Source organism: Amycolatopsis sp. NPDC051903 (assembly GCF_044452505.1).
GTDB lineage: Bacteria > Actinomycetota > Actinomycetes > Mycobacteriales > Pseudonocardiaceae > Amycolatopsis.
Map to the genome: position 1 here is coordinate 1 of NZ_JBITBT010000025.1, position 54,500 is coordinate 54,500.

General features: G+C 71.3%; 60 protein-coding genes. 19 read left to right on the plus strand and 41 right to left on the minus strand.

Annotated elements, in window-relative coordinates; translation table 11 throughout:
* A partial coding sequence (locus tag ACIA77_RS35720; RefSeq protein ID WP_395890637.1) for a LysR family transcriptional regulator occupies positions 1 to 140 on the minus strand: 140 nt, incomplete at its 3' end.
* A 467-nt stretch (positions 141 to 607) separates the two neighbouring features.
* Positions 608 to 1,615 carry an AraC family transcriptional regulator gene (locus ACIA77_RS35725; protein ID WP_395890485.1) on the minus strand — a complete coding sequence of 336 codons (1,008 nt, stop codon included), beginning with the start codon at positions 1,613 to 1,615 and terminating at the stop codon, positions 608 to 610.
* 47 nt (positions 1,616 to 1,662) lie between these two features.
* Here ACIA77_RS35725 and ACIA77_RS35730 point away from each other — a divergent pair, with 47 nt between their 5' ends.
* Entirely contained in the window at positions 1,663 to 2,604 is a 942-nt protein-coding gene (locus ACIA77_RS35730) for a LysR substrate-binding domain-containing protein (RefSeq protein ID WP_395890486.1), read from the plus strand.
* A gap of 46 nt (positions 2,605 to 2,650) precedes the next feature.
* Here the strand turns inward: ACIA77_RS35730 and ACIA77_RS35735 are convergent, their stop codons facing one another.
* The 5 genes from ACIA77_RS35735 to ACIA77_RS35755 form a co-directional block, all read right to left on the minus strand.
* Positions 2,651 to 3,037: an ankyrin repeat domain-containing protein gene (locus ACIA77_RS35735; protein ID WP_395890487.1), complete on the minus strand. Its 387-nt coding sequence runs from the start codon at positions 3,035 to 3,037 to the stop codon at positions 2,651 to 2,653.
* 107 nt (positions 3,038 to 3,144) lie between these two features.
* Positions 3,145 to 4,611 carry a catalase gene (locus ACIA77_RS35740; RefSeq protein ID WP_395890488.1) on the minus strand — a complete coding sequence of 489 codons (1,467 nt, stop codon included), beginning with the start codon at positions 4,609 to 4,611 and terminating at the stop codon, positions 3,145 to 3,147.
* An 11-nt stretch (positions 4,612 to 4,622) separates the two neighbouring features.
* A complete protein-coding gene (locus tag ACIA77_RS35745; protein ID WP_395890489.1) occupies positions 4,623 to 5,075 on the minus strand; it encodes a Fur family transcriptional regulator in 453 nt (150 codons plus the stop codon).
* A gap of 591 nt (positions 5,076 to 5,666) precedes the next feature.
* A complete protein-coding gene (locus ACIA77_RS35750) occupies positions 5,667 to 7,112 on the minus strand; it encodes an aldehyde dehydrogenase family protein (RefSeq protein WP_395890490.1) in 1,446 nt (481 codons plus the stop codon).
* A 10-nt stretch (positions 7,113 to 7,122) separates the two neighbouring features.
* Positions 7,123 to 8,202, minus strand: a complete 1,080-nt coding sequence (locus ACIA77_RS35755) for an alcohol dehydrogenase catalytic domain-containing protein (protein WP_395890491.1) — start codon at positions 8,200 to 8,202, stop codon at positions 7,123 to 7,125.
* 151 nt (positions 8,203 to 8,353) lie between these two features.
* Here ACIA77_RS35755 and ACIA77_RS35760 point away from each other — a divergent pair, with 151 nt between their 5' ends.
* The 4 genes from ACIA77_RS35760 to ACIA77_RS35775 are packed head-to-tail and all read left to right on the plus strand — an operon-like array spanning position 8,354 to position 11,674.
* Positions 8,354 to 9,289 carry an MBL fold metallo-hydrolase gene (locus ACIA77_RS35760; RefSeq protein WP_395890492.1) on the plus strand — a complete coding sequence of 312 codons (936 nt, stop codon included), beginning with the start codon at positions 8,354 to 8,356 and terminating at the stop codon, positions 9,287 to 9,289.
* Positions 9,286 to 10,230 (plus strand): amidohydrolase family protein, encoded by a 945-nt coding sequence (locus ACIA77_RS35765; protein ID WP_395890493.1) that lies wholly within the window; start codon positions 9,286 to 9,288, stop codon positions 10,228 to 10,230. Before ACIA77_RS35760 ends, ACIA77_RS35765 begins: the two co-directional genes overlap by 4 nt.
* A 26-nt stretch (positions 10,231 to 10,256) precedes the next feature.
* Entirely contained in the window at positions 10,257 to 11,051 is a 795-nt protein-coding gene (locus tag ACIA77_RS35770) for an IclR family transcriptional regulator (protein WP_395890494.1), read from the plus strand.
* On the plus strand, positions 11,048 to 11,674 hold the full coding sequence (locus ACIA77_RS35775; protein WP_395890495.1) for a hypothetical protein: 627 nt from the start codon (positions 11,048 to 11,050) through the stop codon (positions 11,672 to 11,674). The genes ACIA77_RS35770 and ACIA77_RS35775 overlap by 4 nt, the downstream gene beginning before the upstream one ends.
* A 119-nt stretch (positions 11,675 to 11,793) precedes the next feature.
* On the opposite strand, the gene ACIA77_RS35780 is transcribed toward ACIA77_RS35775, so the two are convergent.
* The 4 genes from ACIA77_RS35780 to ACIA77_RS35795 form a co-directional block, all read right to left on the minus strand.
* Entirely contained in the window at positions 11,794 to 12,618 is an 825-nt protein-coding gene (locus tag ACIA77_RS35780; protein ID WP_395890496.1) for a fumarylacetoacetate hydrolase family protein, read from the minus strand.
* Position 12,619: 1 nt separating this feature from the next.
* Entirely contained in the window at positions 12,620 to 13,549 is a 930-nt protein-coding gene (locus ACIA77_RS35785) for a VOC family protein (RefSeq protein ID WP_395890497.1), read from the minus strand.
* A 17-nt stretch (positions 13,550 to 13,566) separates the two neighbouring features.
* Positions 13,567 to 15,138 carry a bifunctional 3-(3-hydroxy-phenyl)propionate/3-hydroxycinnamic acid hydroxylase gene (locus ACIA77_RS35790; RefSeq protein ID WP_395890498.1) on the minus strand — a complete coding sequence of 524 codons (1,572 nt, stop codon included), beginning with the start codon at positions 15,136 to 15,138 and terminating at the stop codon, positions 13,567 to 13,569.
* A gap of 129 nt (positions 15,139 to 15,267) precedes the next feature.
* Positions 15,268 to 16,185 carry a LysR family transcriptional regulator gene (locus tag ACIA77_RS35795; protein WP_395890499.1) on the minus strand — a complete coding sequence of 306 codons (918 nt, stop codon included), beginning with the start codon at positions 16,183 to 16,185 and terminating at the stop codon, positions 15,268 to 15,270.
* 71 nt (positions 16,186 to 16,256) lie between these two features.
* On the opposite strand from ACIA77_RS35795, the gene ACIA77_RS35800 reads away from it, so the two are divergent.
* From ACIA77_RS35800 to ACIA77_RS35815, 4 genes are all read left to right on the plus strand, one after another.
* Positions 16,257 to 17,189, plus strand: a complete 933-nt coding sequence (locus tag ACIA77_RS35800) for an SDR family NAD(P)-dependent oxidoreductase (RefSeq protein WP_395890500.1) — start codon at positions 16,257 to 16,259, stop codon at positions 17,187 to 17,189.
* Positions 17,186 to 18,025, plus strand: coding sequence for an SDR family NAD(P)-dependent oxidoreductase (locus ACIA77_RS35805; protein ID WP_395890501.1), 840 nt, complete (start codon positions 17,186 to 17,188; stop codon positions 18,023 to 18,025). Before ACIA77_RS35800 ends, ACIA77_RS35805 begins: the two co-directional genes overlap by 4 nt.
* 80 nt (positions 18,026 to 18,105) lie before the next feature.
* Positions 18,106 to 19,599 carry a trypsin-like serine protease gene (locus ACIA77_RS35810; protein WP_395890502.1) on the plus strand — a complete coding sequence of 498 codons (1,494 nt, stop codon included), beginning with the start codon at positions 18,106 to 18,108 and terminating at the stop codon, positions 19,597 to 19,599.
* Between the two features lie 220 nt (positions 19,600 to 19,819).
* A complete protein-coding gene (locus tag ACIA77_RS35815; protein WP_395890503.1) occupies positions 19,820 to 20,344 on the plus strand; it encodes a hypothetical protein in 525 nt (174 codons plus the stop codon).
* On the opposite strand, the gene ACIA77_RS35820 is transcribed toward ACIA77_RS35815, so the two are convergent.
* Together ACIA77_RS35820 and ACIA77_RS35825 are read right to left on the minus strand one after the other, a co-directional pair.
* A complete protein-coding gene (locus ACIA77_RS35820) occupies positions 20,345 to 21,178 on the minus strand; it encodes an LLM class flavin-dependent oxidoreductase (RefSeq protein ID WP_395890504.1) in 834 nt (277 codons plus the stop codon).
* A 5-nt stretch (positions 21,179 to 21,183) separates the two neighbouring features.
* Positions 21,184 to 22,080: an SDR family oxidoreductase gene (locus ACIA77_RS35825; RefSeq protein ID WP_395890506.1), complete on the minus strand. Its 897-nt coding sequence runs from the start codon at positions 22,078 to 22,080 to the stop codon at positions 21,184 to 21,186.
* Positions 22,081 to 22,208: 128 nt separating this feature from the next.
* Here ACIA77_RS35825 and ACIA77_RS35830 point away from each other — a divergent pair, with 128 nt between their 5' ends.
* A complete protein-coding gene (locus ACIA77_RS35830; protein ID WP_395890507.1) occupies positions 22,209 to 23,087 on the plus strand; it encodes a LysR family transcriptional regulator in 879 nt (292 codons plus the stop codon).
* Between the two features lie 117 nt (positions 23,088 to 23,204).
* On the plus strand, positions 23,205 to 23,501 hold the full coding sequence (locus ACIA77_RS35835; RefSeq protein WP_395890508.1) for a hypothetical protein: 297 nt from the start codon (positions 23,205 to 23,207) through the stop codon (positions 23,499 to 23,501).
* Between the two features lie 106 nt (positions 23,502 to 23,607).
* Here the strand turns inward: ACIA77_RS35835 and ACIA77_RS35840 are convergent, their stop codons facing one another.
* From ACIA77_RS35840 to ACIA77_RS35945, 22 genes are all read right to left on the minus strand, one after another.
* Positions 23,608 to 24,030 (minus strand): DUF5709 domain-containing protein, encoded by a 423-nt coding sequence (locus tag ACIA77_RS35840; RefSeq protein WP_395890509.1) that lies wholly within the window; start codon positions 24,028 to 24,030, stop codon positions 23,608 to 23,610.
* Between the two features lie 67 nt (positions 24,031 to 24,097).
* Entirely contained in the window at positions 24,098 to 25,753 is a 1,656-nt protein-coding gene (locus ACIA77_RS35845) for a RecQ family ATP-dependent DNA helicase (protein ID WP_395890510.1), read from the minus strand.
* A 34-nt stretch (positions 25,754 to 25,787) separates the two neighbouring features.
* Entirely contained in the window at positions 25,788 to 26,198 is a 411-nt protein-coding gene (locus ACIA77_RS35850; RefSeq protein ID WP_395890511.1) for a hypothetical protein, read from the minus strand.
* 130 nt (positions 26,199 to 26,328) lie between these two features.
* Positions 26,329 to 26,679 carry a UBP-type zinc finger domain-containing protein gene (locus ACIA77_RS35855; RefSeq protein WP_395890512.1) on the minus strand — a complete coding sequence of 117 codons (351 nt, stop codon included), beginning with the start codon at positions 26,677 to 26,679 and terminating at the stop codon, positions 26,329 to 26,331.
* 44 nt (positions 26,680 to 26,723) lie between these two features.
* Positions 26,724 to 27,365: a DNA-3-methyladenine glycosylase family protein gene (locus ACIA77_RS35860; RefSeq protein ID WP_395890513.1), complete on the minus strand. Its 642-nt coding sequence runs from the start codon at positions 27,363 to 27,365 to the stop codon at positions 26,724 to 26,726.
* Between the two features lie 42 nt (positions 27,366 to 27,407).
* On the minus strand, positions 27,408 to 28,181 hold the full coding sequence (locus ACIA77_RS35865) for an oxidoreductase (RefSeq protein WP_395890514.1): 774 nt from the start codon (positions 28,179 to 28,181) through the stop codon (positions 27,408 to 27,410).
* 63 nt (positions 28,182 to 28,244) lie between these two features.
* A complete protein-coding gene (locus ACIA77_RS35870; RefSeq protein ID WP_395890515.1) occupies positions 28,245 to 28,661 on the minus strand; it encodes a RidA family protein in 417 nt (138 codons plus the stop codon).
* A 13-nt stretch (positions 28,662 to 28,674) separates the two neighbouring features.
* The gene (locus tag ACIA77_RS35875; RefSeq protein ID WP_395890516.1) at positions 28,675 to 29,451 is read right to left on the minus strand and encodes a 2-keto-4-pentenoate hydratase; all 777 of its coding nucleotides are present in this window, start codon (positions 29,449 to 29,451) and stop codon (positions 28,675 to 28,677) included.
* The gene (dmpG, locus tag ACIA77_RS35880; RefSeq protein WP_395890517.1) at positions 29,448 to 30,458 is read right to left on the minus strand and encodes a 4-hydroxy-2-oxovalerate aldolase; all 1,011 of its coding nucleotides are present in this window, start codon (positions 30,456 to 30,458) and stop codon (positions 29,448 to 29,450) included. Before dmpG ends, ACIA77_RS35875 begins: the two co-directional genes overlap by 4 nt.
* Entirely contained in the window at positions 30,455 to 31,399 is a 945-nt protein-coding gene (locus tag ACIA77_RS35885) for an acetaldehyde dehydrogenase (acetylating) (RefSeq protein WP_395890518.1), read from the minus strand. Before ACIA77_RS35885 ends, dmpG begins: the two co-directional genes overlap by 4 nt.
* A complete protein-coding gene (locus ACIA77_RS35890; protein ID WP_395890519.1) occupies positions 31,399 to 32,202 on the minus strand; it encodes a 2-keto-4-pentenoate hydratase in 804 nt (267 codons plus the stop codon). The genes ACIA77_RS35885 and ACIA77_RS35890 overlap by 1 nt, the downstream gene beginning before the upstream one ends.
* A gap of 6 nt (positions 32,203 to 32,208) precedes the next feature.
* Complete coding sequence (locus tag ACIA77_RS35895) at positions 32,209 to 33,678, minus strand: 2-hydroxymuconic semialdehyde dehydrogenase (RefSeq protein ID WP_395890520.1); 1,470 nt, start codon at positions 33,676 to 33,678, stop codon at positions 32,209 to 32,211.
* A gap of 15 nt (positions 33,679 to 33,693) precedes the next feature.
* Positions 33,694 to 34,347 (minus strand): histidine phosphatase family protein, encoded by a 654-nt coding sequence (locus tag ACIA77_RS35900; protein ID WP_395890521.1) that lies wholly within the window; start codon positions 34,345 to 34,347, stop codon positions 33,694 to 33,696.
* A gap of 15 nt (positions 34,348 to 34,362) precedes the next feature.
* Entirely contained in the window at positions 34,363 to 35,070 is a 708-nt protein-coding gene (locus ACIA77_RS35905) for an HAD-IA family hydrolase (RefSeq protein ID WP_395890522.1), read from the minus strand.
* 1 nt (position 35,071) lies between these two features.
* Positions 35,072 to 36,895 carry a PEP-utilizing enzyme gene (locus tag ACIA77_RS35910; protein WP_395890523.1) on the minus strand — a complete coding sequence of 608 codons (1,824 nt, stop codon included), beginning with the start codon at positions 36,893 to 36,895 and terminating at the stop codon, positions 35,072 to 35,074.
* A 50-nt stretch (positions 36,896 to 36,945) separates the two neighbouring features.
* Complete coding sequence (locus ACIA77_RS35915; protein ID WP_395890524.1) at positions 36,946 to 38,016, minus strand: PEP/pyruvate-binding domain-containing protein; 1,071 nt, start codon at positions 38,014 to 38,016, stop codon at positions 36,946 to 36,948.
* Positions 38,013 to 38,291, minus strand: a complete 279-nt coding sequence (locus ACIA77_RS35920; protein ID WP_395890525.1) for a EutN/CcmL family microcompartment protein — start codon at positions 38,289 to 38,291, stop codon at positions 38,013 to 38,015. The genes ACIA77_RS35915 and ACIA77_RS35920 overlap by 4 nt, the downstream gene beginning before the upstream one ends.
* Positions 38,288 to 38,632 (minus strand): BMC domain-containing protein, encoded by a 345-nt coding sequence (locus ACIA77_RS35925; protein ID WP_395890526.1) that lies wholly within the window; start codon positions 38,630 to 38,632, stop codon positions 38,288 to 38,290. The genes ACIA77_RS35920 and ACIA77_RS35925 overlap by 4 nt, the downstream gene beginning before the upstream one ends.
* Before the next feature lie 31 nt (positions 38,633 to 38,663).
* A complete protein-coding gene (locus ACIA77_RS35930) occupies positions 38,664 to 38,960 on the minus strand; it encodes a BMC domain-containing protein (protein ID WP_395890527.1) in 297 nt (98 codons plus the stop codon).
* A 20-nt stretch (positions 38,961 to 38,980) separates the two neighbouring features.
* Complete coding sequence (locus ACIA77_RS35935) at positions 38,981 to 39,814, minus strand: hypothetical protein (protein ID WP_395890528.1); 834 nt, start codon at positions 39,812 to 39,814, stop codon at positions 38,981 to 38,983.
* A complete protein-coding gene (locus tag ACIA77_RS35940; RefSeq protein ID WP_395890529.1) occupies positions 39,807 to 40,775 on the minus strand; it encodes a tRNA U-34 5-methylaminomethyl-2-thiouridine biosynthesis protein in 969 nt (322 codons plus the stop codon). Before ACIA77_RS35940 ends, ACIA77_RS35935 begins: the two co-directional genes overlap by 8 nt.
* Before the next feature lie 76 nt (positions 40,776 to 40,851).
* On the minus strand, positions 40,852 to 42,249 hold the full coding sequence (locus ACIA77_RS35945) for an amidohydrolase family protein (protein WP_395890531.1): 1,398 nt from the start codon (positions 42,247 to 42,249) through the stop codon (positions 40,852 to 40,854).
* A 133-nt stretch (positions 42,250 to 42,382) separates the two neighbouring features.
* On the opposite strand from ACIA77_RS35945, the gene ACIA77_RS35950 reads away from it, so the two are divergent.
* From ACIA77_RS35950 to ACIA77_RS35965, 4 genes are read left to right on the plus strand one after another with little or no spacing between them, the layout of a single operon-like run.
* Positions 42,383 to 42,856, plus strand: coding sequence for a RidA family protein (locus ACIA77_RS35950; RefSeq protein ID WP_395890532.1), 474 nt, complete (start codon positions 42,383 to 42,385; stop codon positions 42,854 to 42,856).
* A 5-nt stretch (positions 42,857 to 42,861) separates the two neighbouring features.
* Positions 42,862 to 43,467 (plus strand): NADPH-dependent FMN reductase, encoded by a 606-nt coding sequence (locus tag ACIA77_RS35955; protein ID WP_395890533.1) that lies wholly within the window; start codon positions 42,862 to 42,864, stop codon positions 43,465 to 43,467.
* Between the two features lie 14 nt (positions 43,468 to 43,481).
* Positions 43,482 to 44,393 carry an alpha/beta hydrolase gene (locus ACIA77_RS35960; protein WP_395890534.1) on the plus strand — a complete coding sequence of 304 codons (912 nt, stop codon included), beginning with the start codon at positions 43,482 to 43,484 and terminating at the stop codon, positions 44,391 to 44,393.
* A gap of 34 nt (positions 44,394 to 44,427) precedes the next feature.
* On the plus strand, positions 44,428 to 44,922 hold the full coding sequence (locus ACIA77_RS35965; RefSeq protein WP_395890535.1) for a flavin reductase family protein: 495 nt from the start codon (positions 44,428 to 44,430) through the stop codon (positions 44,920 to 44,922).
* A gap of 3 nt (positions 44,923 to 44,925) precedes the next feature.
* Here the strand turns inward: ACIA77_RS35965 and ACIA77_RS35970 are convergent, their stop codons facing one another.
* Positions 44,926 to 45,951 (minus strand): LacI family DNA-binding transcriptional regulator, encoded by a 1,026-nt coding sequence (locus ACIA77_RS35970; RefSeq protein WP_395890536.1) that lies wholly within the window; start codon positions 45,949 to 45,951, stop codon positions 44,926 to 44,928.
* A gap of 149 nt (positions 45,952 to 46,100) precedes the next feature.
* Positions 46,101 to 46,880, minus strand: coding sequence for an IclR family transcriptional regulator (locus ACIA77_RS35975; protein ID WP_395890537.1), 780 nt, complete (start codon positions 46,878 to 46,880; stop codon positions 46,101 to 46,103).
* 132 nt (positions 46,881 to 47,012) lie between these two features.
* Here ACIA77_RS35975 and ACIA77_RS35980 point away from each other — a divergent pair, with 132 nt between their 5' ends.
* The 3 genes from ACIA77_RS35980 to ACIA77_RS35990 are packed head-to-tail and all read left to right on the plus strand — an operon-like array spanning position 47,013 to position 49,111.
* Positions 47,013 to 48,188 (plus strand): acyl-CoA dehydrogenase family protein, encoded by a 1,176-nt coding sequence (locus ACIA77_RS35980; protein ID WP_395890538.1) that lies wholly within the window; start codon positions 47,013 to 47,015, stop codon positions 48,186 to 48,188.
* A gap of 12 nt (positions 48,189 to 48,200) precedes the next feature.
* Complete coding sequence (locus ACIA77_RS35985) at positions 48,201 to 48,929, plus strand: amidohydrolase family protein (protein ID WP_395890539.1); 729 nt, start codon at positions 48,201 to 48,203, stop codon at positions 48,927 to 48,929.
* Positions 48,926 to 49,111, plus strand: coding sequence for a hypothetical protein (locus ACIA77_RS35990; RefSeq protein WP_395890540.1), 186 nt, complete (start codon positions 48,926 to 48,928; stop codon positions 49,109 to 49,111). Before ACIA77_RS35985 ends, ACIA77_RS35990 begins: the two co-directional genes overlap by 4 nt.
* Here the strand turns inward: ACIA77_RS35990 and ACIA77_RS35995 are convergent.
* Positions 49,099 to 49,686 (minus strand): hypothetical protein, encoded by a 588-nt coding sequence (locus ACIA77_RS35995; protein WP_395890541.1) that lies wholly within the window; start codon positions 49,684 to 49,686, stop codon positions 49,099 to 49,101. The two genes, ACIA77_RS35990 and ACIA77_RS35995, sit on opposite strands and share 13 nt — an antisense overlap.
* A gap of 138 nt (positions 49,687 to 49,824) precedes the next feature.
* Between ACIA77_RS35995 and ACIA77_RS36000 the strand changes: the two genes are divergently transcribed.
* A complete protein-coding gene (locus ACIA77_RS36000) occupies positions 49,825 to 50,259 on the plus strand; it encodes a cupin domain-containing protein (RefSeq protein ID WP_395890542.1) in 435 nt (144 codons plus the stop codon).
* 54 nt (positions 50,260 to 50,313) lie between these two features.
* Here the strand turns inward: ACIA77_RS36000 and ACIA77_RS36005 are convergent, their stop codons facing one another.
* From ACIA77_RS36005 to ACIA77_RS36015, 3 genes are all read right to left on the minus strand, one after another.
* On the minus strand, positions 50,314 to 52,038 hold the full coding sequence (locus tag ACIA77_RS36005; protein WP_395890543.1) for an L-aspartate oxidase: 1,725 nt from the start codon (positions 52,036 to 52,038) through the stop codon (positions 50,314 to 50,316).
* Between the two features lie 60 nt (positions 52,039 to 52,098).
* Positions 52,099 to 52,857 carry an SDR family oxidoreductase gene (locus ACIA77_RS36010; protein WP_395890544.1) on the minus strand — a complete coding sequence of 253 codons (759 nt, stop codon included), beginning with the start codon at positions 52,855 to 52,857 and terminating at the stop codon, positions 52,099 to 52,101.
* A gap of 103 nt (positions 52,858 to 52,960) precedes the next feature.
* Entirely contained in the window at positions 52,961 to 54,316 is a 1,356-nt protein-coding gene (locus ACIA77_RS36015) for an NAD(P)/FAD-dependent oxidoreductase (protein WP_395890545.1), read from the minus strand.
* Positions 54,317 to 54,500: the final 184 nt, after the last annotated feature.

Below are 54,500 nucleotides of genomic sequence, written 5' to 3' on the forward strand. Positions count from 1 at the left end.
AGCTCGACCCCGAGTTCGGTCTCGAGCTGCTTGACCTGGTGAGACAAAGCCGGCTGCGCGATGTGGAGCCGGTCCGCCGCCCGGCCGAAGTGACATTCCTCGGCCACGGCAACGAAGTACCGCAAGTGCCGCAGCTCCATCCGGACCCACTTTCGATGCTTCAGTGCGCGGGCAAGGGCTCGGTTCCGCGACCGCCGAATCGTCCGCATCCGCCATCATCCACAGTGCCCGGTCCGGCAGCCCGGATCAGGACCGAACCGGTCATGATCACGCACCGGCGGCTGTTGCCGCTGCGGCGGACGCGGACCGATGATGTGGTCATCCGCTGCGCGCAGCGCTTCGCTGCCGCCCGCTGTCCCCGAACTCCCGCTGTCCCGCCGCCCCTCGCGGCCGCGCACCGCGGCGTGGTTGCCAGAGTGGGCGGCACGCGGGGACCGCCGGCCGGACAACCGGGACGTCAGCACCCAGCTGGTGGGCCTGACCACCTTCGCCGCGATTTCCGGCTGAGGTCCGCGAAAAGCGGATCGCCCGGCCGGCGCCGGACCTCTACCTTTCGCGTCGAACGTCAGCAGCGGCGCTTGACGGGAGGTCTGGAATGCCGGCGGAGCTAGAGTTCCCCGAACCGCAGCGTGTCGGAGGGGTTCTCCCCGAACTTGGCCCGGTACGCCTGGGCGAACCGGCCCAGGTGGCCGAACCCCCAGCGGAAAGCCACCTCGCTGACGGACACGGCCGGGCGCGACCCGGCCCACAGGTCCGCCCGGACCTGATCGAGGCGGCAGTCTCGCAGGTAGGCCATGGGCGGCACGCCGACGTAGCGCCGGAACCCCTCCTCCAGCGAGCGGACGCTGACGCCCGCCAGTTCGGCCAGCTGGGCGACCGTCCACGGTTCTTCGGGCCGGGCGTGCATCAGCTCGACCACCCGTTTGACGGTCCGCGGCCGCGGGCTCGCACCCGGTTCGGAGAGCGCCTCGCGGTAGCTGTGCGGTTGTCCCCAGAGCAGCCCGCCCACGATGAGCCGGCGCAGCTCCGCGGCGAGCAGCTCGTCCCGGGTGAACGCACCGGGCGCGTCCAGTTCGGCGGCGAGGATTTCGACCGCGTGCAGCCACGAGCGGGTGGCCGGCCGCGTCAGGTCCAGCTTCATCCGGAACCGGACCGGCGCGGGCAACGGGCGCTCGAGCCGCCGGACGACCTCGCCTTCGAGGAAGCTCCGATCGATCTTGAGGCACAGCTGCTCGCTGCCGGCCTCCCAGCGGTCGAGCACGGTCCGGCCGACGGGGTTGAACACCGCAGCCGTCCGCGGCGTGGCGACGACGCGCTGGTCACCGCACCTCGACGCCACGGCGCCGGTCAGCGGAACGTTCACGTGGTAGGCCGTCTGCAGGTCACCGCAGTCCTTGATGATCTCGGCGCCGTAGGACAGGCGCCCGATCGTGAGCGGCCCCACCGACAGCGTGCGCATCGTGAAGTCGAAGCCCCGGGCTCGGCGCGTGGGATCGACCCGGAGCGGGTAGTAGACGCGGCTCAGCTCTTCCCGGGCGAACGCCAGATCGGTGGTGTGGAACGACTTCGGCGTGCCGGACGCGCCGGCACCCGCCGCGCGGTGACCGGCACACATGGGCGGATCGTAACTCGACCGGAATCACCGGGCAAGGCGCGGAGGAGGTGGCCGACGTGGAGCTGCGCCAGCTGAAGGCCTTCGTCGTCGTGGCGGAAGAGCTGCACTTCGGCCGCGCGGCCGAACGCCTGCACATGGCGGCTTCGCCGTTGAGCCGGCAGATCCGCAGCCTGGAACGGGAGCTGAAGGCGGCGCTGTTCCGCCGCACGACCCGCCGCGTCGCGCTGACCCCCGCCGGGCGCGTCCTGCTCGAACGCAGCCGCGCGATCCTGCGGGAGGTCGACGCGGTGACCCGCACCGTCGCCGAGCTGGCCACGGCCACCGCGCCCCGCGTCACGATCGCGTTCACCCGCTGCGCCGCCCAGACCCTGCTCGCCCGGATCACGGTGACCGCCCGCCGGTTCCGTGACCTCCAAGTCGACCTGCACACGGATCTGCTCACGCCGGCGCAGCTGGACGCGATCGCGAACGGGTCCGTCGACCTCGGGTTCCTGGTGCGCGCAGGAGAACCGATCCCCGCCGGACTCCGCTCGCACTCCCTGACCGCCGGCGCCCTGCGAGCCGTGCTGCCGGTCGGGCACCCGCTCGCGGAGCGCGCGGTGATCGACGTCGCCGACCTCGCGTCCCACGACCTCATCTCCTTCCCCGCGCCTACCCGGTCGGTGGTCCGCGCGGTCACCGAGAAAGCCTGTGCCCGAGCGGGTTTCCTGCCGCGGTTCGCCTACGAGGCCGGTGAGACGGCCGCGATCCTCAACCTCGTCGCGGCGGGTCTGGGGATCAGCCTGCTGCCGGTGCCCGTCGACCTGCTCGGCCCCGGGCTCGTGCACCGTCCGGTGACGCCGGAAGTCGGGATCGAAATCAGCATGGTGTGGCGCGAAGACGAACAGCGCCCGGCCGTACTGCACCTGATCGCGGCGATCCGGCGCTCCTGCCGGCCGGTGCCGCGGAACGAGGGCAGTGAGCTCGCTCCGCTGAGCACCGCGCCGTAGCCGGCCGAGTGTCCTTTCCGGACAGACGAGCCGGGAACTGTTCGGATTACAGCGTCTGCCCGAACATCGTGGCCGCTTCCCGGGCGGTCGGCGTGCCCAGGTCCAGATCCGCGCCGGCTTCCTTGAGCGCGGCGACGATCTCGTGCTCACCCTTGAACAACGCCCCGGCGATCGCCGCCTGGCCCCGGGCGTTGCAGATGTCCGGATCCGCACCTTTCGTGAGCAGGTAGCGCACGGTCTCGAGGCGCCCGTGGTAAGCGGCGAGCATCAGGAGTGAGTTTCCGGCCGCGTCGAGTGCGTTGACGTCCAGGCCGTGGTCGAGGAAGTCCGCGAGCTCTTGCGTGTTGCCGTCGCGCGCCAGATCCGCCATGACGGCTCGCGCGCGCTGGTGAAGCTGTTCGTGCACGACCACGGAATGTTCGTTGTCCGACATGATGTGATTTCACCAACTCCGTGCAGCAGGAAAAGTGGTGCCGGTGCCCGAAAGCCGGGCCACCCCGTCGCGAGAACGGGGCGGCCCAGGGTTGTCCTAACAGGACCTCACAGCGCGCCGAGGGCCTCGCAGGCCTTCTGCACGCCCTCGCCGTACGCGGGGTCGGCCTTGGTGCAGTTCTCGATGTGCTTGAGCACGGTAACCTTCCGCGCACCCTTGATCGCGCGGGCCGTGTTCTCGAACAGGCGCTGCTGCTCGTCCGCGCTCAGCAGGCGGAACAGGTCGCCGGGCTGGGTGTAGTAGTCGTCGTCCTCTTCGCGGTAGTTGAAGTGGTCGGCGGTGGAGCCGATGGCCTGCGCCGGGTCGGCGTAGGCGGGCTGCTCCTGCCAACGGCCGTAGCTGTTCGGCTCGACGCCCGGGACGCCGCCCTGGTTGCCGTCCACGCGCATGGTGCCGTCACGGTGGTAGGTGTTCACCAGCTTCGCCGCGCGCGGGTAGTTGACCGGGATCTGGTGGTGGTTCACGCCGAGGCGGTAGCGCGCGGCGTCCCCGTAGGAGAACAGCCGGCCCTGCAGCATCCGGTCCGGGCTGTAGGAGATGCCCGGGATGAGGTTCGCCGGGGTGAACGCGGCCTGCTCGACGTCGGCGAAGTAGTTGTCCGGGTTGCGGTTCAGCTCGAACTCGCCGACCTCGATGAGCGGGTAGTCCTTCTTGCTCCACACCTTCGTCAGATCGAACGGGTGGAAGCGGTACGTCGCGGCGTCGGCCTCGGGCATGACCTGCACGAACAGCTTCCACTTCGGGAAGTCGCCGCGCTCGATGGCGTCGAACAGGTCGCGCTGGTTCGACTCGCGGTCCTGCGCGATGACGGCGGAGGCTTCCTCGTCGGTCAGGTTCTCGATGCCCTGCTGGGTGCGGAAGTGGAACTTCACCCAGTGCCGCTCGCCCGCCGCGTTGATGAAGCTGAACGTGTGCGAGCCGAAGCCGTGCATGTGGCGGAACGACTTGGGGATGCCGCGGTCGGACATGACGACCGTGACCTGGTGCAGCGATTCGGGCAGGCCCGTCCAGTAGCCCCAGTTGTTCTCCGGGTCGCGCAGATTGGTGCGCGGGTCGCGCTTCACGGCGCGGTTGAGGTCCGGGAACTTCAGCGGGTCGCGGTGGAAGAACACCGGCGTGTTGTTGCCGACGACGTCCCAGTTGCCCTCTTCTGTGTAGAAACGCACAGCGAAACCGCGGATGTCGCGCTCGGCGTCGGCGGCGCCGCGCTCACCGGCGACGGAGGAGAAGCGCGCGAACATCTCGCACTCGTTGCCGACCTTCCCGAAGAGGGCGGCCTTGGTGTACTGCGAAATGTCGTGTGTGACGCGGAACGTGCCCCACGCGCCGGAACCCTTGGCGTGCATGCGCCGCTCGGGGATGACCTCGCGGTCGAAGTGCGCGAGCTTCTCGAGAAGCCACAGGTCCTGCAGCAGCACCGGCCCGCGGGCGCCCGCGGTCATGCTGTTCTGGTTGTCCACGACCGGCGCACCGGCCGCCGTGGTCAACGGCTTCGTGTTTTCCTCGAAAGCCATTCCCATCCTCCTCAGTTCGGGTGTTCCGCTGTCGTGCCCGGTCCGGCTGCCGCACCGCAGGCGGGGCAGAGTCCCCAGAAGGTCACCTCGGCCTCGTCGATCACGAAACCGTGTGTGGTGGCGGGCGTGAGGCACGGCCGCTCGCCCACCGCGCAGTCGACGTCTTCGACCGCTCCGCACCTCCGGCAGACCACGTGGTGGTGGTTGTCGCCCGTGCGCAGCTCGAACCGCGCCGGCGACCCGGCGGGCTCGATCCTGCGCACCAGCCCGACCTCTCCCAGCGCGGCGAGGATGTCGTACACCGCCTGCGTCGACACCGTCCCGATCTCCCCGCGCACCGCGCGGACGACCGAATCGACATCGGCGTGCGGCCGCTGCCCCACCGCGCGTAGCACAGCCCTGCGCTGCTTGGTGACTCGCAGTGAGGCACCGCGCAGCCACTCCGCTGGATCCGTGGCCGACATGAGCGCATCAGATCATGCTTTCTGGAACAAGTCCAGAGAATAGTCTTGACTCATTCAAGTGAATTGGGTCGCACCGGATCTGCCCCCAAATGGCGGTTTCAGCCGCTCGACCAGCTACGACGGCCCTCCGGCGCGACGACGGGACCGCGCGGATGGCGTCGTCCACGGTGTCCTCGAGGGCTCGGGCGTGTTCATGGGAGATGACAGTCACCATGGTTGACGATCCCCCGGCATGAAGGCGCCCGTGATCGCCCCGGGTCACGGAGAGTGAAACCCGGGCTGACGTTGTGTCGGCGCATAGATCAACCGGGAAATGGCTGAGCCAGGTTCCCCTCGGCGACCCCGAGCCCCCGAGCCGAGGAATCGATCGCTGGGATTTTGCTGCCGTCGAACACTTCCCGCATGGCCTTCACGTCGCGGCAATCGCCGGCCCGTGGAGCCGAACGGGGCGCGCGGCTTCCGCAGGCGACCTCGTCGGGCGATTGATCCCGCAGGGCGGCGCCGAGCAGGAACCGCGGCAGCTTCGCGCGAGCAGCGAGCAATTCGCGGCTTCCGCGGTGAGGACACCAGCCGCCGAAAGGCGGCCCTGGCTCACGGATTCGGGAGCACCTCCGTGCCGTGGAGGTAGAACGTGCGCTGTTCCGTGAAAGTCAGCACCGACTCGACCCCGCCCAGCCGTCCGGAGCCGGAGGCGGCCAGGCCGCCGAAGGGCACGTGCGGTTCGTCCCCCACGGAGGGGCCGTTGACGTGGACGGCGCCGCAGCGGAGGGAGCGGGCGAGGTGCCACGCGTGGGACGCGTCGGAGGACAGGACGGAGGCGATGAGGCCGTACGGGGTGTCGTTGGCGGCCGCGATCATGGCCGGCTCGTCCGCGAACGGCTGGAGGGTGATGAGCGGCGCGAAGGATTCCGTCGAGTACAGCTGGGATTCCGCGCTGACGTCGGTGAGGACGGTCGGGGTGGCGTAGCGGCCGTCGGCGCTCCCGCCGGTCAGCACGCGGGCCCCGCGCGACACGGAGTCGGCCACCAACGATGTGAAGCGCGCGGCCGCGGCGTCGGTGATGAGGGGGCCGACGGCCGTGGTGTCGAGGCGGGGGTCACCGATGGACAGCGCGGCGGCGCGGGCGGCGACGCGTTCGCACAACTCGGCGAAGACCGGAGCGGCCACGAGGACTCGGTCCGTCGACATGCAGACCTGGCCGGAGTTCGCGAAGGCGGCGAAGGCGACGTGATCGGCCGCGGTGTCGAGATCGGCGTCGGACAGGACGAGGGTGGGGTTCTTGCCGCCGAGTTCCAGGACGGCCGGCGTCAGCGCGTTCCCGGCGACGGAGGCGATGCTGCGCCCGACCGGCGTCGAGCCGATGAACACGACCCGGCGGACCGCGGGTTCGGCGACCAGCGAAGCCACCAGTTCCTTGCTGCGCGAAGGGCTGCACGTCACCACGTTCACCACGCCCGCCGGCGCCCCCGCGCGGGTCAGGACGTCGGCGAGCAGGTGACCGGCCGCGTGGGGCGCCTGTTCGCTGGGGCGCAGGATGACCGTGTTGCCCAAAGCCAACGCGATCGCCACGGACCGCGCCGCCAGCACCACCGGCGCGTTCCACGGCACGATCGCCAGCACGACACCCGCGGCCGTGCGCAGACTCAGGTTCGCGCCCGACGGATCAGCCGATGGCAGCACCGAACCCAGCGGACTGCTCGCCAGGCCGGCCGCCTCGCGCAGCGTCGCCGCGGCCTCCGCGGTGTTCATCTCCGCCCACCCGCGCACCGCGCCGACTTCGAGCGCGAGCGAGTCGCGAGTGCGCGGGAAATCGGCTTCCAGCAGGTCGGCGGCGCGCAGCAGCACGGCCCGGCGTTCGGCGAACGACACGCGCGACCACTCCGCGAACGCGCGTCCGGCCGCCGCGACCGCGAGCAGGCCGTCGGCGGGCGAGGCGTCGGCGACGTCGGCCAGCACCTCGCCGGTGACCGGCGACCGGGAGGCGAACGTCGCCCCGTCCCGCGCCGGTACGTGTTTTCCGTCGATGAAGAGCAGCACAGCGAGACTCCTAGAACAGCAGGATCGGCTTCACCACGGCACCCGACGCGGCGTCGGCGGCAGCGGTGTTGATGTCTTCGAACGCGTAGGTCTTCTGGAACGTCTCCATCGGGAAATCGCCGCGCGCGTGCGCGGCCGCCAGGAGCGGCACGAGCGTCTCCGGCTCGCCGTCGCCCAGCGTCACGCCGACGATCGAGCGCCCCGGCAGCAGGCGGTTCACGTCGAACGACGCGCGCGAACCCGCCCGCGGCGCACCGATCAGCGCGCACGTGCCACCGACCGCCAGCCCGGCGACGAGGTTCTCGATCACGCCCACGTTTCCCGTGGTGTCCACCGCGAAATCCGCGCCCGCGAGCGCACCCGGGGCCGACGCTTCGAGCACCGACGTCGCCCCGAGCCGCTTTGCCAGCTCCAGCCGGCTCGCCACCCGGTCCACCACCACGACTTCGGCAGCCGGCGACATGCGCGCGGCCGCCATCACCGCGGCGAGCCCGACCGCGCCGGCGCCCGCCACGACGACCGTGGACCCCGGGGTCGGGCGCAGGACGTTGAGGATCGCGCCGGCGCCCGTCTGCAGCCCGCAGCCGAGCGGCGCCAAGGCAGGCAGGTCCGCCTCCGCGAGGTCGCCGAGCACCACGACGCTGCGCTCGTCGACGATCGCGTGCTGCGCGAACGAAGACTGGCCGAAGAAGTGGCACCCGAGGTCCTCGCCCTTGTGCCGGATGGTGGCCGTGCCGTCGGCCCGGCGGCCGCCGAACAGGTTGAGCGGCAAGTGGTGCTCGCACAGCGCGGGGTGTCCGCCGCGGCAGTTGCCGCAGCGCCCGCACGACGTGAACGTCAGCAGCACGCGGTCACCCGGTTTCGTGCGCACGACGCGGGAGCCGACCTCCTCGACGACGCCGACCCCCTCGTGGCCCAGTACGCCGGGCAGCGGGAACGGGGTCACGCCGTGGGCCACGCTCAGGTCCGTGTGGCACATGCCGGTCGCCACGAGGCGCACGCGCACCTCGTCGGGCCGCGGTTCGTCGAGCTCGACGTCCTCGAGCGAGAACTCCTGCCCCTCCTGCCAGATCACGGCTGCGGTCGTCACGGGCTCGGTCCTTTCCTTCGAAACGGCGCATCCGGGAAGTGTGCGCTGGGCTCAGCGTAACGCACATCGTCCTGTTTTTCAGGTCTTGACTCCTGAATTTTGAAACCTATGCTGGGTGGAGAGGTACGAACGCGCTCGAAGGAGAGCAGCCATGGCAGCACGCACAAGCCGGCCCGCGGCGTGGACGAGGTTCCGCCACGGTGAGTTCGAGTGCACGGTCGTCAGCGACGGGATCCTCGAGATGGGCCCGGCGCGCGACAACTTCCCGGAAGCCGACCCGGCGGAGATCGACGCGCTGCTGGAGCGCCACTACCTGCCCGCCGACAAGGTGCGGCTGCACCAGAACCTGCTGATCGTGGACACCGGGCGGCAGCTCGTGCTGTTCGACACCGGTGTCGGCCGCTCGCCGGACCTGGGCCGCGGGTTCTTCGGGCCGCAGACCGGGCAAGCGGTGGCGAGCATGCGGGCCGCCGGGTTCGAGCCGGCCGACATCGACGTCGTCGCGATCACGCACGCGCACCCGGACCACTGCTGGGGACTCGTCGACGAGAAGGACCAGCCGCTCTACCCGAACGCGCGCATCGTCGTGAGCGACACCGATTTCGTGCACTGGACCGATCTGTCCCGAGTGGACACCGCGCCCAACCAGCACATGAAGGACCACTACGTGGGCGCGAACCGCAATCTCCTGGCGTACGGTGACCGGGTGGTGCGCGTCGGAGACGGTTACGAGGTCGCGCCCGGCATCACCGCGACGGCGACGCCGGGACACAGCCCGGGCCACCTCGTCTACCGCATCGAAAGTGGTGGGCAGACGATGGTGTGCTGGGGCGATCTGTGCCACCACTACGTGATCCTCTTGCAGCACCCCGAGTGGCGGTTCCAGTTCGACTACGACGGTCCCGCCGCGACGGCGCAGCGCAAGCGGATCTACGACCTCGTCGAGAGCGAGCGGCACGCCGTGTTCGCCTACCACTTCCCGTTCCCCGGCCTCGGGCACCTCAAGCGCGACGGCGACGGCTACGCGTGGCTCCCGACCGACCTGGAGCTCGATCTGCCGCAGACTCGAAAGGACACCTCCGCATGACTGCCGTGGACGTGCACGCCCACTACGTGCCCGACTTCTACCGCGAAGCGCTGATCGCCGCGGGACACAGCCAGCCGGACGGGATCAAGGCCATTCCCGGGTGGAGCGAGGCTGCCGCACTATCCACGATGGACCGGCTGGGCGTGCGGACGTCGATGTTGTCGATCTCCACCCCCGGCGTCCACTTCGGAGACGACGCGAAGGCGGCCGAGCTGGCGCGGCTCGTGAACGAGGAGGCGGCGCGGCTGCGCGACGCGCACCCCGGGCGGTTCGGGTTCTTCGCGAGCCTGCCGCTGCCGGACGTCGACGCGTCGGTGACGGAGCTCAAGCACTCCCTCGACGTGCTGCACGCCGACGGCATCGTGCTGGAGACCAACCACCACGGCGTGTACCTCGGCGACGAGCGGCTCGAGCCGGTCTACGCGGAGGCCGCGGCCCGCGGCACCGTGGTGTTCCTGCACCCGACGACACCGGACGCCGCCGAGCACCTTGCGCTGGGCTACCCGCGGCCGATGCTCGAGTTCATGTTCGACTCGACGCGCGCGGTCACGCAGCTGATCCTGTCGGGCACGCTGGAGCGGCACCCGTCGCTGCGCGTGATCGTGCCGCACGCCGGCGCCGCGCTGCCCGTGCTCGCGAACCGGATCGAGCTGCTCCTGCCGCTGCTGGCCAAGCCCGGCACGCCGACGCCGGACATCCGCAAGGCGTTGAAGACCCTGCACTTCGACCTCGCCGGCGCACCGGTGCCCGAACTGCTGGGCGCGTTGCTGTCGGTCGCGGACGCCGCGCACCTGCACTACGGCAGCGACTTCCCGTTCACCCCGGCGGATTCCTGCGTGGCGCTGCGCGAGAAACTGCTCACGACGGACCTGCTCGACGACGAGACGCGGGCGGGCGTGTTCGGCCGGAACGCCCGGGAATTGTTCCCACGCCTCGCCTGACCCGCATGTCAGATATAGTTTCCCGCATGGCAGGACCAGCAGAGAAGACGAGCGCGTACCGCGAGCGCAACTCCACGGCCGACCGCGCGCTCGACATCCTCGGCATGTTCACCGACGAGGTGCCGGTGCTCTCGGGCAGTGCTGTGGCCGCGAAGCTGGGCGTCGCGAAGTCGACGGCCTACCGCTACCTGCAGAGCCTCGTGACGAACCGCTTCCTCGAAGAAGCCCCCGGCGGTGGCTTCCGCCTGGGGCTCAAGGTGCTGGAGCTCGCGCGGCTCGCGCGCCGGACGTACGGGCTGTCCGAGGTCGCCGCACCCGTGATGACGGATCTCGCCGAGGCCGTGCACGAAACCGTGCTGCTGACGCGGCGCACCGGCAACCTCGTGGTGTGCCTCGACCGCGCGGAATCGCAGACGCACCGCGTGCGCATTTCCTACGAGCGCGGCAGCACGCTCCCCCTCAACGCCGGCGCGTCGGCGCTGGCGCTGCTCGCGTGGAGCGACCGCGCGGAGGTCGAGGCCGTGCTGCGCAGCACTCCCCTGCAGCGCTTCACGCCCGCCACGCTCACCGAGGTCCCCGACGTGCTGAAGCGCCTCGACCAAATCCGCGACGACGGCTACGCCATGACGCGCGCCGAGGTGGACCCTGAGGTCCTCGGCATCGCCGCCCCCATCCGCGACGAATCCGGCACCGTCGCGGCGGCCATCAGCGTCGCCGCCCTCGCGACGCGCGTCGCGCCGGGCGAGGAACAGGCCATTGTGGACAAGGTGCTGGCCGCCGCGGGGCAGATCAGCGAACGCCTGCTCCTGACGACCCAGTGAGCGTCGAAGCCCTCAACGACCTGGCGCAGCGCTACGTCGACCCGGTGCTGAAGGAGGCGGGGTTCACGAAGCGCCGCCAGCGGGTGTGGTCCCTCGTTTCGCCGGAAGGGCACGCCGTCCTCGCCAAGATCCGCGCCTGGCCGACGGCGCCCGAATACTCGTTCTTCGTCGAGACGGCAGCGATTCCCGCCGTCCTCCGCGAGTACCACGACAACGGCGCACGATCAGCGCGGCTGAACGACGGCTGGCAGCTGTTCCTCACCAGGCTGGATGTTCCGGCAGACCTGAACACCGCGCCAATACCGGTGAACGACGTGTGGCGGTTCCTGCCCGCCGAGATCGACGAGTACGGCCCGAAGATCCGCGACCACTTCCGCGAAGTAGCCGTGCCCCTGTGGCGGAGCTGGCTCGAACTCCCGACGCTGGCTGAAATCTCCGCCCGCCGCGACCCCGACCTCTCGGTGATGTTCGGGTACGGGCCTGGCTTCGCGAAGGTGATCCTCGAGATCGACACCGGTGACGCGGGGGAACTGGAGGAGCGGATCACCGACCTCATCGCCCACGGCGCCGATCGGAAACTCCTCGAATGGCTCCGCCGGCGCCTCCACGCCCGGACGAGGTGAGCACGCGCCGAGACCTGGTGAACAGCTGCGTCGTGCTGAACTGGCTGCGCACGCGGCGTTGAAGCACAAGGAAAACCGCGGAGGCAGGGGACGGCTGCCTCCGCGGTTTTCCTTCCCGGTCAGCTCTCCGCGCGGACGCGGTTGACGAGCCGGCCGATGCCGTCGACTTCGACGGTGATTTCGTCGCCGTCCGTGAGGAACAGCTGGGGGTCGCGGCGGTAGCCGACGCCGCCCGGGGTGCCGGTGAGGATGAGGTCGCCGGGCAGCAGCGTGGTGAACTCCGAGATGGTCGACACGAGGGTCGGGATGTCGAAGATCAGGTGGGACGTGTCGGATTCCTGCAGCTTCTCGCCGTGCAGCAGGGTGCGGATGCCGGCCGCCGAGACATCGGCGTCGGCCGGCGGCACGAGGTACGGGCCGAGCGGGGTCGAGCGGTCCCACGCCTTGCCCTGCAGCCACTGGTGCGTTTTGTACTGGTAGTCGCGCATGGTGATGTCGTTGGCGACCGTGTAGCCGAGCACGTGGTCGAGGGCGTCGTCGCGGGACACGCGGCGCGCGGGGCGTCCGATCACGACGGTCAGCTCGGCCTCGTAGTCCACCTGCACCGATTCGGGCGGCAGCACGATGTCGTCGTCGGGACCGACCAAGCTGGACGCGAACTTCGTGAACAGCACCGGGTACTCGGGCAGGGCGCGGCCCGTTTCGCCGACGTGCGTGAGGTAGTTGAGGCCGACGCAGATGATCTTGTCCGGGTTCGGCACCACCGGGCACAGCCGCACGTCCGCCACCCGCACGGCCTCTTCCGGCAGTTCGGCGGCCGTCGCCAGCACGTCGGCCGGGGTGTCGCGGCCGAGCTCCGTCAGACCGGCCAACGGCACCAGGCGGTCGCCGTGGACGCGGCCGACGCGGCGCCGGCCCTCGAATTCGTAAGTCGCGTAAGCCACGTCAGTTCCCTTCCGAGGTGCGCCGCCAGGTGGCGAGCTGGCCGCCCCACAGGTTGACGCTCGCGGGCACCGGGTCCCAGCGGCGCGGCACGTAGGTGACCCGGTCGTCGTGGAACTTCTCCATCTCGGCCGAGAGCTCGATGTGGTTGCCGGCGGGGTCGTCGAAGAACACGAACAGGTTGTTGCCGGGGCCGTGGCGGCCCGGCCCCCACGCGACCGGCACGTCCTGTTCGGTCAGCCGGTCGCACCACGCCTTGAAGTCCTCCCACTCGGCGAGGTCGTAGGAGTAGTGGTCGATGTCGCCGGAGCGGCCGGTGTTGACCACCGCGAGGGTGTGGTGGTCGCGGTCGCTGCGCAGCCACGCGAACCGGCCGTCGGCGAGCTGGTCGGAGATGCGGAACCCGACCACGTCGACGTAGAACGCGGCCATGCGCGCGACGTCGGTGGTGGCCAGCGTGACGTGCTGGTACTTGATGGGCCGGCGGCCAGTGTCGGCGGCGTGCTCACCCGCCCGGCGCACGGCCGGGTGCAGGTGCACGACGTTGCCGTCCGGGTCGCGGGTCACGAGCCCGGTCGCGTCGCCGGCGACTTCGTCCAAGTAGGACTCGTCGAGTTCGCCGACCTCGTATCCGTTCTCCCGCAACCGCTTCTCCAGCGCGGCGAGCCCGTCGTGGTCGCGGACCTCGAACGCGATGTGGTCGAGGCCCTGCTCCCCCGCCAGCAGGTCGAGGACGTGGTGGCCGCTGCCCCAGCCCAGCCGGGCCCCGCCGTCGGGCAGCGCGGAGTGCCGGACGAGGCCGAGCACGCGCTCGTAGAACTCGGCGGCAGCCGCGACGTCGGGCACGCGCAGGCCGAGGTGGGACGTGGCGGTGCGGCGCAGCGCGCCGGCGGCGCCGCCTTCCGGGAGCGTGTGCCGGACGGGTGTCTGCATGGGACTTGCCTTTCGGATCAGGACGTGGACAAGACGGGCTCGCGCCGCGGGAGGCCGAGAGCGGTGAAGTCGGGTCGTTCGCCGGGCCGCCACGCGGCGGCGACGAACCGGTCGGGCCGGACGAGCAGCAGCCGGCCGTGGGCGCCGGCGAACTCGCGGTCGAGCGAGCCGTCGACGTCGACGAGGTAGGGACCGTCCGAACGGGACGCCGGCAGGTGCTGGTCGACGGTCACGTAGGCGTACGCCGGTTTCAGCGTTTCGCGCAACTCTTGGGTTTCCTCGGGATCTTCGGCGGCGCCGATGTTCAGCAGCGCCCAGCCGGTGCCGAGCACCTCGTCGAGCAGCCGGGTGCGGTGGACGCTGGTGTCGAAGGCGCGCGGCTGCCCGACGGGCCGGCCGGCGAGGTCGCCGGGCACGACCAGCCCGGCGTGGTAGCTCTGCGCCGGCCGGTAGCGCATGTGCTCGAAGTAGCTGCGGCCCTCCGGCGAGCGCAGGGCGGTCCGGACGAGCTCGTCGCGCCGCTCGGCGAAGCGGCGGTTGGTGGTCATGACGATGCGGCCGAGGCGTTCGGACAGGCGGACGGTTTCCTCGACGTGCGGCCGGCGTTCGAGTTCGTAGCTGTCGAGGGCGCCCGGCGTGAGCCGGCCGGCGAGGACGTCCGCGAGTTTCCACGTGAGGTTCGCGGCGTCGCGGATCCCGGAATTGAGGCCCTGTCCCGCGAACGGCGGCATCATGTGCGCGGCGTCGCCGAGCAGGAACGCGCGGCCGATGCGCCACGTGTCGGCGACCACGGCGTTGAAGCGGTAGTTCACGGCTCGCTCCACTTCGTCCGGGGTGATCGGGCGGAGGGGTTCGAGCAGCGAGCGGATCAGCTCGAACGACGGCGGCGCACCGGCTTCGCCTTCGCCCGGCTGCAGGCGGAATTCGTAGCGGCAGCGCCCGTCGCGGCCCGGCACGATCACGTGCGGCCGAGCGGGATCACCGTGGTGCATGCCGTAGCGCTCGGTGTGGTGGTCGCCGAGGACGTCGGCCACCAGCCAGACGTCGTCGTGGCTGCGCCCGGTCATGCCGACACCGAGCACCTCCCGGACGGTCGAGCGGCCGCCGTCGCAACCGAGGACGTAGCGGGCACGCAGGCTGCCGCCGTCGCCGAACCGGAGGTCGACACCCGCGCCGTCCTGGACGATCTCCCGGAGTTCGGTGTTCATCCGGAGATCCACTGTGGACTTCAGGTGCTCGAACAGCTCGCGCTCCAGCTCCGGCTGCGCGAACGGGTTCTTGAACGGGAACCCGAGCCGGAACGGGATCTCCGCGCCCGCCTGGAACAGGGGCGCGCCGTCGCTGCCGTAGTACCGCGTGCCGGTGCCCGGCACGATGATCCGCTGGATGCGCTCGGCCAGGCCGGCCGACGCGTACACGCGGATCGCTTCGTCGTCGATGCTGATCGCCTTGGGTGCGTCGCTGGTCGTCGCGTTGCGCTCGACCACGACCACGTCGAGGCCCCGCGCCGCGAGCAGCGCCGCGGCCGTCATGCCCACCGGCCCCGCGCCGATCACCGCCACGTCGACGACCTTCGTTCCGACGTCCACGAGCCCTCCTGTTGTCCGGGTGCTGCACTCACAATAGGCGGCTCGCGTCCTGATTACAAGGACTGTATTTTTGAAATTCAGGACTATTATTTGAGCATGGCCGGGCCGTCGCCCCCGGATTCCCCCAGGTCAGAGGTCCATTTCGAGCCGCAGCGCGACCTCCCGAAAGGTGTCCGAGAGCCGGCTCACGGCGTCCGACGGCGGGTGCGGCAGCCGGGCGAGCAGGACGCGGCGACGTTCGGACGGGCCGCCACGAACCGGGAGCAGGCGGACGCCCGGCGGGAGGACCGGGGCGATCGACGGGGGCGCCGTGGTGATGCCGCAGCCGGCGGCGACGAGGTGGAGCTTGGCGAGCCAGTCGCGGGCGGTGTGGGCGATGTCGGGGCGCTCGTCGAGGCCCGGCCAGACACCCATGAGGTGCTCGTGGCGCGAGCCGGCGATCCAGCGCTGGCCGTGGAGGTCCGCGACGTCGACGTACTCCCCGCGGGCGAGCGGGTGCGCCGCGGGGACGGCGACGGCCAGGCTGCGCTCCGTGAGCGTCTGCACGTGCAGAGCGGGGGTTTCGGTGTCCGGCGGGCGGAACGGCGGCGCCGACGCGATCAGCGCCAGGTCGACCGTGCCCGCGCGCAACGCCCGGACCAGCGCGGGTGTGCTGCCCTCGCGCGTGGTCACGCTGATGGCCGGGTGGGTGCGGCGCAGCTGCTCGAGCGCCTCGGGCACGAGCGCGGCGCCGGCACTGGCGAACCAGCCGAGGCGCACGGTGCCGTGGCCGTCGGGCAGACCGGCCAGGTCACGCGCCGCGGCGTCGACCGCGTCGACGACCGCGGCGGCGCGGCGCACGACGAGCCGGCCCGCGGGGGTGAGGCGCACGCCGTCGTGGCGGCGTTCGACGAGCGGCGCGCCCGCGGCTCGTTCGAGGGAAGCGATCTGGCGCGAGACGGCGGACTGGGTGTAGCCGAGCGCGGCGGCCGCGGCCGTGAACGAGCCGCGCTCCGCCACCTCCCGGAACACGCGCAGCGCCGTGAGCGACGCATCGGTGAAGGCCATGCCGACTACGCATACCCCACGTGCGACACTTTCGCTACCGGCATGCCCGCACGAAGCCTAGCGTTGCCGGTATGGACCTGATCAAAACTCCGTTCGGCTTCGCCAGCACGGCCGCCGAGGTCGCCGAGGGCGTCGACCTCACCGGTCGCCGCGCCGTGGTCACCGGGGCGGCGTCCGGGATCGGCGTGGAGACCGCTCGGGCGCTGGCCGCCACGGGCGCCGAGGTGACCCTCGCCGTGCGCGACACCGCCGCCGGAGAGCGGACCGCCAAGGACATCACCGCGACCACCGGCAGCACCGCCGTGCGCGTGGCCGAGCTCGACCTGACCGAACCGGCGTCGATCACCGCGTTCACGACCGCGTGGGACGGTCCGCTGCACGTGCTCGTGAACAACGCCGGCGTGATGGCGTCGCCCGAGCAGTACACGGCGCAGGGCTGGGAGTGGCAGTTCGCGACCAACCACATCGGACACTTCGCCCTCGCCACCGGCCTCCACCCCGCGCTCGCCGCGGACGGCGTGGCGCGGATCGTCGCCGTCAGCTCCAGCGGGCACCAGCTGTCGCCGGTCGTGTTCGACGACGTGCACTTCGCCCTGCGCCGCTACGACCGGTGGCTCGCGTATGGACAGTCCAAAACCGCCAACGTCCTGTTCGCCGTCGAAGCGACCCGGCGCTGGGCCCGCGACGGCATCACGGCGAACGCGGTGATGCCCGGCGGGATCTTCACCAACCTGCAGCGGCACACCGAAGGCCGCGGCAGCGGATCCGTCCCGCCGGAACTGATGAAGACGCCGGAGCAGGGCGCGGCGACGTCGGTGCTGGTGGCCACCTCGCCGGTGCTCGAGGGCATCGGCGGGCGCTATTTCGTCGACTGCGCCGAGACACCGACGATCGACCGCCGGGGCGAGGTGCCACAACTGCACGGCGTGGCCCGGTTCGCCCTGGATCCGGCGAACGCGGAACGCCTGTGGGAATACACCTCACGAGTGCTGGAGGAAGCATGACCGTCGCACTGGTCACCGGCGCCACCCAAGGCTTGGGGCTGGCGCTCGTCGAGGGGCTGGCGCAGCGGCTGTCCACTGAGGACACCGTGTACCTGACCGGGCGGAACCTCGGGCGCGTCACGGAAGCGGTGGACGCGCTGCCGGCGGGCGGGGCGCGCGTGCGCGGTGAGCTGCTGGACGTCGCCGACCCCGCGTCGGTCGTCCGGCTCGCCACGACGCTGCGCGAACGCCACGGCGGGGTCGACGTCGTGTTCGGCAACGCGGTGATGCGGGTCGGCCCGGACGACGACCCGCGGGAGATCGTCGAGGAGTACGTGAACGTCAACAACTTCGGCACCACGCGCCTGCTGCGGGCATTCGCGCCGCTATTGCGTGACGGCGGCAAACTCCTCGTCGTCGCGAGCTCGCTCGGCACGCTGAACCAGCTCGCCCCCGTGCTGCACGACCGGTTCGACGGCCTGACCTCGCTGGACGACGTCGACAAGGCCGTCTCGGCCTGGCGCGACGCGGTCCTGGACGGCAGCGCCCGCGCCGGCGCGTGGCCGGGATTCGTGAACATCCCGTCGAAGATCGGGCAGGTGGCGGCGGTGCGCGCGCTGGCCGCGAGCCGCCGCGAGCTGGACGCCGAGCGCGGCGTCCTCATCGCGGCGGTGTGCCCGGGGATGATGAACACGCCGACTTCCGCGCTGTGGTGGGACGTCAGCACGGCCCCCAGCCCCGCCGCGGCGGCCGTGCCGTTGCTCGACTTGGCGTTGTCACCGGCGGACCCGGAGTTCTACGGGCAACTGGTCCGGTACGGCACCGTCCTGTCGTGGGGAGCTGTCACAAGATCGTGACGCTCCGGTCGACGGGCGCGCACACCCGGTCACGACGCTGAGCCGGACCGTGGTTCTCACCCGAGAAGGAGTGCGTGTCCGTGAAAGTCCGAAGTGTGCTGGCCGCCGTGGCGGCCGCGGTGTCCGTGGCCGCCCTGGCCGCGGTGCCGGCGTCGGCGATCGTCGGCGGGGTGCAGTCTCCGCACGCGTACCCGTTCACCGGCGCCCTGATCCGGCCCGGCGAGGGGCCGAACCCCGACGGGCAGGTGTGCGGGGTGACGCTGATCGCGCCGCAGTGGGTGGTCACGGCTTCCCACTGCGCGCGCAACACGTACGAGCAGCAGGTCGGCCAGCCGAGCGACTGGTCGGTGCGGCTCGGCTCGACGAGCAAAACGTCGGGAGGTGAACTCATCCCGGTCGAGAAGTACGTGCGGCGGTCGAACGGCCCGCAGCTGCACTACGTCTTCGGCAAGGACATCGCGCTGCTCAAGCTGGCGCACCCGGCGAAGGCGAAGCCGATCGGAGTCGCCACGGCGGCTCCGGCACCGGGCACCCCGGCGAGGATCATCGGCTGGGGCTCCACGTGCACGGACAAGGCGTGTTACCCCGACGAGCTGCGCGAAGCCGACACCCAGGTCCAGGCGACCAGCACCTGCCAGGTCAGCTTGACCGATCTCTGCATCGGAGCGGTCGACGGCAGCGTCGGACCGGGCAACCTGGACTCCGGCGGGCCCGCCCTGGTGAAGAACGGCGCCGACTGGGTGCTGGCGGGCGTGGTCAGCGGCGGCGATACCGACTCGCCGGGCATCTACACGAACGCCGCCACTTACCACGACTGGATCGCCGAGAACACCGACGGCGAACGCCACCCGACGCTCGACGGAGCCGCCCGGGTCGACGCGTGCTCGGGGTCCATCGTGCGCAAATCCGGCGCGGCGGCGGCGGATCCGGCACTGTTCCTCACCAACGGCCACTGCGTCAAGGGCGACCGCCCCGCGGCCGGCTCGGCGGTGACGGACCGCGCCGAGGCCCGTGACGTGTCCGTACTGGACGCCGCGGGCAACCCGAAGTCCACTGTGCACACGACGAAACTGTTGTACGCCACCATGACCGGCACCGACATCGCGCTGTACCAGCTGGACAAGACCTACGCCCAGCTCGGCGGCGTCAAGGTGTTCGACCTCGGCACCGCGGAAGCCACGCAAGCCGAGCAGGTCAACGTGCTCTCGGGTGACTCGAGGAAAACCTGGGCGTGCGCCGTCGCGAACATCGTCCCGGAACTGCGCGAGGGCGGCTACAGCATGCACCACGCCATCCAGTACAACGAAGACTGCTCCCCCGGCGGCGGCGACTCGGGCTCCCCGATCCTCGACGCGCACACCGGCCAGGTCGTCGGCATCCACAACACCTCCAACGGCCAGGGCGGCGTCTGCACGGACGGCAACCCCTGCGAGGTCGACGACAGCGGCGTCGTGTTCGTCCACATGAGCCGGTCGTACGGCGAACAGACGTCGGGAATTCCCGCTTGTCTCGGTGCGGGTTCCACTGTGGATCTATCGCTGGCCGGGTGCGGGCTGACGAAACCGAGGGCTTGATCGGTCAGTGGCGAGCCCCGGGCCTTCGACGACGAAGGCCCGGGGCCCTCCCCGAAACCGGACGATCCGGATGATCACAAGTTCATCTCCGGAACCCGACTCCGCACCATGATCCGGCAGGATTCACACCATGCGTTTGTCTGGAAGACTCAGCGCCGCAGCCTGTGTGCTCGCGGCTGCGGCGGGGTGTGCGGCCGGAGGGCCTGCCACGAATGTCGGAGTGCTCGCCACTAACTCGGCGCCGGCGAGCACCACGGCCACGACCGGTGCGCCACCGTCGTCGTTCGTGGCGGCGGCGTCGCCGGAGCGGTTGAGTGCGGCGTGCCCGTTCCTGGACGCCGATGAGGTCAAGCGAGCCCTCGCCGACAGCGACGTCTACGAGAGCAGCGAAGAAGCGCCGACCCACCAGGACGGCCTGGTCTCGTTCAGCTGCGACTACCAGCGCCCCGGCGACCCGGATCGCGTGCTGGGCAGCCTGACTGTGATCGCCCCGCCGACGGAACACTCCGTGGCACAGGCGCTTGCGGTGTCGATGCAGAGCTGCAGCGACAAACCGAAGCCCCTGACCGGATCCGCGATCTACTGCACGAACGACGACCAGCAGTCCGAGGACACGTACATCACCATCGCCAAGGAGAGTCACGGCGAGATCCGCGTGGCGTTGCTCGATCTGACCGGCCCACCGGTCGACGGGAAGACCGACGCGTACGCCGAGCTCGCGGAGAAGGTCGCCGGGCGGTTGTGATCAGGTCAGGGCCGGCGCCAGGGTGAGCAGGTGGTCGATGCCCTCGCCGAACGGGGTGCCCATCGGTGGCAGCAGGGTGACGTGGTCCGCGCCCGCCGCGAGGTGGGCGTGGGCGAGGTCCGCGACGGAGTCCGGGCCGCCACAAGCGACCAGTGCACGAACCACGTCGTCGCCGGCGGTGGGGTAGCCGAAGTCGGCGATGGTCGACGCGAAGGACGGGCGGGCGAGCCACGCCGAGACGGTGTGGCGGGCCGTCTCGAGGGAGTCCGCGATGGACAGGCCCACGACCAAGTGCTTGTCCGGCCCGAGGATGCGGCGCGCCGACGCCGTGTGTTCCGGGGGCAGGCCGGCGGGCAGGGCGCCGTCCGCGAGGTCGGCGGCGAGGGCGAGCATCTTCGGGCCGTTGGCGCCCAGGATGGTCGGGAACGAAGCCGTCGGCGCCGGGGGCGAGGTGTCCGCGGACAGGCCTGCGAGGTAGTCCCGCATGGTCGAGAGCGGCGGGCCGAACGAGCGGCCCACGCTCTCGGCCTGCTGCGGGTACCCGACGCCCAAACCCAAGGTGAAGCGGCCCGGAAACGCTTGCGCCAGGTACGCCGCCGCGGCGTGAGCGGTTTGGGGTGGGCGCGCCCAGATGGTGGCGACGCAGGTGCCGAACGACAGCTCCGACGTCGCACTGAGGAGGACGGCCAGCTGGGTGAACGCGTCCTTGCCGATGACCTCGTTCGTCCACACCGTGCGGTAGCCCGCGGTCTCCAGGCGCCGCACGGCGGCCAGCTGCTCGGAGACCGGCGGGGTGACCGTGAAGTTCACCGGGAGGCACACGCCGACGTTCATCGCGCTCACCGGGCGAAGTAGTGGCCGGCGTCGAGGTCGGCGAGCAGGCCCGGGTGGGACGGGCGCCAGTCGAGCAGCTGCTGCGTCGCCGCGCTGGAGGCGGGCATGTCGGCGGAGAAAACGCCGCCCAGCCAGCCGAAGTGGTCCACCGCCTTCTCGACCGGGATGGACTCGACGGGCAGGCCGAGGTGTTTGCCGATGCGCTCGGCGAGATCGCGCACGGGGATGCCCTCGTCGCCGACAGCGTGCAGGCGGGTGCCGGCAGGGGCGTGCTCGAGGGCGAGGCGGTAGAGGCGGGCGGCGTCGAGGCAGTGCACGGCCGGCCACGCGTTCGTGCCGTCGCCGGGGTAGGCCGACACGCCGCGGGTGCGGGCCGTCGCGATCAGGACCGGCACGAAGCCGTGGCGGTCTTCGTCGCTGTGGACCGACCGCGGGAGCCGCACGACGGAACCGCGAACGCCGCGCGTGGCCAGGGAAACGACCACCTCCTCGGCGGCGAGGCGCCCGGCGGCCAGCGAGCCCGCTTCGGGCACGGTCGACTCCGTCGCGACACCGTCCGGGACGCTCGGCGTACCCGAGCTGATCACGAACGGCCGGCCCGTGCCGGCGAGCGCCTCGCCGAGGGCTTCGACGGCATGGCGGTCGGCGGCGATGGAGCGCTCGAAGTCGCTGAAGTCGTGGATGAAGGCGGTGTGGATGACACCGTCGGCGGCGGCGACGCCCGCGCGCAGGCTCTCGAGGTCTTCGAGGCTGCCGCGGTGGACGTCGGCGCCGGCCGCGGCGAGCTTGGCCGCGGAGGCGTCGGAGCGGGCCAGGCCGAGCACCTGGTGCCCGGCGCCGAGCAGCTCCCGCACGACCGCGGTCCCGACGAACCCGGTGGCGCCGGTGACGAACACGCGCATGGTGGAGGACTCCTTCGACAAGGGATGAACCGGTCCTTCAACCCTGCCGCCGGATCCGGGTCCGCGGCCAATGAAACGTTCGTATCGCGCAATACGGTTTGCGCATCACCACAGGTAGAGTGCGCGTCATGCCGGTTGACCTTGACCTCCGCCTCGTGCACTGCTTCACGGTTGTCGCCGAACACCGCCACTTCGGCCGCGCGGCGGACGCGCTGCACGTGACGCAGCCTTCGCTGAGCCGCCAGATCCGCCGGCTCGAGCAGCAGCTGGGTGCACGCCTGCTGGACCGCACGCCGCAGGGCAGCCGGCTCACGGAGGCGGGTGAGGTGTTCCTGCCGCAGGCCAGGGCGCTGCTGCGGACCGCGGCCCAGACCATCGCGAGCACACAGGCGGCGGCGCGGCCCAGCCGGCTCAACGTCGGGTACGCAAGTGGCCTCATCGTCACGCCCGCCGTGCGCGAGCTGCGCCACCTGCACCCGGACGCCGAAGTCCAGACGCTGCACGTCGCGTTCGACGACGTGCGCGCGTCGCTGCTGGAGCACCGCATCGACGCCGTCGTGAGCCGGCTGCCGTTCCCGACCGAGGGGCTGCACGTGACGGTGCTCTACGACCAGCCGCGCGTGGTGATCGTGCCGCTGGAGCACCGGCTGGCGGGCAAGGAGTCCGTGACGCTCGACGACATCGCCGACGAGCCCCTGCCGCGGCTGCGCGACTCCGATCCGGAGTGGAGCGCCTACTGGCGCATCGAACCGCGGCCCGACGGCCGGCCCGCGCCCGACGGCCCCGTGATCGACGCGCTCGAGGACAAGTTCGAGCTCGTGGCGGCGGGGCAGGCGGTGGCGATCTCCGCAGGTCACAACGTGCGTGCGCTGCGGCCGGACATCACGTCCGTGCCGCTGGAGGACGTCGAACCCGCGCACGTCGTGCTCGCCACGCGGGCCGACGACCGCAGCCGGTTGGTCGCCGCGTTCCGCAAGTGCGCCCAAGCACAGCTGACGGGGCGCTAAAGTGAACGGGAGTTGAACGAAAGGGAGCTCACCCGTGCACTGACTCACCGTGCATCCGCGGCCTGCCCACCGCCCCTCGCGCCCCGACCAGAACCTGCACGACCACGAGGACTACCGATGAGCTCCGAGAACCACACCGCGCCGCCGCGGCAGGCGCCCCGGACGCTGGCCGAGCTGACCGCGGGCCCGTCCTGGATGATCGAGCGCAGCCCGACGACCGGTCAGTGGAGCACGGCCGAATGGCGTGGTGGCACCTGGCAGATCGGCCTGACCCCGGTGCGCCACGGCGTGGTGGCCGCGATGCTGTGGTCGAGCGACGAGCTCGTCGACCACGTCCGCGGCGGCGAGGCGACCGTGTGCGCCAAGGTGCTGGGGTGGTTCGGCGACATCGCGCGGCACCGGAGCGCGGGCTGAGTTGCCCGGCCCCGCAGGGAAATCCCGCGCGAGGAGCCGGCGCGGCGAATGACCACAAAGGCCTGAGCCGGGGTGGCGCCGGGCGAACCCCGCGCCACCACCGCGCTCAGTAGTCCTCGGGGTCGTCCACGACGTGCACGGCGGCTTCTTCCGCCGAGGCCGCGCCACCGTCGATGCCGACGTCGGAGGCGTAGAGCTCCTCATCGGTGTCTTCGCCGCTGCCTTCGTTGGCGGCGACCAGGCGGCCCGCGCGGAAGTCGCCCAGTTCCTCGTCGATGAGCTCGCCGTCGGTGTCCTCACTGTCGCCCAGGTCGTCGCCCTCTTCGGGTTGCACGTCGGGCAGTTCGCGGGCCAGCCGGCCTTCCCAGCTCTCGCCCTCGCGCTCTTCTTCGGGCGTCGTACCGAACTCGTCGACTTCGAGCGGGCGCTCCGGCGGGGAGTAGCCCTCGTCGTACGGGTCGCCGTCCTCGAGGGTGTCCTCCGGGTCCAGCACGCCGGTGTCGGCGTTGTCCTCGATGTCGTCGTCCACGGACGGCTCCTCTCTCCGGCGCATTCAGTCTCGCGCCACTTCGCGGAAGTTACCAGGCGGCCGTTCTTCAGCGCGGCTGCAGGATCCCCGACGACAGCGACGACGCGGTCAGGTGCTTGTACCCGACGCTCGTGAAGTACACGAGCAGCTCGTGGTCGTCCTTGCTGAGCAGCCGGCCGTCGCCCCACAGGCGGTGGTGCACGGGGACGCCACTGGTCACGGTCGGCTTGGCGTGCGCCGCGTTGTGCGCAGCCTGGTCGTTGTCGCAGTTTTCGCACGGGGGCACGTAGTTCTCGCCGAAGTACGCCAGCAGTTCGGCTCGCCGGCAGCGCGTGCTCTCCGCGTACTCGCGCGCGGCTTCGATCCGGCTGCTGAGCACGGCTTGCCGGCGCCGGTCCAGCGCAACGAGCTGGTCGGCGAGCTCCGCCGGCGGCGCCAGCTGCCGCTTGCAGCCGACGACGCGGTGGTGCCCCGTGCCCGAAACGCTCACGAACCCCAGCTCGGCGAGCTCGTTGACGACGCGCTCGACGGCGTGCGCCGGGGCGCCCGCGGCCTTCACCAGGTCGGCCAGCGGCGCCGTCGCGGGGGTGTTCTCGACGGCGTCGACGACGAGGTGCACGGTGTCCTCGCCCAGGTGCGTGCGCGCGGCGAGCAGGCGCGGGATCCGGATGGTGCGCGGGTCGTGGACGAGCACCGCGCTCGCGGGCTCGCCGTCGCGGCCGGCGCGGCCGATTTCCTGGTAGTAGTCGTCGATGCTGGCGGGGACGCCCGCGTGCACGACCGTGCGGATGTCGGGCTTGTCGATGCCCATGCCGAACGCGCTCGTGGCCACCACGACGTCGAGCTTTCCCGCGAAGAACCGGTCCTGGACGTCGGCGCGCGCGGCCGCGCTCATGCCGCCGTGGTAGGGCGCCGCGTGGAACGCGTCGAGGCGCAGGCGGTCGGCGAGGGCCTCGCAGCGGGCGTGGGTCAGCGCGTAGACGAGGGCCGGTGTGTCGTGCTGGATGAGCACGTCGACGCACCGGTCGTCCACGGCCCGCGCCTCGGGTTTGTGCGGCTGCGTCTGGCGCATCGACAGCGAGATGTTCGGCCGGTCGAAGTCCGCGACGACCACGTGCGCGTCGCGCATCCCCAGCCGGCGTGTGATGTCCGCCTGCACCGGCGGCGAAGCCGTGGCCGTCAACGCGAGGATCGGCGGCCGCCCCAGCTCCGCGATGGCGTCGACCAGCCGCAGGTACTCGGGGCGGAACTCCTGCCCCCACTCGCTGACCAGGTGCGCCTCGTCGACGACGAACAGCGTGACCGCACGGGCGCCGTTCCGGATCGCGTCACGGGTCTCGGGGTTGGTGAGCTGCTCTGGTCCGATGTAGAGGAAGTCGAGCTCGCCCTTCGCCAGCTTCTCGACGGTTTCGCGGCGCTCGTGGACCTTCTGCGTCGAGTTCAGCAGCTCGGCCTGGATCTCGCGAGCACCGTACGGACGCCCGGCGAGCGAGCGCCGCTGATCCCGCTGCAGCGCGATGAGCGGCGAGATGACCAGCGTCAGCCCGCCGAACGCGAGGCCCGCGACCTGGTAGATCGCGCTCTTGCCGCTGCCCGTGGGCAACACCGCGAGCGTGTCGCGCCGGCCGGCCACGGCGTCGGCCGCCTCGACCTGCGAGGGCCGCAACGTGAAGTCGAACAACACACTCGCCACGTCGGCGGGGGTCGGTCGTGAGCTCGTCATGGTGTCGAAGGTACTTGCCACACCAGGCGTGCCGTCAGGACGCACTCCGCGCGTAGTGCTCGTGGAGCTTGCCGACGTGGTCCGCCCAGAACAGCTGCCGGTCGCCGATGGATCGTGGCACGGCGAAGTTCTTGGCGCGGGCCAGCGCGTAGAACCCCGGTCCGGCGTCGTTGCTGTCGAGGTACTGCACCAGCGCGCTGATCAGCAGCCCGCCTGAAGCGGCGAACGCGTCCTCGGAGATCCGCTCGAGCAGGAACCCCATGGCCGCGCGCTCGCCGTCGAGGGCGAAGTCGAACCCCCTCGACCCGGTGCGGTTGACCAGAGCCGCGTTGAACTCCGTGTACGAAGTCGTGCGCCTCATCGCGGCGCGCTCAACCAGGAAACCCCGTCCGGCCTGGGCCAGCCGGCCCCACTCGTCGTCGTCGCGTCCGTGCCGCACCGCCACACCGAACTCCCCTCGACCGACCGCTGCAGTCGGCGCCGTGTCCGACAGTCGTCAGTCGTCGGCCGACGGGGATTTGCTACAGGGGGCCGTACGAAGCCGCCCGGCTCGTGGTGGGAGCCGGGCGGCGGGGTCACTGGTGCAGCTGCTGGGCCCAGTCCCGGGGCAGGCGGTCGGCCGGGCCGGGGGCGCTCTGTGTGAGGGGGTGGTGGACGGGCGGCGCGAGGTCGGGGCCGCGTTCGTACATCGTTTCGTCGGCGTAGTCCCAGAACCACTCTTCGCCCGGTTCGAAGCTGCGGACGAGGCGGTGGCCGGACGAGGCGGCGTGCGCGCTGGCGTGCTGGCCGGGCGACGAGTCGCAGCAGCCGATGTGGCCGCACTGCGCGCAGCGGCGCAGGTGGAACCACCAGCCTTGCGGGGTGGCCGCATCGCAGTCGGCGCAGCCGGTGCCACTGGGCGGCACAGCGGGGTCGACACCCTCCACGGGTCATCTCCTAACCGAGGGAAAGTCCTGTCGCATAAGCATAATCACAAACGGGGGGCTTGTTCCGCCAGCTGCCACAGGTACAGGCACGCCAGCGTGCGGTAGGGCCGCCACGGTTCGGCCAGCCGCGTGAGTTCGGCGGGGGTCGGCGCGGCGGCGAGGCCGTAGGCCTTCTGCACGATCCGCCGCAGCTCCAGGTCGCCCGTGGGCAGCACGTCGGGGCGGTGCAGGTGGAACATCAGGAACATGTCGGCGGTCCACACGCCGATGCCCTTGACCACGTCGAGCTTCGCGATGACCTCGTCGTCGGGCAGGCCGGCGAGCGCGTCGAGGTCGAGGGCGCCCGAGAGGAGGCAGTCGGCGAGCGAGCGCAGCGACACGGTCTTCGCGCGCGACAGGCCGGCGGCCGCGCGCAGCTCCTCCGGGTCGTCGGCCAGCAATTCCTCCGGCGTGGGCAGCCGGCCGCCGAAGCGGTCCTTCAGCCTGCGGAAGATCGAACGCGACGCGTGGATCGAGATGTTCTGGCTGACGATCGCCCGCACGAGTACGCCGTAGCTGTCCTTCGGGATGTCGGGGTCACCGGAGGACTCCGGGTCCGGCGGCAGCGCCGGCAGTGCGCCGACGATGCCGTCCATGACCCGGCCGAGGACCTCGTCGGCCTGCCTCAAGTGCTCCTCGGGCGTCATCGGCGAGATGCTACGCGAGGTCAGGTGGGGTGAGCCCGAAAACTACATCGTCTGGGTCATGCCACCGTCGATCAGGACGTCGGTGCCGGTGACGTTGCCGGCGCGGTCGCTCGCCAGGAACGTCACGAGGTCGGCGACCTCCTCGGGCCGGGTGAACCGGCCGGTCACGGAGTCCGCCGCGGCCTTCGCGGCGACGTTGCCGGGCTCGGCGCCCAGTGCGCCGCCGACCGTCTCGGCCACGCCGCCCTTCCCGAGCCACAGATCGGTGGCGACGGGGCCGGGGCTGACGGTGTTCACGCGGACACCCCGCGCGCCGACCTCCTTCGACAGCGATTTGAAGAAGCTGAGGCAAGCGGCCTTCGCGGCGCTGTAGTCGATGACGAGCGGGTCCGGCAGCGTCGCGTTCACCGAGCACACCGTCACGATCGCGCCCTGGCGCTCCATCAGCGACGGCAGCGCCGCCCGCGTGGTGCGCACCGCCGACATGAGGTCGAGGTTCAGCGTCGCCAGCCAGTCTTCGTCGGTCACGGACGTGAAGCCGTCCGGGCGAGGCCGGACGAAGCCGACGTTGTTGACCAGCACGTCGATCCCGCCGACGCGCGTCACCGCTTCCTCGACCACCCGCGCGGCGCCCTCGGGCGTGCCGAGGTCGATCGCCACGGCCTCCACCGGGAGCTCCTTGAGGTCACCGTCGACGTTGCGGGCCGCGGCGACCACGCGCACGCCCTCCTCGACGAGCGACCGCGTCACCGCCAGCCCGATCCCGCGGCTCGCGCCCGTGACGAGCGCGGTTTTGCCCCGCAGCCGAAGATCCATCGCAGACTCCCTCGAGTTGGCGGTTGCCCGGCGAGCCTACTGCGACCGGAGGCTCGCTCCGCGTCAAGATCGCGGCACCAGCGCCACCGCCTGGATCTCCAGCAGCAGGTGCGGGTGCGGCAGCTGGTGCACCGCCACGGTCGTGCGCGTCGGGCCGTCCTCGGTGAAATATTCGCCGTAGACCTCGTTGTAGCCGCGGAAGTCGTTCATGTTCACCAGGTACGTGGTCACTTGGACGAGGTCGGCCAGGTCGGCGCCGACCTCCGCGAGCAGGTCGCGGATGTTGTCCAGCACAGCGGCCGTCTGCACGCGGATGTCCAGCCGCGTGGCGCCGAACTCGTCGGCTTCGGCGCCGGCGATCGTGTTGTCCGGGCGGCGGCTGCTCGTGCCCGACACGTACACGAACCCGCCGGCCACCTTGAGGTGCGGGAACCGGCCGCGCGGGGTCGCCTTGCCGTCGACCGTCCTGGCGTCGGTCATGGGAGCCTCCTGGTCAGCGGGGAGCGGACGTGACGCGCAGCCGCACCCGGCCGAGGCCGGACACGGTGGCGCTGACGGTGCCGGCCGAAGCCAGCGCGACGGCCGGGGTGCCCGCGCCGGCGAGCAGCAGGTCACCCGCGCGCAGCGGGATGTCGTACGTGCCGGCCAGGCGGACAGCGGCGCTCACCGCGCGCAGCGGGTCGCCGAGGATCGCCGCGGTGGAGCCGTTTTCGGCGAGCCGTCCGTCGATTTCGAGGGCGACCCCGCGGTTGTCGAGCGACGCCGGCAGCGGCTGCCACGCGCCGATCACGAAGCCGGCCGCCGAGGTGTTGTCGGCGACGACGTCGGCCAGGTTGAAGCGGAAATCGCGGTAGCGCGAGTCGATGATCTCCAGCGCCGGCGCCACCGCGTCGACGGCTTCGGCGACGTTGCCCGTCCACCCGTGCGGGTCGAGGTCCCGGGCCAGCCGGAACGCGACCTCCGGCTCGGCCCGGGGGTGCACGTACCCGCCGAGCCAGATCTCCGCGCCGTCGTCGACCCGCATCCGGGAGGTCAGCTGGCCGATGATCACGTCGGAGACGCCCATCTGCGCGGCCTTGGCGCGGCTGGTGAACCCGAGCTTCACGCCGACTCGGGTTTCCCCGCGGTCGAGCCGCCGGGTCACCAGGGCGTGCTGCACCTCGTACGCCTGGGCGAGCGACAGGTCGTGCTCGGCCGAGAGCTGGGGTTCGGGCACGCGGTCGCGTGCGGCGTCGTCGAGGCGCGTCGCGAGTGCGGTGAGGTCGGTCATCGGGCCACCGCCAGCAAATCGAGGGCGACGTCGACGATCATGTCCTCCTGGCCGCCGACGAGGCCGCGACGCCCGACTTCGACGAGGATGTCGCGGGCGTCGAGGCCGTAGCGGGTCGCGGCGCGTTCGGCGTGCAGCAGGAAGCTGGAGTACACGCCCGCGTAGCCGAGGGTCAGCGTCTCGCGGTCCACGCGCACGGGCCGCTCCTGCAGCGGCCGCACGAGGTCGTCGGCGGCGTCCTGGAGGGCGAACGGGTCGCAGCCGTGCTCCCAGCCGAGCAGGTCGGCGACGGCGATGAACGCTTCGATCGGCGTGTTCCCGGCACCGGCGCCCTGGCCGGCGAGCGATGCGTCGACGCGGAACGCGCCGTGCTCGACGGCGGTGACGCTGTTGGCCACGGACAGCGAGAGGTTCTCGTGGGCGTGGATGCCGATCTCGGTCCCGGGCGACAGGACCGAGCGGTACGCGTCAACGCGCTCGGCGACGTCGCGCATCGTCAGGCGGCCGCCGGAATCGGTGACGTACACGCAGTGCGCGCCGGCCTGTTCCATGATCTTCGCCTGGGCGGCGAGCCCCGCCGGCGAATTCAGGTGGCTGAGCATGAGGAATCCGGCGACGTCCATGCCGTGCTCCCGCGCCCAGCCGAGGTGTTGGATCGCGATGTCGGCCTCGGTGCAGTGCGTGGCGATGCGGACGCTGGTGACGCCGAGGTCCCGCGCGGCCCGCAGGTCGTCGATCGTCCCGACCCCGGGGAGCAGCAGGGTGGTGAGCTTGGCGTTCTCCACCACCTCGGCCGCCGCGGAGATCCAGGCCGCGTCGGCGGCCGCACCGTGGCCGTAGATCACGCTGGAGCCGGCGAGCCCGTCGCCGTGCGCGACCTCGATCGCCGCGACGCCGGCGGCGTCGAGCGCGGCCGCGATCTCGCGCACCTGCCCGGTCCGGTACTGGTGGCCGATGGCGTGCATGCCGTCCCGCAGGGTCACGTCCTGCACGTAGATCCCGGTCATCGCGACCCCTTCAGTTCGAGCAGCCGTTCGGCGGTGCGCAGGGCCGCGGACGTCATGATGTCGAGGTTCCCGGCGTAGTCCGGCAGGTAGTGGCCCGCGCCCGTCACCTCGAGGAACACCGAGACCTTCGTGCCGCGGAACGGCCGGCCGAGCCCGGGCACGAAGGGGTGGTCGACGGGGTCGAACTGCACCTGCTGCTTGAGCCGGTAGCCGGGCACGTATTTCTGCACCTGCGCCACCATGTCCTCCACGGACGCGCTCACAGCCGCTTCGTCCACTTCGGATCCGTCGGCGCCGTCGGATCCGTCGACGAGGCAGAACACCGTGTCCCGCATCTTCATCGGCGGCTCGGCCGGGTTGAGGATGATCACGGCCTTGCCGCGTCCGGCGCCACCGACGACTTCGAGCGCCCGCGCGGTGGTTTCCGTGAACTCGTCGATGTTGGCGCGCGTGCCCGGGCCGGCGGAGCGCGACGCGATGGACGCGACGATCTCCGCGTACGCCACCGGCGTCACGGCCGAGACCGCGGCGACGATCGGCGTGGTCGCCTGCCCGCCGCAGGTGACCATGTTGACGTTCGGCGCGCCCAGGTGGTCGTCGAGGTTGACCGTCGGCACCACGTACGGCCCGATCGCCGCGGGGGTCAGGTCGACGACGGCTTTGCCGTGTTCCCGCAGCACCTCGTAGTTGTGGTGGTGCGCGGCGGCCGAGGTCGCGTCGAACACGAGCCGCACGTCGGCGAACTCCGGCAGGCCGACGAGTCCCCGCACACCGTCGGCGGTCGTGGCGATGCCGAGCCGCCGCGCCCGCGCGAGACCGTCGGAGTCCGGGTCGATCCCGACGAGCGCGGCCACGTCGAGCTGTTCGGACAGGCGTTTGACCTTGACCATCAAGTCGGTGCCGATGTTGCCGGAACCGATGATCGCGACGGGCGTGCCCATCAGGAATCCTCCTTCGCGCCGGTGAACGTCACGCGGACGTCGCCGATGTCTTCGAAGCGGGCCAGGTACGCACCCGGCCCGGGCACGGGCACCATCGGCCCCCACGCACCCGCGAGCACGACCTCGCCCGCCCGCAGCGGCTCGCCGCGCCGGGCGACCTCCGCCGCGAGCCACGCGACCGCGTTGGCCGGCGCGCCGAGGCAGGCCGCGCCCACGCCCGTCGACACGGGTTCGCCGCGGTGCTCCAGGCTCAGGCCGAGCGCCGGCAGGTCGAGCGCCGTCAGCTTCTTCGGTGTGGTTCCGAGCACGACCGCGCCGCTGGACGCGTTGTCCGCCACGGTGTCGGTGATGGTGATGTCCCAGCCGGCCACCCGCGAGTCGACGATCTCGATGGCGGGCAGCACGAACTCCGTCGCGCGCAGCACGTCGACGATCGTCGCGCCCGCCGGCAGGTCGGCGCCGAGCACGAACGCGACCTCACCTTCGACGCGCGGTTGCAGGAACGCCGCCAGCGGAACCTCGGCCCGGTCCCCGAACACCACGTCGTCGAGCAGCACCCCGAAATCGGGCCGGTCGACGCCGAGCTGACGTTGCACGGCCGGTGACGTCAGGCCGATCTTGCGGCCGACGACCCGGCGGTCCGGGTCATCGGCGAGCTTGCGCGCCAGCACGTCGGCCTGCACGGCGTAGGCCGCGTCCACATCGGACACGAGGTCGCGCACGGGTGCCGCGGGCACCCGGTCCCGCTCGGCCCGCAGCAGCCGATCGGCGGCGGCGAGAGTGGCGGAGGTGGTGGTCGTCATCAGACCTCACAGCTGGACGCAGATGTTGGTGGGCTCGCTGTAGAAGTGCAGCGAGTGCACGCCGCCCTCGCGGCCGATGCCGGACAAGCCGGCCCCGCCGAAGGGCGAACGCAGATCACGCAGGTACCAGGTGTTCACCCAGGACATGCCGACGCGCAGCGCGGCGGCGACGCGGTGGCCGCGTTCGAGGTTCGTGGTCCACACGGACGACGCGAGGCCGTACTCGGTGTCGTTGGCCAGGCGGATCGCCTCGTCCTCGGTGTCGAACGGGAGGAGCGCGGCGACGGGGCCGAAGATCTCCTCGCGCACGATCCGCGCGGAATTGTCCACACCGGACCACAGCGCGGGCTCGAGCCAGGCTCCCCCGGCGAGTTCGGGGCCGAGCTCCGGGATCCCGCCGCCGGCGAGCAGCTGCGCGCCTTCCTGTTCGGCGATCGTGTAGTACGACCTGACCTTCTCCCGGTGGGTGTGGGAGATCAGGGGCCCGGTGGTCGTCGCGGGGTCGTCGGGCCGGCCGAACCGCAGCCCCTTCGCGCGGGCCGCGAGCCCGGCGGCGACCTCGTCGAAGATCCCGCGCTGCACGTAAACGCGCTCGGTGCACAGGCAGATCTGGCCGCTGTTGGTGAACACGGACCGTTCGAGGCCGTCGATCGCCCGGTCCACCTCGGCGTCGTCGAACACGATCGCCGCGTTCTTCCCGCCCAGCTCGAACGAAACCGGCCGCACGTGCGGCGCGACGGCCCGCATGATCACCGAACCCGTGGCCGATTCGCCGGTGAAGGTGATGCCGTCGACGCCCGGGTGCGTCGTGAGGAACTCCCCCGCGGAGTCCGGGCCGAAGCCGTGCACCACGTTGAACGCACCGGCCGGCATCCCGGCCTCGGCCAGGATCTCCGCCAGCAGCGTCGCGCTCGACGGCGTCTCCTCCGACGGTTTGACGACCACGGCGTTGCCGCTCGCCAGCGCCGGCGCGACCTTCCACGTGAGCAGCAGCAGCGGCAGGTTCCACGGCACGATGACCCCGACGACACCCAGCGGCTTGCGGATCGCGTAGTTCAGCGCCTGCCCGGTCGGGGTGTCGGTGAGGAAGGAGTCGAGACCGGTGCCCGCGATGATGTCGGCGGCGGCGCGGAAGTTGGCCGACGCGCGCCGCACGTCGAGGTTGGTCGCCAGCGCGACGGGTTTGCCGGTGTCCGCGATCTCGGCGGCGAGCAGGTCGTCGAAGCGCTCCTCGATCCGGTCGGCGATCCGGCGCAGCAGCGTGACGCGCTCGGTCGCCGTGGTCCGGCCCCACGCGCCGTCGAGCGCGGCCCGGGCACTGCGCACTGCGCGGTCCACCAGCTCCTGATCGGCTTCGTGCACCTTCGCGACGAGCGAGCCGTCGACCGGGCTGATCTTGTCGAACGTGCGGGGACCGTCGGCGAACTCCCCGCCGACGAAGGCGCGCAGCTCCTGCACGTCCCGGTTGAGAGACATCGGGTTCCTCCCTTCTCACGCGCCGAGCGGCAGCGGGTGCTGCCAGGTCTCGCCGCGGTAGGTGACGCCGGCGCTGCCGCCGGCGGTGGTCAGCACGACTTCCTCCGCGTTGTCCGGTTCGCCGAGGTCACGCCCGGCCGCCCAGGCGACGACGGCCCGCAGGCACCCCGAGTGCGTGGCGACGACGAGGTGCTCCCCCGTCGCGGCGGCCGCGGCGGTGAGGAACCGGCGCACGACGTCACCGGGCGGTTCGTGCCAGAGCAACGGTGTGTGGAGCCAGAACCCCATGGCGTCACCGGCTTCGTGGGCCGTCCAGAACCGGCGCGACTCCTCGGCCCAGCCCTCCTCGCCCGCCGTCGCGAGGAGTGCGCGTGCCTGCGTGGGTTCGACGTCCCGGCCGTCGACGCGCAGCCCCAGGTTGCGGAACTCCGGCGCGACTTCGCACGCACCGAGCCGCAGCGAAAACCGGCCCAGCGTCGAGTGCAGCACCTCGGCGGTGCGCCGCGCGCGTTCGGTCGGGGCGTAGCCGACCGCGACGGCGGCACCGCCGGGCAGGCCGGCGGCGAGTTTCTCCGCGCGGGCGCGGGACTGCTCGACACCGCGGTCGGTCAGCCCGGCGTCCTCGTCGTAGCTGGCCGTCTCGCCGTGGCGGACGAGGTGCACGATCATCACTGCCTCCGTGGGCTAGGTCAGGCGGAACACGCGGCCGGTGGCGCGCGCCGGGCAGACGCCGACGCGGTCGAGGATGCGTTTCACCGAACCCGCCGGGTCGGTGACGGCGAAGTGCTCGGTTTCCATCCCGACGGCGCGCGCCCCGGTGAGGTTCGAGGGCAGGTCGTCGACGAACAGGCAGCGCTCCGGCCGTTCGCGCAGCTGCCCGAGCGCCCACCGGAACACCGACGGGTCGGGTTTGAGCACGCCGTAGCGACCGGCCTCCAGGAGCAGGTCGAACGTGGCGAACTCCGGGAACTTCGCCGGCCACTCCGGGCCGAACCAGTGCGCCATGTCGTTGGTGAGCGCCGCGATGCGGACGCGGCCGCCGATGTCGCGCAGCATCCCCCGCACCTCCGCGCGCACCGAGATCCGGGTGCGCATGAAGGCGCCGATGTCGAGGTCGGGACGCCGGTGCGAGAGTTCCGCCCAGTACTCCCGTTCCTGCTGCTTGCCCTGTTCGACGCCGGCGTAGGCCGCGTCGTCGCCGAACGGTCCTTTCGGGAACGTCGGGTCGTCGACCACTTCGAACAGCGTGGGCACGACCACGCCGCCGAGGTCCAGCACGATGGTGGTCAGGCGCAGGGCCGGAGTGCCCGCCCGGGAGCGGACCGCGGCCGCGCGGCGCAGCGCGCGGTCCCGGCCGGCCCGCCACCCGGGGAGCTCGTCGTCGACCGCCACGTCAGTCCAGCACCGTGACGACGCCGGTGTCGCCGTCGACGCGCACGCGCTGGCCGGTCCGCAGCGTCGAGACGGCCCGGCCGGTGCCGACGACGGCGGGCAGGCCGTATTCGCGGCAGACGATGGCGGTGTGGCTCATGATGCCGCCGACGTCGCTGACGGTGGCCGCGATGCGGGAGAACACGGGCGCCCACGCGGGTGAGGTGGCGGGGCAGACGAGCACCTCGCCGTCGGAGACCTCGGCCAGCTCCGCGACCGACCGCACGACCCGCACCGGACCCTCGACGACACCGGGCGAACCCGCGACCCCGCGCAGCGTGCCGGAGTCCTCGTCCTCGGAGTCGGCGAGCCAGCCCGCGACCGAATCGGTGGTGATACCCCAGAGCATGACCGTGAGCGGCTCGGCGACGGCCTCCGGCGGCGGCCCCAGCGCGGGCGGCGGTTCCCAGGCCTCCAACGCGGCGAAGATGCGGCGGCGTTCGGCGACGATCGGCGTCCAGTACGCCCGACCGCGGCCCGGCGCGCCGGTGGACCACGCGGCGACGGTGTCGAAGATCAGCTCGGCGACTTCGCTGCGGCGCAGGAAGAACAGGTCCTCCGGGTCGTCGAACACACCCATGGTCGTGAGCGAGCGAGCCAGCTCCTTCGACTTGCCCCAGAACGCGGCCCACATCCAGTGTTCGATGTAGAGCACGTGCTCCTCGATGTAGACGAACACCTTGCGCGCCAGCGCCAGCAGCTCGTCGAACACCGCGACGTCGGCCGGGTTCAGCAGCGAGCGGTACTCGCCGGTGACGCGTTCGCGCTCGGCCAGCACGCGTTCGGTGGGCCGGTCGATGACCTCACCCTGGCGAAGCCGCTGGGCGTACGTGCGCACCGCGCCGAAGGGGATCTCGAGGTGGTCGTCCCACGTGCCGAAGCGGTGGTCACCACCCGGGTGGCCCGGGTCGCTGTTGATGTGGAACCACGGGTCGCGCGTGGCTTCCCAGTCGGCGGCCCAGGTGCGGCCCGATTCGGTGGTGCTCAGCGCGGCGAGCGCGGCGTCGAGGTGCGCGGCGGCGAGGATGGTGTCGCCTACGCCGAGACGTTCGGCTTCCTTGGCGAGGCGCTTGAGCTCGTCGTCCGGGCGGTAGAGCTCCACGTGCAGCCCGCCGACCATCCGCGACACGCTCTGGTCGCCGATGCCGGGGAACGCGTTCTGGCAGAACTGGAAGAACGTGAGGTACGCGGCGTACCCGATGTTCAGCATCTCGAAGTGCCACTGGTACGTCTCGTACATCGTGGTCACCATGAGGCCGAAGTCGCGCTCCCACCGGAACCCGGCCGAGTGTCCGATGTGTTCGGTCACAGTGGACAGTGGCTCGCGCTCGGGCAGCGGGTCGAACCGCAGGCCCCGCAGGAGCTCGATCCGCTCGGCGACCTTGGCCTTCCACTCGGCGTAGATCTCGTCCCAGCGCTCGTAGTAGTGGCCCGCGCGCTCGCCGAACTCTTCCGCGCGCCCGGCGATCTCGTCGGCCGGCGCGGCCACCGGCGAGACGTACAGGCGGCCGTTGAGGATGCGCTGTTCCAGGCCGAACGCGGGCGGCACGGCGAACACGCGCGTGTTCATCGCGCCCAGCGCCTGCCACCAGCACTCGCACTGGATCTCGTCGTAGGGGTGCAGCACGTACGGGTGGTGCAGGGCGTCCTGGAACCAGAACTTGCCCTCGTCGGCCTTGCGGCGGTCTTCGCCGAACAGGTGGTACCAGTTGTAGAGCGATTCCCACCCTTCAGCGCCTTCGGGCGCGGGCAGGTCGAACGGCCCGGGGAACGTGGAAGCGACCATCGTTGGTCCCTTTCTGGACGGAAGATCTCGGTGCGGCGGGGAGCTGCTGGTCAGTGTTCGGCGGGCCGCGCGCCGCCGGTCAGTGCGGAGAGCACGTGGGCCATGGCGCCGCGGCTGTGCTGCGAGACCTGCTTCGGCGGCTTCGTGCTCCACACCGTCTCGGGGCGGGCCTGCACGACGTGCACGTGGTCGGCGTCGACGGCGAACTCGCCGTCCTGGGGGGTGCCGGCGTGTTTTTCGATCGCCCGCGCGATGTCGAGCAGCTGCTCGAGGTGGTCCGCGGTCAGCGACGGATCGCTGCGGCGGTCTTCGGGCACGTCGACGGTCGCGATGCCGCGACCGGTTTCGGGGTCGCGCGTCGCCCGGGTGTCCTTGCGGGCGACCTCGCGCGTGAGCACTTCGCGCGTGACCTTGTCGACCACGAACCGGTCGGGCGTCACCGCGCCGCTCACCAGCGGCTCGCCCAGGCCCCACACCGATTCGACGACGACCTTCGACCGGTCGCCGTTGGCGGGGTTGAGCGTCATGAACACCCCGGCCGCGGTCGCGTCGACCATGCGCTGCACGACCACGCCCATCGCGTCGTCGGTGCTCTCGACGCCGTCGCGCGCCCGGTAGCTGATGGCCCGCGCGGTGAACAGGCTCGCCCAGCAGCGCCGCACGGCCGCGGCGACCTCGTCGGCGCCGATCACCCACAGGTAGCTGTCGTGCTCACCGGCGAAGCTGCGGTCGGCCGAGTCCTCCGCGGCCGAGCTGGAGCGCACGGCGACGGGCGGTTCGGCCTGGCCGGTGCGTTCGGCGAGCTCGGCGTAGGCCGCGCGGATGTCCGCGTCGGCGTGGTGGCGCTCGGTCTCGGCGAACAGCAGCTCGCGGATGGCGGCGGACTCCTCGGTCAGCGCCGCCAGGTCGGCCTCGGGGTGCAGCGCGCGGATGCGCCGGTCGAGCTCGGTGCCGAGGCTGCCGGCGACGGCCGCGCGGTAGGCGTCCGTGGTGATCACGAACGCTTCCGGCACCCGGATCCCCAAGCGGGACAACGTGTCGAGCGAGCGGCCCTTGCCACCGGCCACCGCGGTCGTGACCGCCGTGCCGCCGGGCCCGATCCGCACCGTGTTCACCGTCATGGGGTGCTCCCTTCCACCTGCGAGCGACTGCTTTCGCGGTCGTAGTCCGACACCAGCGCGATCACGGCCGCGTCGACCGTCGCCTCGCCCGTCGCCGCCGCGGCCGCCTCGTCGGTGGTCACCAGGACCGTGGCCCCGGGGCTGGAGTCGAGCAGGTCGACCGCCACCGTCAGAGCATCGTCGCCGATGGCGCGCACGAGCACGAGCCGTCGTGTCGCCAGGCCGGGCAGCTGCCGGTCGGCCCACGCCCGCCCGATGACGCGGCCGAGGATCACGACCGGCCCCCGCTCGGCAGCGCCAGGACGGCCTCCCGGAACGATTCGGCGCGGCGCGTCTCCAGCAGCGCGGCGGCGACGTCGCTCGGCCGTGGGTAGATCTGGGCGGAGCGCAGGTCGCCGTAGCGCTTCACCGCGGCGGTGCCCGCGTCGAGCGCCTGGCGCACGGCGGCCAGCTGGCCGCGGATCGCGGCGACGAGGTAACCGCTGGACACGCGGTCGACGGCGATGCACTCGACGTCGGCGGTCTTGATCATCGCCTCGATCCCCGCCGTGAGCGCGACGACGCCGCGGGTTTCGACCACGCCGATCGCGCCGCCCGAAATGGTGTTGCCGGACATGGGTTTCTCCTCGTTGTGGGTCGGCAGTGGGTCAGTTGCCTTCGAGCAGGGCCGTGTGGGCCGCGACCGCCGCGACGGCGTCACACGGGTTGGCGAACACGATCGAGCGAACGTGGGCGCCCGACACGGCTTTCGCTGTCTCTTCGGCGATTTCGGTGGCTTCTTCGACGGTGGCGAGGTCGCCGGACAGGGCGACGGCGACGATGCCGCCGCCGAGGCGCACGACACCTTCCACGGTCACGGTGGTGGCTTTGACGATCGCGTCGACCGCGTCGAAGATCGGCACGAAGCCTTCGGTTTCGACGAATCCGACCGCGGTGTTGGCCATGTTCGGTCTCTCTTTCCGGTTCAGTGGGAGGTGTTCGGGCGCCAGCTGACGACGGCCGCGCCGGTGCCCCAGATCGGCCCGTAGGCGAGCAGTTCACCGGGACTGGTGAGGACGCCGGCGCCGAGCAGGAACGCGAGTGCCCGGAACTGGCTGTCGGCGGCGGCTTCGCGGGCGAAGTCCTCGCGCAGCGCCAGGGTCTCGCCGACCTCGCCGCGCACGAGGGAATCGAGGATGCGGCGGTTCCACTTGTCCTGCTCCGGCGTGGCGATCCCGTCTTCCGACGGCTGGATCCACCGCTGGATCAGGCCCGCGGACAGGCCGGACACCACGACGACACCGACGCGGCGGCCGCGGTCCGCGGCCGCGGCGACGGCCGTCTCGCCCAGGGTCGAGATGCTGTCGACCTCGGCGTAGAGGTTGCAGGACACCATCGCGTACCGGAACCGGCGGCCGGGATCCAGCAGTGTGGAAAGCGTGACGGTGCCGGTGTCGATCGGGAACCCGTCGTAGTGCGTGCGCCGGGCCTGCAAGCCGCGCGCCGCCGTCAGCTCGACCCAACGTTCGGTGAGCTCGGTGTCCACGCGCAAGTCGTAGCTGACGCGGCCGTAGTCGTAGGCGTACCAGTTTTCATCGAGGCGCTCGCCGCGCGGGTTCGGGTCGAGCTGGAACTGGTGACCCAGCACGGTGAACCACTGCGTGGACATCAGCACCACGGTGTCCACACCGGCCTCGCGAAACTCCTCCCCGACCTGCTCGACCCCGGCCCGCAGGTCGGCCCAGCTCGGTGCCGGGTCCTTCGCCAGCAGCTGCGGCATGCCGGGCACGAGCGCCGCGGCGACAACCGGGTCAGCCACGCGCGCTCACCGCCTCGGGGAGCCACTGGACCACGGCGTTCCCGGTGCCGATGATCGTGCCGTAGCCCAGGATGTCGCCGGTCGTGTCCGGCCAGCCCAGCGCCGAGAGCAACCACGACAGGCTGCCCGCTTTCGTCTCGGCCTCGCTGGCCTCGATGTGCTCCGGGATCGCCGTGCGCAGCGCCGACGTCGGCCGGCTGCGCACGATCTCCAGCAGCTTCATGTCGGCGCGGTACTGGTCGTTGTTGTAGGCGTATTCGCGGCCCATGTCCTCGGGCAGCTCGGTCTCGCGGTCGAAGTGCAAGTGCGACAACGAGTTCGACGCCAGCAGCACCGCCCGCCGCCCCGTGCGCTCGATCGCCACCCGGGTCGCCGTGCCCAGCACGTCCATCTGCTCCAGCTCGGCGTCGGCGTAGAAGTACGGGTTGTTGTTGGCGCTGATCGACACGACCGGGATGTCCCAGCTCGGGTTCGCCATGTGCAGCGCCCCGATCGTCGCGTAGTCCACCCGCACACCCGGTTCGCGCATCGCCCGCGTGACCAGGCCGTGCTCCTCGAAGCTCGTGACCATGGCCTCGGCGAGGTCGACGTCGGTGCGGAAGTCGAAGTGGTAGCGGAACAGGTTCGGGAAGATCGGCTCCACCGAGACCCCGCGCGGGTTCGGCACGCAGTTGACGTGGTGCCCGACCATCGTGATCCAGTGCGGCGCGTGCACCACCAGCACGTCCGGCCGCAACGCGCGGATCCGCCGCCGCACCTCGTCATACGCCCACCGCAGCACCTCCCAGCCACCCGTGCTGCGCGGCTCGTTCTGCGGCGGGTTGTCGGCGTAGATCAGGTGCGGCGGATGCGGAGCGAGGAAACCCGCGACGACACCGGCCCGCCGCTCCGGCGCCGCCGGCGGCGGCTCCGGTGTTCGGGCCCGCTCGCCGGCCGGCGTTAGGTGGAATACCCGTGACATGGTTGACGACGGTAGGCCGCTCGCGCCGCGGGTTCCCCGCTCCTGTCCGGCCCTGCCGGACACGAATTCGGAAGGGTCACGCGGGCGCGGCTTTTCCCTGTCCCAGCTCGTAGTTGCGGCGCTCCTCGGCGGTGAGCGGGGCCCATTCGCTGTCCGGGTCGGTGCCGAGCAACCAGTCGCGCGCCGCGTCGAGGTCCGCGCGCATCGCCGCGGTGTCGACGCCGGTGAGCTCGCCGCCGCGCACCCGGGCGACGCCGTCGACGAACACCAGGTCGACGTCGCGCGGGGACGCCTGGAACACCACGTGGTCGGCGGCCGTGCCCCCGCCGAGCCCGAACGGGCCGGTGCGCAGCACGAGCACGTCGGCTTGCTTGCCCGGCGTCAGGCTCCCGACGCGGTCGGCGAGCCCGAGCGCGCGGGCGGCGTCGAGCGTGGCCAGGCGCAGCAACGTCGGCGCGTCCATCGACGGGAACGACGGCGTGCGCACGCCCGGCCGGCCCTGCTGGCGCTCGACCAGCCACTCGGTGATGCGGCTGACGACGTGGCCGATCCGCAGCTGCGCCAGCAGATCACCCTTCACGGCCGACGTGGCGTCGACGCCCAGCACCACCGGCACCCCGTGCTGCCGAGCCCGGCCGAGCACCGGCACGAACCCCATCTGGCCCGCTTCGATCTGCGGCGTGCTGACGATCGTCCCGCCGGCTTCGCGCAGCAGCCCCAGCTCGGCGTCGGACGCGGGCCCGGCGTGGACCCACAGGAGGTCCGGGCCGAGCACACCGAGCTCGCTCGCCAGCGTGACCTGGCCCGGCAGGTTCGAGTGCACCGACGACACCAGGCCCAGCTCGCGCGCGGCCAGCACCTCCTTGGCGTGCGTTTCCGGGGTGACGTGGTCGATGTTGTTGAGCGCCACCCCGAGGCGCACCCGCTGCCCCGCGTCGCGTTCGGCCGCGAGCCGGGTGAGCACCGCGATGCGTTCGTCGAGGCTGTCGAACGCGCTCGTGCCGGCTTCCGGCCGCGGCCGGAAGCAGAACCCGAACACCGCGCGGATCCCGGCGGCGTCCAGCGCCGCGAGCGATGCTTCGGCGTGCTCGGGTGTGTTGGTGGCGTGACAGAAGTCGAAGACGGTCGTGACTCCGTTGAGCAGGAGTTCCGCCGCCGCGCCGAACGTGGCCGCGTGCATGTCCCGCGGGCGGAAGCGGCCGGCGAGCGGGTGCACCACACCGAAGTACTCCCGGCCCCAGCACCCCGACGCGAGGCCGCGCACCGGCGCCTGCCACAGGTGGTTGTGACAGTCGACGAGCCCCGGCAGCACGATGGCGTCCGCCGCGTCGACCACCTCGTCCACACCGGACTCGGCGAGCTCCGGTGCGACGTCGAGGATGCGGTCGTCTCCGATGAGCACGTCTCCGCGCAACTCGCCGAGCGCGGGGTCCATCGTCAGGAGCGAGCCGCCCTTCAGCAGGGTCCTCTTCACGAGCAGGTGCCTCCTTGGCTGACGCGATCGCGTGCCGGCCCCCCGTCACCCGGTTCGGCCGGACGCTGCTTGACGGTCGTGGAACGGCTGCTTATAGTACTGCAATCGTTTGTAAAGAGGAAGGTGCACGCTCGTGCACGATGCTGATCATTCTCCCTTGCCCCCTCTCGATGACTCCCCCTTCACCCCTCTCGGCGACGCGGAGGAACTCTTCGGGGTTCCCGGTTTGCCGTTCACTCCGGCGATTCGCCTGAAGCCCGGTACGGAACTGGTTTTCGCCTCCGGCTGTCTCGGACCGCCGGACGGCGAAGACGACGACCCGTCGATCGAAGCCGAAGTGCGGCGCGCTTATCGTTATCTCGCAAGGGTTCTCGCGCTCGCCGGCGGCGGGCTCGAGCACGTCGTGTCGGTGACGAAGTTCCTGACGAACCTCGAACGCGACAACGCAACCGTCGCGAGGGTGACCAAGGAAGTGTTCCCGATCCTGCCGACCTCGACCACGGTCGAGGTCTCCCGGCTCGTTCCGCCGGACCTCCACTTCGAAGTCAACGCGATCGCGGCCGTTCCGGTGCGTCCGGAAACCGCGCTCCCCGATCAGGGCGGTTGATTCCCATGACCAGAAACGTACGAATTCTCGGCATTTGCGGCAGCCTGCGCGCCGGGTCGTACAACCACGGCCTGCTGTCGGCCTTGGCCGAGGAGGCCCCCGCCGGTGTCACCGTCGACCTGCTCGGCGATTGGAGCGGGGCGCCGAACCTCAACGTCGACCTGCTCGACGCCGGCCGCCCGCCGGCCGTCGTGCAGGAGATCGCCGAGCGGGTCCGCGCCGCCGACGGTCTGGTGATCGCGTCGCCGGAGTACTGCAACAGCATTCCCGGCGCCTTGAAGAACCTGCTCGACTGGCTGTCGTTCCCGCCGCCGCGCAGTTGCCTGCGGTTCAAGCCCGTCGGCCTCGTCGGCGCGTCGATCGGCACCGGCGGCACGGCGCGCGGCCAGACGGCGCTGCGCAATTCCCTGCTGTTCTTCGACACCATGCTCATGGGCCGCCCGGAAGTGCTCGTCGCGTCCAGCGCCGTGAAGTTCGACGAACAGGGCAACCTGAAGGACGAAGAGGTCCGCGCCCTGCTGCGCCGGTTCCTCGCCGACTTCACCGAGTTCACCTCGAGCACCCTCGATCGCGGCCTCGATCCGCGGGACCGCGAATTCCTCTTCAGCTGAAACGGATTCCCGCCGTGGCCGAATCCCCCGCCGTGCCCGGTTCGCGGGCGACGGGCGAAACGCTGTACCTCGCGCCGAACGGGCGGCGCTTCACCGACGCCGCCGAACTCGCCCGGGAGTACGACATCGAGTCGACCGTGCCCGACTTCCTCGCCGTGACGGGCGAGTACACCACCCGCAGCGCCGAAGCCCGGCGCGAGCTGAAGTGCTTCCTCGACGTGCCGTACGGCCCGACGGTCGACGAACGCCTCGACGTGTTCCCCGGCGAACCCGGCGGCCCCGTCGTGGTGTTCCTGCACGGCGGCTATTGGCGAGCGCTGACCGCGGCCGAGTTCAGCTTCGTCGCCACCGGCCTCGTCGCGCGCGGTGCGACCGTGGTGATCCCGACGTACTCGCTGTGCCCGGTGGTGACACTGGACGAGATCGTGCGCCAGGAGCGAGCGGCCGTCGCGTGGACGATCCGCACCATCGCCGAGTACGGCGGTGATCCCCGCCGGGTCGCGGTTGCCGGGCATTCCGCGGGCGGGCACGGCGTCGCGATGGTGCTGCAGACGCGCTGGGCCGAGAACTACGGCCTCGACCCGGCCGTGCTCCGGGGCGGCTGCGCGATCAGCGGCATCTTCGACCTGCGGCCCCTGCCGCACACCACCGTGCAGGCCGAAATCCGGCTCACCGCGGACCAGGTGCTGCGTTACAGCCCGGTGCTGCAGCTGCCCGAGACGATGCCACCGCTGGTCGTAACCTACGGGACGGCGCAGCCGGCCGAGTTCGTCCGCCAGTCCACCGACTTCGCCGCGGCGGCGCGGGCACGGGGCCTGCCCGTGACCGAGCTGCCGCGCGCCGGCTTCACCCACTTCGACGAGCTGGACGCGCTCGCGGACGCGACGGGCGAGCTCACCGAGTGCGTCCTCGGGCTCGTCGCGTGAACACCGTCCACAACGGACCCTTCCAGGAGGAAGCATGACGACCCGGTTGCAGGACGAGTTCCGCCAGGTCATGGCGAGCGTCGCGACGCCGGTCTCCGTGGTCACTGCCCTGTGCGACGGCGCGCCGCACGGCGCGACCGTGAGCGCGTTCACCTCGCTGTCGATGGATCCGCCCATGGTGCTCGTGTCCCTGGACAAGACGTCACGACTGCTGGGGCTGATCCGCCGGTCCGGGCGGTTCGGCGTGAACGTGCTGGGCGCCGATCAGGCCGGTACCGCGGTGACGTTCGCGAAGAAGCTGGCCGAGAAGTTCAGCGAGGTCCACTGGGAGGCCGACAACGAGCTGCCGCGGCTGGCCGACGTGCCCGGCTGGCTCGCGTGTTCGGTGACGCAGGAGGTCGAGGGCGGTGACCACATCGTCCTCTTCGGACGCGTCGAGGCGGCTTCGACGGCCACCGCGGCGCCGCTGACCTACCACCTGCGGACGTTCGGCACGCATTCGCTGCTGGAGCAGCCACGCCGGGCCTGAAGTTCAGTGCCCCCGGTAGAGCGCGGTGGAGCGCCGGTTCACCAGCTCGACCGGGAGCACGACCGGCCGCGGGCCGCCGTCGGGGTCCTCCAGCGTGTCCACGAGCAGCTTCGCCGCTTCCCGCCCCAGGTCGTACTGCGGGATGCGGATCGTCGTCATCGGCGGCGACACGTGGTCCATGAACGGGGTGTCGTTGAAGCCGATGATGCTCACGTCGTGCGGGCAGGTCATCCCGTGTTCGCGCAGCGCGTCGTAGCAGCCGAGGGCGATCAGGTCGTTGCCGGCGACGATCGCGGTGAACTCCACGCGCTCGTCCCGCAGCAGTCCGCTGAGGACCCGGTGTCCCTCGCGCTGCGACCACGCTTCGCACTGGGCCACGCGTTCGGGTTCGCGGTCCAGCCCGTGGTCCGCGAGTCCTTTGAGGAAGGCGCGCTTGCGGTGCACGCCGGTCGAAAGGTCCTGCGGGCCGGCGAGGTGGATGATCTTGCGGTGGCCCAGCTCGACGAAGTGGCTAAGGGCGAGGCGCACGCCGTGGTCGTCGTCGGCCGTGACCGACGGGATGTCCGGGCGCTCGACGGTGCGGTTGACCAGCACCACCGAATGCCCCTGGTCGAACATCCGCTCCACGGTGTCGTCGTGCAGGCGCGAACCCGCGGAGATGAACCCGTCGACGCCGCGGGAGAGGAACGCGTCGATCGCGGCGGCGGTGATCTTCGGGTCGTCGTCGGTGTTGGCGATCCAGGTGCTGTAGCCGCGTTCGCGCAGGATGTCCTCGGCGCCGCGCACGATCGGCGGGAAGATCGGGTTGGTCAGGTCGGGCAGCAGCACGCCGACCGCCATCGACCGCGCGGTGCGGAGCGTGCGGGCGCTGAGGTTGCTGGAATAGCCGAGATCCGCGGCGGCGCGGAGCACCCGGTCGAGCGTCGCGCTGTTCACCAGGTGGCGGCTGGTCTCGTTGAGGGCCCTCGACGCGGTCGCGACGTGGACCCCGGCGCGCGCGGCCACGTCCTTCAAGGTCGCTCTTCGCACGACGGGGAGTATACGCGGGAATTCACCGTCGTTCGCGCACCGGCGCTGTTCCGGCGCGTTTTTCGCCCGCGCTCTTGACTCGCCGCACCTCAGTGGCGCACAGTTGCTTGCAAACGATTGCAGCTCTACGGGAAAGGCGGCGGATGCGGTCAGCGCGGAGTGCTCGCCCAGCGCGCCGGCTCGTTGATGAGCCGCGCGCTGATGAGGCCCGCGGCGTTGGTGACCGACGCCCGGGCCGAGGCGAGCGCGGCGTTGGTGAACATGCCGGTGGGCCCCGCCAGCGAGACGGCGCCGACCGGGTGGCCCGACGCGTCGAGGATGGCCGCCGCGACCGACATGCGGTCCTTCTGGAACGACTTCGACGCCAGGAACCCGTCCCGGCGAGCGCGGCTCAGCTCGGCTTCGAGCTCGTCGAGGTCGGGCGCCGGCGTGGAACTCTCGGCGCAGCACTTCTCGACGTGGGCCACGACCTTGTCGAACGGCAGCCACGACAGCGCCGCCTTGCCGCAGCCGGTGAGGTGCGCGGGCGCGCGCTGGCCGACGCGGTTGTGCATCGGGATCTTGCACGTGCTCGCGTTGCGGTCGAGGTAGACGACCCAGCCCTGGGTGAGCTGACCGAGGTGGGCTTCCTGTTCGGGCGCGCGGACCAGCTTGTCGAGGATGCCCTCGGTGGCGCGCACGAGCCCGGTGCGTTCGATGATCTGGCCGGCGAGTTCGAGCAGCAGCGGCCCGAGCTGGTACCCGTTGCCCGAGTCTTCGAGCATGCCCTCGTGCACGAGGGTGCGGCACAGCTCGTGGGCCGTGCTACGCGGGATGTCGGCGCGGGCCGAGACCTGCCGGACGGACAGGACACCCACCGTCGGCGAGAACGCGCGCAGCACCTTGCACGCCTTGCCCACCGAGGCCACTCCACCACGCGAATCGTCCATCGGACCACGGTACGTCGGATCCGCGAAATCGGTGCGATAAGTGTCCGGAAGTGCCGGACAGGAGCCACGACTCGCGGCTGACGGCGGCCTAGCGTCTGCCGGCAGGGGCGGCATCTTCAACGAGGAGGAAACATGACCGCAGTTCCGGATCGGGAGCAGCTGATCGAACGCGCCGACGCGCTTCGCCTTCGGCTGTGGGAATCCGCGCCGCAGGTGGACCAGGACCGGCGCCTGCCCGCGGCGAACTTCGAGGCGATGCGCGACGCGGGGCTGATGCGGCTGTTCGTGCCGGAGCGCTTCGGCGGCTTCGGTTCCGACATGCGCACCTACCTCGAGGTGACGATGGCGCTGGGCCGCGGGTGCGGTTCGTCGGCGTGGGTCGTCGGGGTGCTCAACACGGGCAACTGGTGGGCCGCGAGCTTCTCCGAGCAGGCGCAGGAAGACGTCTGGAGCGACGATCCGCTGGCGACGACGGCCGGTGTGCTGGCTCCCTCGGCCGAAGCGGAGGTCGTCGACGGCGGCATCGTGCTCAACGGCAAGTGGGGCTACACGTCGGGCTCGAACCACTGCGACTGGGTGAGTGTGTGCTACCCGGGCACCTCGCCGGACGACCCGGGCATGCACCTCGCGCTCGTGCCCATCCAGGACCTCACCGTCGAGGACACGTGGTACGTCGCCGGGATGCGCGGGACGGGTAGCAACACCGTCGTGGCGCACAACCTGTTCGTGCCTTCGCACCGCCTGCGCCCCGTCGCGCCGTTCTTCGCCGGCGACAACGCGCGCGACGGCGCGGAGGTCAACCAGCGCGTGAGCCTCGCCGGGCTGCTGCCGCTCTCGCTCGCGGGTGCCCAGCTGGGCCAGGCGCAGGCGGCTTTGGACTACGCGCTGGAAAAGGCGCCGAAGCGGGCGATCACGACCACGGCGTACACGTCGCAGGCGGAATCGGTGGGCTTCCAGGTGGACGTCGCGGAGGCGTCGAGCATGATCGACGCGGCGGTGCAGATCACGCGGCAGGCGGCGGACGAACTGGATTCCTACGCCGTTTCCGGCGCGCTGCCCGAGACCGCGGTGCGGACGCGGTTGCGGCTGAACATGGCCTGGGCCGTGCGCACCGCGTACCAGGCCGTGGACCTGCTGATGACCGCCCACGGCTCGTCGGCGTTCGCCGAGGTCAACCCGCTGCAGCGCATCTGGCGCGACGCCGCCGTCGGCTCCCGGCACGCGGCGTTCAACACGCGCATCACACAGGAACTGCACGGCAAGGCGCTGCTGCACCAGAACCCGGCCGCCGTCAGCTTCCTGGTCTGAGAGGGATTTTCCGTGATCGACGTTCACGCGCACTGGTTCCCGCCGGCGCTCGTTTCCGAATTCGCTTCCCACGGCCTGAAGGTGTGGCCCGCCCACCCCGAGTCGTTGTCGTCGCGGGCGGACGAGCTGGGTGCCGACGGTTTTTCTTCGCAGGTGCTCGGGCTCGGGCACAACCAGCCTTACCTGCCGGACGCCGCCGCGGCATTGCGGTGTGCCCAGTTCGCCAACGACCTCTACGCCGACGTGGTCGGTGGGCCCTTCGCCGCGTTCGGCACGGTTCCGTTGCCACACCCGGAATCTTCGGCTTCGGAAGCCGTCCGGTGCTTGGACGACCTCGGCTTCGCCGGCATCGGCGTCGGCACCACCGCCCTCGACGCTTCCCTGGACGACCCGCGGTTCGACGAGCTCTGGTCCGAACTGGACAGTCGGGCCGCCGTGGTTTTCGTGCACCCCGTGGGTGTCCAGGTGACGGGCCTCGACGCCTTCTTCATGGGCCCCAAGCACGGCGGCCCGCTGGAATCCACGATCGCCGCCACCCGCCTCGTCGTCTCCGGCGTCACCCGGCGCTTCCCCCGCATCCGCTGGATCGTCTCCCCCATGGGCGGCGCACTGGGCTTCCTGTGGCGCCGCTTCGAAGAGATGACGCAATCACTGGGCCACGACGAGTGGCTCGCCACGGACCCCGCGCGGAACTCTCGAAACTCTACTACGACACGACACTGTCGGACGACACCTCGGTGATCCGCTTCTTCGCGGACACCTTCGGCCCCTCACAACTGGTCCTGGGCACCGACGCCCCACGGGTGCGCGCCGGGGACTGGGCTTCCCGCGTGGCCACCGTGCCGGGGCTGTCGGACGCGGAACGCAACGGCATCATGCACAGCACGGCGGAATCGCTGGGGATCGGAGGTCAGGCGAAGTAGTTGGCGATCGGCTCTTCGACGATCCCCTGGGGCGGGCGGTTGCGGTAGACGTTGCTGAAGTACTCGGCGACGCTGTCCTCAGCGAAGAACGGCTTGTGCTCCTCGCGCCAGCGTTCCCTGGCCGCGGCGTTCGGGAAGCCCAGGTACACCGCCAGCTCGTGATCCCGCTCGCCCCAGCACCCCCACCGCCCGGACGGCCCCACGACAGCGACGGTCTCGGCCAGGAACACATACGCGTCGGAGAAGCCCCGCGAGTCGAAACCGACGGCGTCCCAGTACTCGTCGACGGAGGCGCCGACCGGCATCGACAACGCCGGGTACTCGCCACGGTCGCGCAGGTGCACGCAGGCGGGGCCGTCGACGAGCAGGAAGTCGACGGTCCGATCGCCGTGGTAGCAGGCCAACGCCTGGAACGCGGGCCAGAAGTCCGGGTCCCAGAAGGCGGAGACGTCGCCGACCAGGCTGCCCTGGGCGTCGCCGGCGGTGAACAGTTGAGCGGGCAGACGCGCGTCCAGGTGGAACACCGCCGCGGCGCGGGCGCGGACGGTGAGGTACTCGGTCTCGTCGGTGATCATCTTCCGCAGCTCCCCTTTCTCCGGGGATCGTAAGCCGGGGAGGTCGTCGGGGCAGCTGATTTCCTGTCCCTGTCACAGATCGCCGGTACGTCTTGTCCAAGCTCACGGAAGCCGAAGTCAACTCCGTGAGGGAAGGTCATGAGCGTCGAACATTCGCACTACCTGCCGAATCCCCAGTCGACCGCGCCGCCGCCGAAGATCGAGGTGGTGGGGACGGCCGAGGGGGCGCCGGCGGCGCCCGAGGGGGCCACGCCGATGACCATCCTGGTGACGTTGCCGCCCGGGAGTGACGGGGCGCCGCCGCATCGGCACAGTGGGCCGGCGTTCGGGTACGTGCTCAAGGGCGAGATCGTCTTCGAGCTGGAGGGTGAGCCCGAGCGCGTCGTGAAGGCCGGGGAGTCCTTCTGGGAGCCCGGGTACGACGTGATCCACTACCAGGACGGCAACAACCTCGACGACGAGGAATCGCAGTTCGTCGTGACGATGTTCTGCGCGCCGGGGCAGCCGATGCTCGTGCCGGTGAGTGAAGAGGAACTGGAGCAGCGCAAGCACCTCCGGGCGCCGCGTCCCTGACGTGGTCAAAAGAAGGGGCCGGCTCCCCGCCAGGAGCCGGCCCCTTCGCACACCTCATTCCACCAGTTTGCCGGCCGTCGAGACCTCCCGCATCAGCGGCGCGATCTCCGCCGGCACCGGTGGCAGCTCCTCACGCGTGAGCTGCCCGGGACCGGACCACACGAAGTTCACCCGCAGCGACTCGTCCAGCGACGAGTAGTCGGACCGGTTGTGGCAGCCCCGCGTCTCCCGGCGCTCCAGCGCGGCTTCCAGTGTGGCCCGGCAAGCCAGCGCCGAGGCCTTCAGGTCGAACGCGTGCGCCAGGTCCTGGTAGCCCGCGAGGTCCGGGTGGACGCCGACGTTCTTCATCCGCTCCTCGAGCGAGTCCAGTTCGGACAGTCCGGCCAGCAGGCCCTCCTCGTCCCGCACGACGCCCGCGTGCTCGGTCATCGTGTTGCGCAGGGAACGCTGCAGGGCGCGGACGTTCTCCGGCCCGTCGGCCGCCAGCAGCTCGTCGACCTCGCCGCGCGCCTCCGCCAGCGCGGCCGCCGAGCGGCGCTGCGCGGCGAGCGACGCGGAGTACTCGGCCGCCGCCTCGCCGACGATGCGGCCGTACACCAGCAGCTCGATCAGCGAGTTGCCGCCGAGCCGGTTGGCGCCGTGCAGGCCGCTGGACGCCTCGCCGATCGCATACAGGCCGTCGACGCCCGTGCTGTGGTCCTCCGAGCGCACCCACACGCCGCCCATCGAGTAGTGCGCGGTGGGCGCGATCTCGATCGGCTGCTGGGTGATGTCGAGCATCTGCAGCTCCAGCAACGTCTGGTACACGCGCGGCAGCCGCTGCATGATCGTCTCTCGGGGCAGGTGCGACACGTCGAGCCACACGCCGCCGTTCGGTGTGCCGCGGCCCTCCTTGATCTCGGTGTACGCGGCCAGCGCGACGCGGTCGCGAGTGGACAGTTCCATCCGTTCCGGGTCGTAGCGCGCCATGAACCGCTCGCCGAGCGCGTTGCGCAGCTGCCCGCCCTCACCGCGCGCGGCTTCGGACACCAGCGTGCCCGCCGCGTTCTCGGGTTCCAGCAAGCCGGACGGGTGGAACTGCACCAGCTCGGGGCCCCGGATCCGGCCACCGGCCAGCACGGCGAGGCGGAACGAATCGCCCGTGTTCTCGTCGCGCCGCGACGACGTGCGCCGCCAGATCCGCGTGTGCCCACCGGCGGCGAGGATCACGGCGTCGGCGTGGATCACGTACCGGGTGCCGTCGTCGAGGTTGAAGCCGTACGCGCCGAAGACGACGTTGTCCTGCACCAGGATCCGCGTGACGTAGGTGTTCTCGAGGATCCGCACGTCGAGCTGGGCCGCGCGGTTGACGAGCGTCCGCTGGATCTCCAGGCCCGTGTAGTCGCCCGCGAACGCGGTGCGCCGGTAGGTGTGCGCACCGAAGAAGCGCTGCGAGATGCGGCCGTCGGCCTCGCGCGCGAAGGGCATGCCCCACCGTTCGAGGTCCTCGATGCCGCGCGCGGCGTTCTGCGTGACGATCCGCACCGTGTCGGGGTGCGCCAGGAGGTAGCTCTCCTTGATGGTGTCGGCCGCGTGCTGCTGCCACGAATCCGCCGCGTCCATCGTGCCCAGCGCGGCGTTGATGCCGCCGGCCGCGAGCGTGGTGTGCGCGTCGGACTTCGGCCGCTTGCCGACCACGAGCACGTCGACGCCGCGTTCTTTCAGCTCGATCGCGGCGCGCAGCCCGGCACCGCCGGTGCCGATCACGAGAACCGACGTCGCGATCCGCTGTTCAGTCATCGGGAGTTCCTCCTTGACGCGTGGTGCGCGGGTGGCCGGGTGCGGCCACCCGCGCGGTGATCACTTCTTGACCGGCGGGTTGGCCGGGAGCCAGTCGGCGAACTTGACCTTCGCCAGTTCCGCGCCCTCGCCGGGCAGCAGGCCCTGGGGGCCCGGCTTCTCGCCGAAGTAGCGGGCCTCGGCGTCGGTGACGATCTGGCGCGGGTCCTTGCGGAAAGTCAGGGCCTCCTGGATCCAGCCGGCCATCGTGAACACCTCGGGGCCGGCGATCTCGGTCAGGCCGTTCAGGGGCGTGCCGGCCGCGACCTTCGCGACCTTGCCCGACACCTCGGCGGCCGCGATCGGCTGGATACCGGCGTCGGGCAGCTTCACGGTGGTGCCCTCGGTGGCGGAGTCGGCGATGGCGGACGCGAACTCGAAGAACTGCGTGGCGCGCACGATCGAGTAGGGCAATCCCGACTCCTTGATCAGCTTCTCCTGCGCGACCTTCGCGCGCAGGTAACCGGATTCGGGCAGGCGGTCGCTGCCGATCACGGACAGCGCGACGTAGTGGCCCACCCCGGCGCCCTTGGCGGCCTCGGTGAGGTTCGTGGTGGCGGCGCGGAAGAACGCCATCACGTCGTCGTCCGCGAACGACGGTGAGTTGGACACGTCGACCACCACGTCGGCTCCCTGCAGCACCTCTTTGACGCCCTCACCGGTCACCGTGTTCACGCCGGAGTTGGGCGACGCCGGTACGGCCTCGTGCCCGTGCTCGGTCAGCAGGCTGACGACCTTCGAGCCGATGAGGCCGGTACCGCCGATGACGACAATCCTCATGATGCGCCTTTCGCTGGGTGGCCCCCGGCGGGTCCGGGGGCGTCGGTCACCAGCCAGGACAAGGCGAGCGGCGGATCTGTGACAGCACCCGCCGCCGAATTCTTCAGCCGATCGGGTCAACCACGTCTTCGACGCGGAGCTCGGCCGGCAGTTCACCACCCGACACGAACGCGTCGCGCGGGTGCTGCACCGAGGCCAGCGACACGATGTCGCGCCCGAAGAACAGGGCCGTCAGCCACACCGCCAGCACGCGGACCTTGCGTTCCCAGCTGGGCACGGCCAGCACGTGGTAACCGCGGTGCATCAGCCACGCGAGCAGGCCGGTGATCACGATGCTCCGGTACTGGAAGATGCCCTTGCCGATGCCGAGCGTCGCGATCGCGCCGAGGCTGTGGTGCACGTACTGCTTCGGCTCGCGCCCGCGCAGCGCCTTGACGATGTTGCGGGCCAGCAGCTTGCCCTGGCGGACCGCGTGCTGCGCGTTCGGCACGGTGTGCGCGCCCGGCACCGGCGACGCGAGGTCCGGCACGGCGGCGTCGTCGCCGGCGGCCCACGCGTGCGGCACGGGTTCGTCCTCGGTGCCGATCCGCAGGTCGGCGCGGGTGAGGAGCAGGCCGCGCGCGTCACGCGGCAGGTCGGTGTGGTTGTGCACGACGGGGTTGGCCGCGTTGCCCGCGGTCCACACGATCAGCTCCGAGTCGAACTCCTCACCGGTCGACAGCACGACGTGCCCGTCGACGGCCGAGCGCAGCTGGGTGTTCAGGTGCACGTGGGCACCGCGCTCCTCCAGCGAGCGCACGACCCACGCGCCGGGTTCGTCGGTGACCTCGGGCAGGATGCGGCCCTGCGCTTCGACCAGGTGGAAGCTCAGCTCGTCACGGCTGATCTCGGGGTAGTTCTTCAGCAGCGCGGTCGCGAGCGACAGCAGTTCCGCGAAGCCCTCGACACCCGAGAAGCCGCCGCCGACGAACGTCACGGTCAGCAGCTTGCTCCGCACCGGTCCCGGCTCCAGCGCCGACGCCCGGTCGAACGCGGTCAGCAGCTTGTCGCGGATCGCGACGGCCTCCTCCACGTGCTTCATGCCGATCGCCTGCTCGGCGATGCCCGGAACGGGCACCTTGCGTGTGACCGCGCCGGCCGTGACCACGAGCTCGTCGTACTCGAGCTCGAACTCCGGCCCGTCGGCAGGCCGCACGGTCACGCGCCGCTGCGCGTGGTCGATCCGCGTGACGCTGCCGGCCACGATCCGCGCGCGCCGCAGGTGCCGCCGCAGCGACACGGCCGCGTGCCGCGCCTCGATCGACCCGGCGGTGACCTCCGGCAGGAACGGCTGGTAGGTCATGTAGGGCCGCGGGTCCACCACGGTCAGTTCCGCCTCGCCCGGCCGCAGGCGCTTCTCGAGTCCCCAGGCCGCGTAGAAGCCGGCGTATCCGCCGCCGACCACCAGGATCCTGTGCATGGCCACTCCCTGTTCGTCTCGATACACCAGGGAGACAAGACAGCGGAGCCGGATGTGACAGGTTCGGGCCGGTGCGTGGGGGCAGTCACAAGCCCCGGTTCCGGGTGCCGCGACCAGGCGAAAAGGCCAGGTGGCCGCCGGGGGAAGGCCGGCGGCCACCGAGGGGTTCGGGACCCGGGGAGAG

What these genes read in the sequence shown, in the direction of transcription:
- ACIA77_RS35725 (WP_395890485.1), bottom strand. Translation starts at nt 1,615, where the DNA reads ATGTGTGCCGGTCACCGCGCGGCGGGTGCCGGCGCGTCCGGCACGCCG.
- ACIA77_RS35735 (WP_395890487.1), bottom strand. Translation starts at nt 3,037, where the DNA reads ATGTCGGACAACGAACATTCCGTGGTCGTGCACGAACAGCTTCACCAG.
- ACIA77_RS35740 (WP_395890488.1), bottom strand. Translation starts at nt 4,611, where the DNA reads ATGGCTTTCGAGGAAAACACGAAGCCGTTGACCACGGCGGCCGGTGCG.
- ACIA77_RS35745 (WP_395890489.1), bottom strand. Translation starts at nt 5,075, where the DNA reads ATGTCGGCCACGGATCCAGCGGAGTGGCTGCGCGGTGCCTCACTGCGA.
- ACIA77_RS35760 (WP_395890492.1), top strand. Translation starts at nt 8,354, where the DNA reads ATGGCAGCACGCACAAGCCGGCCCGCGGCGTGGACGAGGTTCCGCCAC.
- ACIA77_RS35765 (WP_395890493.1), top strand. Translation starts at nt 9,286, where the DNA reads ATGACTGCCGTGGACGTGCACGCCCACTACGTGCCCGACTTCTACCGC.
- ACIA77_RS35770 (WP_395890494.1), top strand. Translation starts at nt 10,257, where the DNA reads ATGGCAGGACCAGCAGAGAAGACGAGCGCGTACCGCGAGCGCAACTCC.
- ACIA77_RS35785 (WP_395890497.1), bottom strand. Translation starts at nt 13,549, where the DNA reads ATGCAGACACCCGTCCGGCACACGCTCCCGGAAGGCGGCGCCGCCGGC.
- ACIA77_RS35795 (WP_395890499.1), bottom strand. Translation starts at nt 16,185, where the DNA reads ATGGCCTTCACCGATGCGTCGCTCACGGCGCTGCGCGTGTTCCGGGAG.
- ACIA77_RS35800 (WP_395890500.1), top strand. Translation starts at nt 16,257, where the DNA reads ATGGACCTGATCAAAACTCCGTTCGGCTTCGCCAGCACGGCCGCCGAG.
- ACIA77_RS35805 (WP_395890501.1), top strand. Translation starts at nt 17,186, where the DNA reads ATGACCGTCGCACTGGTCACCGGCGCCACCCAAGGCTTGGGGCTGGCG.
- ACIA77_RS35820 (WP_395890504.1), bottom strand. Translation starts at nt 21,178, where the DNA reads ATGAACGTCGGCGTGTGCCTCCCGGTGAACTTCACGGTCACCCCGCCG.
- ACIA77_RS35825 (WP_395890506.1), bottom strand. Translation starts at nt 22,080, where the DNA reads ATGCGCGTGTTCGTCACCGGCGCCACCGGGTTCGTCGGGACCGCGGTC.
- ACIA77_RS35830 (WP_395890507.1), top strand. Translation starts at nt 22,209, where the DNA reads ATGCCGGTTGACCTTGACCTCCGCCTCGTGCACTGCTTCACGGTTGTC.
- ACIA77_RS35835 (WP_395890508.1), top strand. Translation starts at nt 23,205, where the DNA reads ATGAGCTCCGAGAACCACACCGCGCCGCCGCGGCAGGCGCCCCGGACG.
- ACIA77_RS35845 (WP_395890510.1), bottom strand. Translation starts at nt 25,753, where the DNA reads ATGACGAGCTCACGACCGACCCCCGCCGACGTGGCGAGTGTGTTGTTC.
- ACIA77_RS35860 (WP_395890513.1), bottom strand. Translation starts at nt 27,365, where the DNA reads ATGACGCCCGAGGAGCACTTGAGGCAGGCCGACGAGGTCCTCGGCCGG.
- ACIA77_RS35865 (WP_395890514.1), bottom strand. Translation starts at nt 28,181, where the DNA reads ATGGATCTTCGGCTGCGGGGCAAAACCGCGCTCGTCACGGGCGCGAGC.
- ACIA77_RS35870 (WP_395890515.1), bottom strand. Translation starts at nt 28,661, where the DNA reads ATGACCGACGCCAGGACGGTCGACGGCAAGGCGACCCCGCGCGGCCGG.
- ACIA77_RS35875 (WP_395890516.1), bottom strand. Translation starts at nt 29,451, where the DNA reads ATGACCGACCTCACCGCACTCGCGACGCGCCTCGACGACGCCGCACGC.
- dmpG (WP_395890517.1), bottom strand. Translation starts at nt 30,458, where the DNA reads ATGACCGGGATCTACGTGCAGGACGTGACCCTGCGGGACGGCATGCAC.
- ACIA77_RS35885 (WP_395890518.1), bottom strand. Translation starts at nt 31,399, where the DNA reads ATGGGCACGCCCGTCGCGATCATCGGTTCCGGCAACATCGGCACCGAC.
- ACIA77_RS35890 (WP_395890519.1), bottom strand. Translation starts at nt 32,202, where the DNA reads ATGACGACCACCACCTCCGCCACTCTCGCCGCCGCCGATCGGCTGCTG.
- ACIA77_RS35895 (WP_395890520.1), bottom strand. Translation starts at nt 33,678, where the DNA reads ATGTCTCTCAACCGGGACGTGCAGGAGCTGCGCGCCTTCGTCGGCGGG.
- ACIA77_RS35900 (WP_395890521.1), bottom strand. Translation starts at nt 34,347, where the DNA reads ATGATCGTGCACCTCGTCCGCCACGGCGAGACGGCCAGCTACGACGAG.
- ACIA77_RS35910 (WP_395890523.1), bottom strand. Translation starts at nt 36,895, where the DNA reads ATGGTCGCTTCCACGTTCCCCGGGCCGTTCGACCTGCCCGCGCCCGAA.
- ACIA77_RS35915 (WP_395890524.1), bottom strand. Translation starts at nt 38,016, where the DNA reads ATGACGGTGAACACGGTGCGGATCGGGCCCGGCGGCACGGCGGTCACG.
- ACIA77_RS35925 (WP_395890526.1), bottom strand. Translation starts at nt 38,632, where the DNA reads ATGTCCGGCAACACCATTTCGGGCGGCGCGATCGGCGTGGTCGAAACC.
- ACIA77_RS35930 (WP_395890527.1), bottom strand. Translation starts at nt 38,960, where the DNA reads ATGGCCAACACCGCGGTCGGATTCGTCGAAACCGAAGGCTTCGTGCCG.
- ACIA77_RS35940 (WP_395890529.1), bottom strand. Translation starts at nt 40,775, where the DNA reads ATGTCACGGGTATTCCACCTAACGCCGGCCGGCGAGCGGGCCCGAACA.
- ACIA77_RS35955 (WP_395890533.1), top strand. Translation starts at nt 42,862, where the DNA reads ATGACCAGAAACGTACGAATTCTCGGCATTTGCGGCAGCCTGCGCGCC.
- ACIA77_RS35965 (WP_395890535.1), top strand. Translation starts at nt 44,428, where the DNA reads ATGACGACCCGGTTGCAGGACGAGTTCCGCCAGGTCATGGCGAGCGTC.
- ACIA77_RS35975 (WP_395890537.1), bottom strand. Translation starts at nt 46,880, where the DNA reads ATGGACGATTCGCGTGGTGGAGTGGCCTCGGTGGGCAAGGCGTGCAAG.
- ACIA77_RS35980 (WP_395890538.1), top strand. Translation starts at nt 47,013, where the DNA reads ATGACCGCAGTTCCGGATCGGGAGCAGCTGATCGAACGCGCCGACGCG.
- ACIA77_RS35995 (WP_395890541.1), bottom strand. Translation starts at nt 49,686, where the DNA reads ATGATCACCGACGAGACCGAGTACCTCACCGTCCGCGCCCGCGCCGCG.
- ACIA77_RS36000 (WP_395890542.1), top strand. Translation starts at nt 49,825, where the DNA reads ATGAGCGTCGAACATTCGCACTACCTGCCGAATCCCCAGTCGACCGCG.
- ACIA77_RS36005 (WP_395890543.1), bottom strand. Translation starts at nt 52,038, where the DNA reads ATGACTGAACAGCGGATCGCGACGTCGGTTCTCGTGATCGGCACCGGC.
- ACIA77_RS36010 (WP_395890544.1), bottom strand. Translation starts at nt 52,857, where the DNA reads ATGAGGATTGTCGTCATCGGCGGTACCGGCCTCATCGGCTCGAAGGTC.
- ACIA77_RS36015 (WP_395890545.1), bottom strand. Translation starts at nt 54,316, where the DNA reads ATGCACAGGATCCTGGTGGTCGGCGGCGGATACGCCGGCTTCTACGCG.